The following is a 55,927-nucleotide window of genomic DNA, read 5'->3' on the forward strand; positions in this document are numbered from 1 at the left end:
CCAGCGCCGCGGCGGCACCTTCACCGCCGGCGAGAGCTTCGCGCTGAACGATCCCTATCACGGCGGCACCCACCTGCCGGACATCACCGTCGTCTCCCCGGTGTTTGACGAGCCGGGCAAGGAGTTGCTGTTCTTCGTCGCCTCCCGCGGTCACCATGCCGATGTCGGCGGCATCACCCCCGGCTCGATGCCGCCCGACAGCAGGACCATCGCCGACGAGGGCGTGCTGCTGGACTGCGTGCCGCTGGTGGAGAACGGCCAGTTCCGCGAGCAGGAAATGGTGGAGCTTCTGCGCTCCGGCTCGCATCCGGCTCGCAACCCGGCGCAGAACATCGGCGACCTCAAGGCGCAGGTCGCCGCCAACGAGCAGGGCACCCGCGAACTGCACCGCGTCGTCCGCCTGCACGGCCTGTCGACCGTCATCGCCTATATGCGCCACGTCCAGGACAATGCCGAGGAGCAGGTCCGCCGCGCCATCGGCGTGCTGAGCGACGGCGACTTCGCGGTGACGCTGGACAACGGCGCGGTCATCAAGCTGCGGGTGTCGATCGACCATGCCGCGCGCTCGGCCATCGTCGATTTCTCCGGCACCAGCAGCCAGCTCACCAACAACTTCAACGCCCCCTCGGCCGTCTGCCGGGCCGCGGTGCTCTATGTCTTTCGCTGTCTGGTGGACGACGAGATCCCGATGAACGAGGGCTGCCTGCGCCCCATCGAGATCGTCATTCCGCCGGGCTCCATGCTGTCGCCCAATCCGCCCGCCGCGGTGGTCGCCGGCAATGTGGAGACCAGCCAGTGCATCGTCGATGCCCTGTTCGGCGCGCTGGGGGTGATGGCGTCGGCCCAGGGCACGATGAACAACACCACCTTCGGCAACGAGTGGCACCAGTATTACGAGACGGTCTGCGGCGGGTCGGGCGCCGGCAACGGCTTCAGCGGCACCGACGCCGTGCAGACCCACATGACCAACTCGCGCCTGACCGATCCGGAGGTGCTGGAATGGCGCTTCCCGGTGCTTGTGGAGAGCTTCCGCATCCGCCGCGGCTCCGGTGGGGCAGGGCGCTGGCGCGGCGGCGACGGCGTGATCCGCCGCCTGCGCTTCCTGGAGCCGATGACCGCCGCCATCCTCGCCAACCACCGCAAGATCGCTCCCTTCGGTCTGAAGGGCGGTGCCGACGGAGCAGTCGGCCGGACCTGGGTCCAGCGCACCGACGGCAGCGTGCAGGAACTGGCCTCTCAGGACAGCGCCGTCATGCGTCCGGGTGATGCCCTGGTGGTCGAGACGCCGGGCGGCGGCGGGTTCGGAGCCGCAGGGTAAACGGGGAGTCCGGGGGGCGCGGAAACCTGCCGCGCTCCCTCACTCCGCCCGGTGCGGCGCCACGATGCCGAAGCGGTGCATCTGCCGATGGACGGTCGAGCGGTCGACCCCCATCGCGCGCGCCGTCGCTGAAATATTCCAATGGTGCCGCCGCAGCGTCTCGCGCAGCCGGGCGGCCGGGTCCTCCTCCGTCGCAACCGTTTGCGCAACCTCCTCCGGCCAGGCCCGGAACAGGCCGCTGTGCTGCACCGGCTCTGGGATATCGTCGAGGTCGATCAACCCGCCGTCGCTGACCGCGCAGGCATAGTCCAGCGCATTCACCAGTTCCCGCACATTGCCCGGCCAGCCATGGCCGCGCAGGGCAGCCAGCGCCGCCGGCGTGAGGCGGTAGCCGATGCCGTCACGTTCCGCCCGCTCGGCCAGCAGCCGTTCGATCAGCCAGTCCAGGTCGCCGCGCTGGCGCAGGGGCGGCACGGTGAACACCGCGCCGTTGAGACGAAAGTACAAGTCGTCGCGGAACTGTCCTGCCTTGACCAGTTCCACCAGATCGCGGTGGGTGGCGCCGATGACGCGGACATCCACCGACACCGCCTTGGTCCGGCCGATCGGCGTCACCTCGCGCTCGGCCAGCACGCGCAGCAGCCGGGTCTGCGACGACAGCGGCATGTCGCCGATCTCGTCCAGGAACAGGGTGCCGCCGTCGGCCTCCAGGATCAGCCCCTTCTTGCCGCGCGCCGTCGCCCCGGTGAAGGAGCCGGGCTCGTAGCCGAACAGTTCGCTCTCGATCAGGTTCTCCGGCAGGGCGGCGCAATTGACGGCGACGAAGGGCTTGTTGCGGCGGATGCTGGCCTTGTGCAGGGCCTTGGCGAGGTGCTCCTTGCCGGTGCCGGTCTCGCCGTGGATCAGCAGGCTCATGCGGGTGTTGACCAGCTTGGCCGCCCGCGTCAGCACGGCCTTCAGTGCCGGGTCGCCGCCGGACACCACGCGCAGCGGCTCTGGCAGCGAATCCCCGCCATGATCCGGCGTGTGGCTGCGCGGCAGCGACACGGCGGGCGGTGGCATCGCCTGGGCGAACAGCGGCAGGCCGGTGCGGCGCAGGCGCAGCGTGCGCTGCTCGGTCGGCAGCGAGCGGACGAAATGGACCAGATCGTCCACCTCACAATCGAACAGTTCGGCGAAGGACCGGCCGAGCGGTGATGCCCCGTCCTCCGCCAGCAGATCATGGGCCTTGTGGTTGAAGCCGACCACCCGTCCGCCGGCGTCCAGCGCCAGTACGAAGTCGGGGTCGACCTCCGCAAACTCCTGCGACGCCGACAGCTTCAGCACCCAGTCGCGGCGGAAGTTGTTGTAGAGGTTGGCGGTTTCGATCTTGTGGACATAGGCGCGCACCATCTGCAGCGCCAGATACTGGCTGATCTTCGGCTCCGGCGAATGCAGGGCGGAGATGTCCAGCACGGCGGCCAGTTCGCCCCCGCTGTCGAAGACGGGAGCCGCGGTGCAGGTCAGCGGAATGTGGGTGGAGTCGAAATGGTCGGTCTGGTGCACGGTCAGCGCCTGGGCGGTGGCGATGCAGGTGCCGACTGCGCAGGTCCCGGCATGCCCCTCATTCCAGTCGGACCCGAGATACAGGCCGGCCCGGCGCAGATGGTTGTCGAAGGTCGGGTCGCCGATGAAGTCCACCGTGACGCCGTTGCTGTCGGTCAGCAGCAGGACATAGCCCATGCCGGCGACCTGCCGGTACAGCGCCTCCAGCCCGAAGCGGGCCATGCGCAGGAACTCGTCCATCGCGTCGCGATGCTCGCGCAGCCGTTCCTGCGGCAGGATGTGCGCCTCGCGCCCGACGGTGGGGTCCAGCTTGTGGTCGGCGACGCAGCGGCGCCACGAGTTCTCGATGATCGGATCGCGGGCGGACGACACCCCTGCGGAGACACGGCCGGTGGAGACACGGACGAGTTCATCGATGTGGGCCGCGCGCGCGCTGTCCATGGTCGTGCCTCCCGCAATCATCGTTCGCTTGTTCCACGAACATATTGGGATGGACAGTATCAACCGGCCGGCCCGATAGGCAACATATGCAAAAGCATCAGATCGGTCCTCCGGCGGGGGGCATCCATCACCCTGGAATACCGGCGTATGACATCCGCTTTTGGTTATCCTGCCATGGCATGACGTTAAGGACATTTGCACAAGTAAGGTCGCATGCTCCATAAACGGGCAGGGATCGCCGGGAGCTTTCGATTTGCGGATTCTGATCGTCGACGATTCACCGCGCCACCTGACCATGATGGTGTACGAGCTGAACAAGCTCGGCTATGCCACCAGCGTGGTCAACAATGGCGCCGCCGCCATCGAGGCGGTGGCGAACGAGCGGTTCGACGTGGTGATGGCCGACATCCGTCTGGCCGACATGACGGGGCTGGAGCTGTGCTGGCACTTGCGCACGGCCCAGGGGCTTCGCCACCTCTACCTGATCCTGATGATTCCAGGCAGCATGACCGACCAGTTCCACGAACTGGTGGAGGCCGGCGCCGACGAGTTCCTGCGAAAACCTTTGGATTGGAAATGGACGGCGGCGCGCCTGCTGGCGGCCTCGCGCGTCGTGGCGATGCAGCGCGACCTGGAGCGGCTGGCGACCACCGATGCTCTGACCGGTGCCATGAACCGCCGCCGCTTCCTGGAGAGGGGGGCTGAAGAGTTTACCCGCTCGCGACGATACGAACGCCCGCTGTCGGTGGTGATGCTGGACATCGACCATTTCAAGCGGGTCAACGACAGCTATGGCCACGCCACCGGCGACGAGGCGATCCGCAGCACGGTGCGCGCCTGCAAGGACAGCTTGCGCGCCTGCGACCTGATCGGCCGGCTGGGCGGCGAGGAGTTCGCCGTGGTGATGCCGGAAACTCCGCCCGTGAATGCTTTTGCCGCCGCCCAGCGCCTGCGCCAGGCAATCGCCGCCCAGCCGGTGAAGCGGGAGGACGGCGGAGAGCTGTTCCTGACCGTCAGCCTGGGGCTGAGCTGGCTGACCGGCAGCGACACCGGCATCGAGCCTCTGCTGGCCCGCGCCGACGCTGCCCTGTACCGCGCCAAGAACGCCGGCCGCAACCGGGTGGAGGTCGAGCCGCAGATCGCACTGCCGAAGTCGCTGGCGGGGTAAGGGGAGCCACCGGTTCCCCACAGTCACCGATCCACAGTCCACACGGCGTCAAGCTGAGAGCGCACAAAGAAAAACCCCCTGGCTTCCTTCCGGAAATCAGGGGGTTTTCTATGATGGTAGCAGCGGAGGGATTTGAACCCCCGACCAAGGGATTATGATTCCCCTGCTCTACCACTGAGCTACGCTGCCATCGTGATCGCCGTTGCTGGCGTTTCCGCCGCCGTGGCTACCATCGTGTCCCGTCGTTGCCGCCGGGAGCCGCTATATAGGATAGGGCGACTTGGCCTGTCAACGCGGAATTTTCGGGGGGTGCGATTTTTTTTGGCCGGCCGGCGAAAAGTCGCATAACCCTCTGATTCAGGCTGCCGTTTCCCCCGCCTCCATACCCTCGCCCACTCCGCCGGCGGTGGCGGAAATCCAGCCGCCGCCCAGCACGCGGTCGCCCTGATAGACGACGCAGGCCTGGCCCGGGGCGATGCCGTGCTGAGGCTCCAGCAGCTCGACCTGCGCGGTGCCGTCCGGGCCGGCGCGCCACAGGGCAGGGGCGGCCGGCTGGGCGGAGCGGAGCTTTACCGAAACCTCGATGCCGGCACCATTGGCCAGATCGGGGCCCAGCCAGTTCACGTCGCGCACCGTCACCAGCGAGCGGGCGAGGTCGCGGCGCGGGCCGACGACGACGCGGCGGCGCGCAGGCTCCAGGCGGACGACGTAGAGCGCCTCTTCTTCCTGGCCGCGGATGCCGCCGATGCCCAGCCCCTTGCGCTGGCCGACCGTGTAGTGGACGACGCCCTTGTGGCGGCCGAGAACGCGGCCATCGACATGGACGATGTCGCCGGGCTCGACCGAGCCGGGGCGCAGTTTCGCCACCACCTCGGCATAGTTGCCGTTGGGGACGAAGCAGATGTCCTGGCTGTCGGGCTTGGCTGCCACCTCCAGCCCGTGGCGCTCGGCCAGGGCGCGGGTTTCCGGCTTGGTCAGGCCGCCGAGGGGAAAGCGCAGGAACTCCAGCTGTTCGCGCGTGGTGGCGAACAGGAAATAGCTCTGGTCCTTGGCAGGATCGACGGCGCGATGCAGCTCGGCGCCATGCGGGCCGGCGACGCGGCGGACATAATGGCCGGTGGCCAGCGCTTCGGCACCCAGGTCGCGGGCGGTGTTCAGCAGGTCGCGGAATTTGACCCGCTGGTTGCAGCGCACGCAGGGGATCGGCGTCTCGCCGCGCAGATAGCTGTCGGCGAAATCGTCCATCACGTCCTGGCTGAAGCGGCCTTCGTAATCCAGGACGTAATGCGGGATGCCGATGCGGTCGGCGACCTGACGGGCGTCGTAGATGTCCTGGCCGGCGCAGCAGGCGCCCGGCTTCTGCAAGGCGAGGCCGTGGTCGTAGAGCTGCAGCGTGATGCCGACGACGTCATAGCCCTCCTCCCGCAGCACGGCCGCGGTGACGGAGGAATCCACCCCGCCGGACATCGCGACGACGACGCGGGTGTCCTGGGGGCGCTTGGAAAGACCGAGGGAGTTCATGGCGCCCTATATAAGGCGGGCAGGCGCCCGGAAAAGGCAGGAATGCGCAGCAGGGGACAACACAAGCGGCCGCCGGGTGCCGCAGCGCGCGGCGCCGTCCCGGCGGCCGGAACAGGGTTCCCCCGAACGCTTACTTCATCGCGTTGTTGCTGCCGCCCGGCAGGCGGACGACGAGGCCGTCCAACTCTTCGGTCATGATGATCTGGCAGCCCAGGCGCGAGGTCTTGGTCAGGCCGAAGGCGAGGTCCAGCATGTCCTCCTCATCCTCCTGCGCATCCGGCAGGACGTCGAACCACTCCGGCTCGATCACGACATGGCAGGTGGAGCAGGCCAGAGAGCCCTCGCAGGCGCCTTCCAGGTCCAGGCTGTTCTTGTGCGCGATCTCCAGCACGGACAGGCCGAGCGGGGCGTCCACCTCGCGGCGGGTGCCGTCGGTCTCGATGAAGGTCATCTTGGGCATGGGGTCCTCGTTCTTTTACGGTTGCCTAGCGAATTAAAGGGCGATTGTAAGGAAAATGTGAATCACGGCCGCGGGGTCGTCCGCGCGGCACGGCGGTCGCGCACCTCGGTGGCCAGCGCTTCCAGCCGCTGCAGCCGGGCCAGGATGCGGGCGGCACCGTCGGCGGCCGGCGGGCTGTCGGGTGTCGAGGCCGCCTGTGCCTTGCGGAAGGCCGGGGCGAGATATTTGATGCAGGCCTCGACCCGCTGGTTGAGGTCCAGCCCGATGCGGTCCAACTCCAGCACGTCGTCGGCACGGGCCAGCCGGGCTACGAGGTCGGCGATCTCCTCGTCGCCGTCCTCGTCGCCATCGGCCGGCGCACCGCCGATCAGTTCCAGCAGCGCATGGGCGCGGCGGATGGGATCGCGCAGCACGTCATAGGCGTCGCGCAGCGCCTCGACCTGGGCCTTGGCGTTGGCCTGCTGGCGCTGGCCGCGGGCGGCGAAACGCTCCGGGTCCATGGCGCGGGTGAAGCCGGCATGCTGTTTCGTCAGCTGTTCCAGATCGATGTCGAAGCGGCGCTCCAGCCCCAGCCGGGTGAAGGGGTCGAGCGGCCGCGGCGGCTGTGCCGCGCCGCAGGCATGGCAGAACAGGGCGCGTGGCGCCACCGAGCGGCCACAGGTGCCGCAGGGCTCCAGATCGCCGGCGATGGCGCCGGAAATGCCGCCGCTGCTGTTGCCGGGCGGGCCGGATTTGGGCGGGCCGGATTTGGAGCTGGTCATGCGCGCAGTCCGTCAAAACGCCGAAAGGCTCGGCCGATGGGATGATTTACCCGACATGAGGCCCCTGTTGTCACGAAGGCCATTGTCACGAAGGCCGCCTTCCGCGGGGTCATACCGATAAGCCGCATCCGGCGCAATGCGCGAATGCGGGCTTTCCTGACCGAGGACAGATGGTCGCGCAGCCATGGCGGGTAACAGCTGGGATCAGCCATCCGCGGGCGCGCTTCGCCGCGCCATCGCGGTCCAGGCCGTCAGGAAGCGGTCGACCGCCTCGTCATCGCTGGTCCAGCCCAGACTGACCCGGATGGCGCTTGCGGCGGAGCGGTCGTCCTCGCCCATCGCCGCCAGCACATGGGAGGGCTTCACCTTGCCGCTGGAGCAGGCCGATCCGGCGCTGACCGCCACGCCGGCGAGGTCCAGCGTCATCACCTGGGTTTCTCCGGCGAGGCCGGCCAGCATCAGGCAGCTGGTGTTGGCGACCCGCGCCGCACCGGCCCCCATCACCCGGGCGTGCGGGATGGCGGCCAGCGCCTCCCGCTCCAGCCGGTCGCGCAGGGAGGCACGGTCGGCGGCCTCCGCCAGCCCGTCCAACGCCAGCCGGGCCGCGGCGCCGAAGCCGACGATGCCCAGCAGGTTCTCGGTACCGGCCCGCTTGCGCCGCTCCTGCCCGCCGCCGCGGATCAGCGCATCGGGTTCGAGCCCCTCCGCCAGGATCAGGGCGCCGACGCCGGTCGGACCGCCCAGCTTGTGGGCAGACAGCGTCATCAGATCGACGCCGAGATCGGGCAGGGACAGCGGCATCCGGCCGGCCGCCTGCACCGCGTCGCAATGGAGCAGCGCGCCATGGGCGTGGGCGATCCGGGCCGCGTCGGCCACCGGCTGGATCACCCCGGTCTCGTTGTTGACCAGCATCAGCGAGACCAGGGCCGGGGTGTCCGCAGCGGCCAGCCGGCGCTCCAGATCGTCCAGGTCGGCGACGCCATCGCGGTCCACGCCGAAGCGCTCCGCCCCGGGCTGGGCGGCCAGCACCGACTCATGTTCGATGGCGGAGGTCAGCGCACGGCGGCCGGGGAAACCGCGGAGAGCGAAGTTGTTCGCCTCCGTCCCGCTGCCGGTGAACAGGACCTGTGCCGGCTTCACGCCCACCAGCGTCGCCACGGCGGCACGCGCCTCTTCCACCGCCCGGCGGGCGCTGCGGCCGAAGGCATGGACGGAGGACGGGTTGCCGACCAGATCCATCGCCTGACCCATCGCCGCCTTTACCTCCGGCTTCAGCGGAGCGGTGGCGTTGTGGTCGAGATAGACACCGGTTCGTCTGAACGAGGCAACGGGTGTGGCAACGGGCTGGGAAGTCACTTTTCAGAAGCGCTCAACGTGAAAGGCCACTCTCTTTGGTCTGCATCACTCGGCGGCAGCGGCGGCGCTGTCGGTGGCCGGGGCCGGGCGCAACAGGTTCAGGCCGCTGGTGCCGATGATCCGCCGCTCCACCACATCGGCGACGGTGACCGAGCTGAGATACATATGGATCTGGTTGCCCAGCTCTTCCCACAAATCGTGGGTCAGGCAGCGCGAGCGGTTGGTGCGGCAGCCCTGCGGCGTGCCGTTGGCGCAGCGGGTGGTGCGGATCGGCTCGTCCACCGCCAGGATGATGTCGGACACCCGGGTCGCATCTGCCGGGTGGGCAAGCAGATAGCCGCCGCCGGGGCCGCGCACGCTCTTGACCAGACCGCCCTTGCGCAGCTTGGCGAACAGCTGCTCCAGATAGGACAGGGAAATCTCCTGCCGCTCCGCGATGTCGGCCAGCGCGACCGGGCTGCCCTGGCTGGTGGCGGCCAGATCGACCATCGCCATCACGGCATAGCGTCCCTTGGTGCTGAGTCTCATCGCGATTCTCCTTGCGCTTCGTGCATCCCGTTTGCGTGGGACGCCACCGTCTCTAGCGGTGTGGGTGTTGAACGGGGGAGGGCAGCGGGCGGACGATCCGCTTCCAGCTCGCCGACACGGGCCTGCAGCGCCGTCATCTGGTCGAGCAGGCCGGTCAGCGCGCGGGCAACCGGGTCGGGGATGTCGCCGCAGGGGGTGCCGTAGGGCATGAATTTGCGGGTTTCGGCGCGGTCGCGCGCCACCACCGGCTTGGCGGGAATGCCGACCACCGCAGTGTCTGCCGGCACGTCGGCCACCACCACCGCATTGGCACCGATGCGCGCGCCGCGTCCGATGGTGATGGCGCCCAGGATCTTGGCGCCGGCCCCGACGATGACGCCGTCGCCCAGCGTCGGGTGGCGCTTGCCGGGATTGAGCGAGGTGCCGCCCAGCGTCACCCCATGATAGAGCATGACGTCGTCGCCGATCTCCGCCGTCTCGCCGATCACGACACCCATGCCGTGGTCGATGAAGAAGCGGCGTCCGATGGTGGCGCCGGGATGGATTTCAATGCCGGTCAGCGACCGGGCGATCTGCGAGATCAGGCGGGCGGTGGTGTGCAATCCGGCGTCGCGGGCGCGCCGGGCAATGCGGTGGAGAACGATGGCGTGCAAGCCGGGGTAGCAGAGCGCGACCTCGAGCCGGGACCGCGCGGCGGGGTCGCGCGCCATGATCCCATCGATCTCTTCGCGAAGATGCTTGAACACGCCATCACCCGCCGTGGTATAGTCCGCCGCTCTCATCGGCCGCCCGTGCCCGGTTTCGGCCTGTCGGACCCTTGCGGTTCAGGACCTTCCGGTCCGAAACCTCGACGGTTCAGACCGGTAGGGACCCGGACTTATCGATGGGTCCGGCTAGCGCTGGAGCCGATCGGGCGGGTCAGGCGGGTTGTCCCGGAGGACGTTACGACGCATATATGATGACCAAGCAAAACGGTCAAGAATTGTGTGCGGAAAACCCCACTCCGAGACGGGAAAATCCGTGACGGGCCGGACGGCCCGTGCGCCGGGGCGGTTTGCCGGATGAAAGTCCGGCCGGTCGCCGCGGCGGTTCCAACAACCCTTTGTCCGCGTCAGGAACGTCGTTCCCATGCCTGAAGTGCTCTTCAACGGTCCCGCCGGTCGCCTGGAAGGCCGTTACACCCACGGCAAGCAGCCGAACGCCCCGGTCGCGCTGCTGTTGCACCCGCACCCGCAGCACAATGGGACGATGAACAACAAGGTGGTCTTCACCCTGTTCCAGTCGTTCACCAAGCGCGGCTATTCGGCGCTCCGCTTCAATTTCCGCGGCGTCGGGCGCAGCCAGGGCACCTACGACAAGGGGGAGGGCGAACTTGCCGATGCGGCGGCGGCGCTGGATTGGTTGCAGACCTACAACCCCAACGCTCCGCTCTGCTGGATCGGCGGCGTGTCGTTCGGCGCCTGGATCGGCATGCAACTGCTGATGCGCCGGCCGGAGATCGACGGCTTCGTGTCGGTCTCGCCGCCGGCCAACCTGTTCGACTTCTCGTTCCTGGCGCCGTGCCCGTCCTCGGGCCTGATCATCCATGGCGACAAGGACGAGGTGGTGCCCCAGGCCGCGGTGACCAAGCTGGTAACCAAGCTGTCGCACCAGAAGGACATCCGGATCGACCACCGCGTCGTTCCCGGCGCCAGCCACTTCTTCGTCAACCGCACCGACGATCTGGCGACCCAGGTGGACGATTATCTGGACAAGGCGCTGGGCAATCCCATCGCGGCGGTGGCCGAGTAAGCAGGATCAAGCGACGGAGAGCGGGGGAGGGGGCAATCGCCCCGGACCTCCCCACCTCCTCATTGTTCGCAGCCCAGAACCCACACGTCGTAGATCGGGTTCTCCATCGCCGACAGGGCGGGGCTGGAGGAGAACATCCAGCCGCTGAAAACCTGTTCGGCCTGCTCGCCGGGCTTGATCTCCGTCACTTCCAAGAAGGCGGCGGATTCCGGCGTCTCGATCGGCGGATTTTCGCGGCAGGCGCGCAGGGTGATGCGCAGGCTGCTCATCGCCTTGGTCTCCCCGACCTTCATGGTGAAGGTGGAGGTGCGGGCGGTCACCTTGTCCAGCCACTGCAGCTTGGCCGCCGGCCGCTCGATCATCTGGCTCGGCACCGGAGCGGCCTGAACGGCCACGGATGCCAGCAGGGCCGCGGCACCCAGCAGGCCGGCGGCAGGCCGGAGAAGATCGGGCCGGAGATAACTAGAAAGTCTCGTCACGTCGGATCGCTTCCGTAATTGCGGACGGCACCCCATGGCAAGACCCAGCCTGTCAGCGGGAACTGTACCGGGGTGCTCCGCCTTCTATCCCGGAAGCGGGGTCAGCGTCTAGTGGCGGGGGCGCCGGGGTGCGTTGTGCGGAAATTGCGGCTCAGCGCGTGACGGTGCTGCGTGACGCCGGCGCACTGTAGGTGGCGCCCGACCCGCTTTGTGCGGCGCTGCGGTCTTCGATCTTCTGGGTCGCTGCACCGGCGCCGGCACCCGCAGCCGTTCCGACTACGGCGCCCACCGGTCCGCCGACCACGGCCCCTGCTGCGGCACCGCCAAGTCCGCCGGTGGCCGATTTCTCTTCCATGTCGGCGCCGCAGGCGGCAGTCGCCAGGGCCACGCCGAGCGCGGCCAGATGGAACAGACGCATCGCGTTCCTCCTGCTTCGTGATCCGGCGGCGATGGCCATCCGGACTGGAGAGGGAACGCATAGGCGCGGCCGTCGGTTCCGGCCACGCCCAGGGTTGGAAATCACTGCTGGTTGGAAATCACAGCTTCGGCGGCTGGGCCGGGGCCTGTCCCGGGGTCTGGCCCTGCTGGCCGTTGGCCTGATCGCCCGACTTGCTCATGCTCTGCAGCGAGAAGATGACCTGTCCCAGCAGCTGTTCCAGGCCCGGCGTGCTCTGGGTAAACTCGATCTTGCCGTTCGGCTTGATGGCGTCGGGATCGCCGCCCGGCTCCAGCGACAGGAACTTGCCGCCCAGCAGGCTTTCCGAGGCGATGACCGCCGCGGTGTCCCTCGGCAGCTTCACCGAATTGTCGACCGACAGGTGAACCACCGCCTGATAGGTGGTGGGATCGAGCGTCAGCCCGGTGACCGTGCCGACCTTCACGCCGCTGATGCGCACGTCGGCGCCGCTTTGCAGGCCGGTGATGCTGTTGAAGTTGGCGGTGACGTCATACCCCTGCACCTTGCGCAGGTCCGCACTTTTGTAGGCGAAGGCAAGGAACACGGCGGCCACGGCGAGCACGACGCCGCCAAGCACGGTCTCAATCACATTCCGGCGCATAGAGCTATCCTGCTGCGAATTCCCGAATCGAAACCCGGCCCGCATGGGGCCGGGCTTTCCGTTCCGCTTTCCGTTCCGACCCGGTGGTCGGTGCCGGCGTGGATCAGCTCGGAGTCCAGGGCTCGTAATCGCCGGTGGCCGGCACGCGCTGCCCGCCGGCCAGCACATGGCCGGGCGGACGGTAGGCCTGGACCGAGCCCGACATGTTGGGCAGATGTTCCTTCTGCCACGGCTTGTGGTAGGCGCTCGACCCCTCGGGCAGCGGCTCCTTGGTGGTGTGGTGCAGCCACCCGTGCCATTCCGGCGGGATCTTGGAGGCGTCGGGCTCACCGGCATACAGGACCCAGCGGCGCTCGCGCGTGCCGGGCTTGGTGTCCTTGTTGCGGTAATAGACGTTGCCGAAGCGGTCGCTGCCGACCTTGGCGCCCCGACGCCACGTGACGTAACGGATGTGAATGTTCGCCAGTTTGGTGAACAGGGAGATCGGCTCGCTCATCGTCGCTCACGAATTCCGGAGTCTGGCCCCGCGGAAACGGGGCTGGTCGAATGCGGGCCGCACTATGACACCGCAAGGCACGCGCGTCCACCGTTGGTGAGGCCAAAGCTGCCCACAGGGTGGAATGAGCGGAGCTATTGCAGGCGGGTCGCGGCGATCTTGGCCGTATCGACCGGGGTGGCGGTGCAGCCGCCCAGCGTCGGGCCGACCGGAAGCTCGCCGAAGGCCGCCAGCGCGCCCTCCGCCTTCAACCGGCCGACGAATCCGGGTTCCACGCCGCGGGCGACCCAGGCGAATCCAAGCCAGGTGGATCGCACCGGCTCGCCCCCGGCCCGCACCATCGCCGCCATCGCCTCGGCATCGCTGGTGCCGGGGGAGAAGACCGCCAGCATCAGGCCGTCGGTCGTGTCGGGCAGCGCAGCGCGTTGCAGCGACAGCCCCATCAGCCCGGCCCAGACCAGCAGGACACCGCCCAGCAACGCCGCGGCGAGGCCGTGGCCGATGGGAAATGCAGCAGGGGAAGGGGCGGGGCTGTCGCTCATGGTCGTATATCTTACGCCTTTGCCTCGGCCGCCGCCAGCGACGGGGCGGGCTTCTCGGCGATCGGCCAGTGGACGATGGTCGCGAACATCGCCAGCGCCACGCCCAGCCACCAGACCACATCGTAGGACCCCGTCCGCTCATACAGTACGCCGCCGAGCCAGACACCCAGGAAGCCGCCGACCTGATGGCTGAAGAAGGCGAAGCCGTAGAGCGTGCCCATGTAGCGGGTGCCGAACATCAGCGCGACGAGGCTAGAGGTCGGCGGCACGGTGGACAGCCACAGCAGGCCCATCACCGCGGCATAGGCGATCACCGTCACAGACGAGATCGGCAGCAGGATGAAGATTGCCGTCGCGATGCCGCGAGAGAAATAGTTGGCGCACAGCAGGTAGCGCTTGCTGACCTTGCCCGCCAGGATACCGGAGGCATAGGAGCCGATGACGTTGAACAGGCCGATCAGCGCCAGCGCCCAGGCGGCGAGCGTCGGGCTGATGCCTGCGGCGGTGAGGTAAGGCGGCAGGTGGGTGGTGATGAAGGCCAGCTGGAAGCCGCAGACGAAGAAGCCGGCGACCAGCAGCACATAGCTGCGGTGCTGGAAGGCCTGCCGCACCGCGGCGATGTAGCCGATGTTGGCACCGGTCACCGCCGGTGTGCCGCTCGCCGTCATGCCCTTCGGACCGGGGAAGACGCCGGCCAGCAGCGGCACCGCGATCATCGAAGCGGCCAGCAGCAACAGGGCGGTCTGCCAGCCGAAGCCGGCGATGAAGGCCTGCCCCATGGGCGCGAACAGGAACTGGCCCATCGACCCGGCGGCGGTGGCGATGCCGACCGACCAGCTGCGCTGTTCCGGCGGCAGCAGCCGGGTGAAGCCGGCGATGATGATGCCGAAGGAAGCGCCGGACAGGCCCAGCCCGATCAGCACGCCGGCGGTCAGGTACAGCTCGACGCTGGTGGTGGCATAGGGCATCAGCGCCAGCCCGGCCGCATAAAGAATCCCGCCCCCGGCCAGCACCGGGGCCGGACCGTAGCGGTCGGTCAGCGCCCCGGCGAAGGGGCCGCCGGCGCCCCACAGGATGTTCTGGATCGCCATCGCCAGCGCGAAGACGTCGCGGCCCCAGCCGCGGGTTTCCGAAAGCGGGCCGATGAACAGGCCCATGCTGGAGCGCGGTCCGAAGGCCAGCATCGAGATCAGGCAGCCGCAGACGACGACGAGTGCAGGCGTCCTCCAGGAGGGCGCCGGTGCAGGGGTAACGGTGGTCAAGGCATCCTCCCGGATCCGGGCGCCTCTGCGGGGTATCGCCGCGCGCCGGTGTTGTGAAACTGCTCTGCCTGCGACGATAGGCGGGCCTCAACAGTTCGGCAAATTCATAATCGGCAACCAGGTCATTCCGCAGCGGAATGCAGGAGGGGATGCTCATCCATCGCGTGCTTGGGCACCGCGCAACTCGGCAGGCGCCCGATTGCCAGTTCCCGCCGAAGCGCCTCTTCCAGCCGGTCGAAGACAGAGACGATGCGTCCGGCCGTCCGCGACTGGATCAGCCAGATCGTCACCGACATCCGGAAGTTGGGAAGGTCGAGCGGGCGCACCGCCGTCGCATCGGGGATCGGCGCGATCAGCCCCATCGGTGCCAGGCCGAAGCCGACGCCGCGGGTCACCAGCGACACCAGCAGGCTCTGGTCGTAGGCCTCCACCGTTACGTTCGGCTGCAAGCCGAGCGGCGCCAGCGCCTGCTGCAACGCCTCGCGGTAACGGCAACCGTTCGGCTGCAGCACCCAGCCGCGCTGGTTCATGGTGGCGAGATCGCTGGAGGCGTCATCGGGAGAGGCGATGATGTTGACAGGCTCGGTACCGATCCGGCGGACCGGCAGATCGTCGGGCGGCGCCTGCCCCTCGCACAGCAGGATCACCGCGCCGTCCAGCGTGCCGGCGCGGACCTGCTCGATCAACGGGTTGCTCCAATCCGAATGCAGCCGCAGGGTCAGGCCGGGGAAGCCGGCGCGCAGCTCGTCCAGCGGCCGTCCGGTGGCCAGCGCGGTCAGCACATGGGCCATGCCGAGCCGCAGCAGCCCGCGCGGTTCGGCCGATCCGGCGAACGCGTCGGCGAAGTCGCTGGCAGCCGCGAGGATTCGCCTTGCATGGGCCAGCGCCAGTTCGCCATCGCGGGTCAGGGCCAGCGGCTTGGTCTGCCGGTCGAACAGCACGACGCCAAGCTCCGCCTCCAGCCGCTGGATCAGCCGCGACACGGCGGACTGCGTCAGCCCCAGCCGGTTGCCGGCCTCCTGCACCGACTGCGCATCGGCAACGGCGATGAAGGTGCGGATCTCGTTGAGCTTCATGGGGCGGCCATTTGGTCGGGTAGGGTGTGCGCCGGCAGGACGCGGCACTGCATCTTCGCGTCTGGTGTACCAGTGTCGGACCGCGCTACCCTCGGGTCAAGACATCGATAGGGAGCCGTTCATGCCCGCCACTCCGCCCGACCGTTCCAGCCGCGAATATCCCGACCGCCCCTGGGTTGGCGTCGGGGCCGTCGTCTGGCGCGGCGACAAGGTGCTGCTGATCCGGCGGGGCAAGGCGCCGCGGATGGGGCAATGGAGCCTGCCGGGCGGGGCGCAGTCGGTCGGCGAGACGGTGTTCGAGACCGCAGTGCGCGAGGTGCGGGAGGAGACCGGGCTGGAGGTGGTGCCGACCGGGATCGTCACCGTGGTGGACGCCATCACCCCCAATGCCGAGGGGCGAGTCCACTACCATTACACGCTGGTCGAGGTGGCGGCGGAGAGTGCGGAGGGCGAGCCGCTCTGCGCCGACGATGCGCTGGAGGCCTGTTGGGCGACCGCCGATGAGGCCGGGGAACTGACGGAGTGGGACGAAACCCGGCGGGTCATCCTGATGTCTGCGGCCCAGCGCCAGAGCCCCCCGACCCGATAGACGGCAGGATCGCGCTGCGCTCGGCAAGGAAAGCGTCCACCCCGTCGGCGGACAGCGGGCGCGACAGCCAATAGCCCTGCAAAACATCGCAGCGGTAGGCTTGCAGGTAGAGCCGCTGTTCCGGCGTCTCCACCCCCTCCGCCACCACGCCCAACTCCAGCGCGTGGGCCAGCGCCACCACCGCTTGGACGATGGCGGCGGCGTCTCGGTCCTCCACCATCGCCTGGACGAACTGCTTATCGATCTTCAGCGCCTCCACCGGCACCCGGCGCAGGGTCGCCAGCGAGGACCAGCCGGTGCCGAAATCGTCCAGCACCAGCCTGATCCCGGCGCCCCGCAACCGCAGCAGCGCCTCGCGTGCCTCGGCGGTCTGGCTGAACATGCTGGTTTCGGTCAGCTCCAGCTTCAGGTTGGCGGCGGGCAGGCCGGTTTCCGCCAGGATACCCAGCACCTTCAGCACCAGCCCCGGATCGTCGAGCTGCCGCGCCGACAGGTTGACCGACACCGGAATGTCAGGATAGCCGGCGCGCAGCCAGCCGGTCGCCGCGACACAGGCCGTCCGCAGGGTCCATTCGCCGAGCAGGTGGATCGCCTCTCCCTGCTCGGCCATCGGCACGAAGACATCGGGGGGCAGCATGGTGCCGTCGGACAGGCGCCAGCGCGACAAAGCTTCGAACCCGGTCAGGCGGTTGGTGATCACGTCGGCCTGGGGCTGGAAGACCAGGGACAGTTCCTGCCGGTCGATGGCGTCGCGCACCCGCGCGGCGAAGCCGGCGTCGGATATCCCCTGTGTACCGGGTCCGTTCGCGGGTCCGTTCGACGTCGCGTGCGTGTTCGCCACCGTCCGCTCCCTCTCGACAACCATTCCTCGGCCCGACATTTCCCCTGGGGCTTGCTGCCATAACAACCACAGGAAGGATTTGTTAACCATGTCGCGAAAGAGCTTGACGAATTTTATATGGTTACGAAAGTGTTAACGTTGCTGCGCTGGTGACAAGAAAAGGTCGAAGCCGAAGCGGGGCGGTTCCCCAATAGGACGTGAACGGTCACGCCCGCGCTGCTCCTCGTTTGAGACGACTGGGCAGCAGCTCACCCGATTGATCGAGTACCGGATAGGCGGCGGCAACCAAGTGGGCGTTGATCCGGCGCAGGTCGCGCAGGATGTCGAGGTGGAGCGCGCTGGTCTCCACGCTTTCCTTGCGGCCGGCGCGCAGGCGGGCGAAATGCGCCTCGGTGGCGCTGGTCTCCAGATCGCGGATCACCTCCTTTTCATGGATCAGCGCGCGGGCGGAGCGGACATCGCGCGACACGAAGACGGCGGCGGCCAGCCGCTGGGTTTCGCTCAGCCGCTCCAGCATGCCGGCGATCTCGCCGGCCCCCTCGGTGGAGAAGCGCAGCTTGCGCCGGATCTTCTTCGAGGCCGTCTCCATAAGGTTGCAATCGACGATGTCGCCGACATGTTCGAGGTTGATGGTGAAGGTCAGCACGTCCGACATCCGGCCGGCGTCACGCTCGTCCAGATCCTCGACATTGATCTGGGTGAGATAGCCCTTGATCGCCTCGTGCAGCCGGTCCAGCACATCGTCCATCCGACGGATTTCCTGCACCCGCTTGCGGTCGTCGGTCTGGATCACGTCCAGCGCACCGCGCAGCATGGCGTCCACCGTATCGGCCATGCGCAACGCCTCGCGCGATGCGTTGGCGATGGCGAGGTGGGGGATGCGCAGCGCGCTGCGGTCGAGATAGAGCGGCATCGCCGGGTCGGCGACCGCCACCCGCTCCGGGAACATCCGTGTCAGTGCTCGTGCGAACCAGGGCAGCGGGCCGATGAACAGCCCGGCCATCGCCAGATTGAAGGCGAGGTGGAAGTTGGCGGCCAGCCGCGTCGCATCCGGCGACACCGCTTGCAGGCCGGCGGTGATCGGCTCCAGCAGCGGCACGACGATGAGGCAGCCGACGAGGCGGTTGATCAAATTGCCGACCGGCAGCCGCCGGGCCGCCGGGTTGCGGCCGTCGCCCCCCGGTCCCTCGATCACCGGATTGACGGCGCTGCCCAGATTGGCGCCGGCCACCATGGCGATCGCGGCCTCCGGTCCGATCACCCCGCCGCCGGCCAGCGAGGCGATCAGCAGGATGGCGGCGACGCTGGAATGGGCGGCCCAGGACAGCAGCGCCGCCAGCACCACCGCCACCACCGGATCGGCGGTCAGCATCGCCAGCATCCGCCGCAGCATCGGCGCATTTTCCGCCGGGGCGATGGTCGCCAGCAGCAAATGCAGCGACAGCAGCATCAGGCCGAGCCCGATGGCAACCCGCCCCAGGTCGCGGCTGCGCGTCCGCGCCCCGCGGCGGAAGGCGATGAAGCCGCCGAGCAGCAGGACCGGCGCCACATGGGCGACGTCGAAGGCGAGGATCTGGACGATCAGGGTGGAGCCGACATTGGCCCCCAGCATCACCGCCAGCGCCGGCATCAGCGACACCAGCCCGGTGGCGGTGAAGCCGGTGGCCATCAAGCCGGTGGCGGTGCTGCTCTGCAGCAGCATGGTGATGCCCATGCCGGACAGGAAGGCGGTCCAGCGGTTGCGCAGCCCGGCCCCCAGGATGCGGCGCAGGTCGCCGCCCAGCGCACGGGTCAGGCCGCTCTGCACCATGTGCAGCCCCCACAGGAGCAGCACGACATTTCCGGCGAGTTCCAGCAGCACCCGTGTCGCCTGCATCGCACCCCCTTTGTCGGATCGGGGATGCGGTCAGGCGGCACCCCTAACTGAAGGGTAGGGCGCGCGGATTGTTACGACAATATGACAGTTGGATGACAGCGTAGGGGGAAGGGGCCATTAGGCTCCCGTTCCCCTGGTCACCCGTGGTGTCTCAGACGTTGAAGCGGAAGTGGAAGATGTCGCCGTCCTGGACGACATATTCCTTGCCTTCCTGGCGCATCTTGCCGGCGTCCTTCGCCCCCTGCTCGCCGCCGAGCGTGACGTAACTGGTGTAGTCGATGGTCTCGGCGCGGATGAAGCCGCGCTCGAAATCGGTGTGGATGACGCCGGCGGCCTCCGGGGCCTTGGCGTGGCGGCGCACGGTCCAGGCCCGCGTCTCCTTCGGGCCGACGGTGAAGAAGGTGATCAGGTCCAGCAGCTTGAAGCCGGCGCGGATCAGCTTGTTCAGGCCGGTTTCCTCCAGCCCCATCGACTCCAGGAACTCGGCCTTCTCGGCAGGGTCGGACAACTGGGCAACCTCGGACTCGATGGCGGCGGAGATGACGACGACCTCGGCGTTCTCTGCCTTCGCCTTCTCGGCGACCTTGGCCGAGAAGCTGTTGCCGGTGGCGGCCGACGCCTCTTCGACGTTGCAGACATAGAGCACCGGCTTGGAGGTCAGCAGCATGAACTGCTTGAACACCGGCTTCTCTTCGTCGGAGACCTCGACCACGCGGGCGGGCTTGCCGTCCTGCAGCACCTTCAGGGCGCGCTCCATCAGGTCGGCCTTGATCTTGCTGTCCTTGTCGCCGCCCTTGGCCTTCTTCTGCAGGCTGGTCAGCTGGCGCTCAAGGCTTTCCATGTCGGCGAGCATCAGCTCGGTCTCGACCACCTCGGCGTCGCGCAGCGGATCGACATTGCCCTCGACATGGGTGATGTCGTCGTCCTCGAAGCAGCGCAGCACATGGACGATGGCGTCCACTTCGCGGATGTTGGCGAGGAACTGGTTGCCCAGCCCTTCACCCTTCGACGCGCCGCGGATCAGGCCGGCGATGTCCACGAACTCCAGCTGGGTCGGGATGACCTTCTGCGACTTGGCGATCTCGGCCAGCTTGTCCTGCCGCGGGTCGGGGACGCTGACGCGGCCGACGTTCGGCTCCTTGGTGCAGAAGGGGAAATTCGCCGCCTCGGCCGCCTGGGTGGCGGTCAGCGCGTTGAAAAGGGTCGACTTGCCGACGTTCGGCAGGCCGACGATGCCGCAATTGAAGCCCATGGTTGGGTGCTCGCCGTCGGAAATGCTGGAATTGACGCGCTTTATCCTACGATGGGGACCAAAGCGCAAACGCGAAGTGGGAGAGGGGCCTGAACCGGCAAGGCCGGCGGGGCCTATCTGCCCTGCGTCGCCACCGTCACCTTGTTCATGAACAGCTCCGGCCGGCCGTCCACGATCAGCGGCAGGTTGTCGGAGACGGCGTCCAGCAGCGGGTCGATCCAGCCCTGGTCGGCCTTGGCGAAGTCGTGCAGCACATAGCCGCTGACCAGATCCTTGTTGCCGGGGTGGCCGATGCCGAGCCGGACGCGCCAGTAGTCCTTGCCGATGTGCGCGTCGATGGAGCGCAGGCCGTTGTGGCCGCCATGGCCGCCGCCCTTCTTCACCCGGATCTTGCCGGGGGGCAGGTCCAGCTCGTCATGGATGACGACGACGTTCTCGGGCTTCAGCTTGTAGAACTGGAGGGCGGCCACCACCGACTGGCCGGACAGGTTCATGAAGGTGGCGGGCTCCAGCGCCAGCACCTTGTCGCCGGCGACGGTGCCCTCGGCGGTCTGGCCCTGGAACCGCTTTTTCCATGGGGTGAAGCGGTGGCGCTGGGCGATGGTCTCCACCGCCATGAAGCCGATGTTGTGGCGGTTGCGGGCATACTCGTTGCCGGGGTTGCCCAATCCGACCAGAAGCAGCATGTCCCTCACCCTCTATCCGGAACCCAGGCTCCACAAACGAAGCGGGGGGCCGAAGCCCCCCACCGTACCCAATCTTCTAAGGTCGAACGCTCCCGATCAGGCAGCGGCGCCCTCTTCCGACTTCAGGCCCGACGGCGCAACGATGGTCGCGATGGTGAAATCGCGGTCGGTGATCGTCGAGGTCACACCCTCCGGCAGCTTGACCGCGGAGATGTGGATCGAGTCGCCGACATCGAAGCCTTCGCACGAGATGGTGATGTGCTCGGGGATGCTGTCGGCCGGGCAGCTCAGCTCCAGCTCGTGACGGACGATGTTCAGCACACCGCCGCGCTTCAGGCCGGCCGACTTGTCCTGGTCGGCGAACTCGACCGGAACCTGCACGTTGATGCGGGTGTCGGACGAAACGCGCAGGAAATCGACATGCAGCGGGACGTCGGTCACCGGGTGGAACTGCACGTCGCGCGGCAGGACGCGGTGGGCAGAGCCGTCGACGGTGACGTCGAACAGATGCGTGAAGAAGCCCGGCTGATGCAGGACGCGGGTGAACTCGAACTTCTCGAGCGAAATGGTGACAGGAGCCTGCTTACCACCGTAGATGACGGCCGGAATACGGCCGTCACGGCGGGTCTGGCGGGCGGTCCCCTTGCCGGCCCGTTCGCGCGTCTCAGCGCCGAGCGGAATGATCTTGGTCATGACGATGCTCCAAAACGAAAAGGGCGCCGGCCTCCAGGGGTGCCGACGCGTGCGCGGCGTGCATACGGCAAATGGCGAAGCACGTCAAGGTCCGCGCGGAATGGAACGTTTGAAACATCGCGCCGCCGGCTGTTCACTGTTCCATCCCCACACCCTTCCCAACCGTCGCCGCCAGTCTGCCACGGCTGGGCGGAACGGGTGAAATTATCGTCAAGAAGACTGGAGCGGGCGCGAGAGGGCGATCGACCGCACGGCCGGATCGGCCTCCAGCCCGGCGAGGTCGGCCGCGGCGATCTCGGCGGTGACGATGCCCGGGGCTATCGGCCTGCCGCTGGACAGGCAGTCGGGGGCGGCGGCGTTCGCATGCAGGCGGACGATCACCGCGACACGCTGGGCGTCGTCCAGCGGCTGGGCCAGCATCGACGGAGACGGGCTTTCCAGCTTCCTGAGCGAGGCGAGGTCAATCGGCATGCCGGCCATCCATGGGGAAGGGGCGAGGGAAACGGAGAATGGTCGGTCCTCCGCGTCCGGGCGATGATGGGCTTCTCCCCCCATCGAGGCAAGCACGCGGCGATGCAGGCTCGCTGCCTCAAACCACCGCTTCAGACCTTGGCTTGGCCCCGCCCTGGGCGGCATGCCACTCGTCGAAGTCCGGGTTGCGGGCGGAGTCGTGGTCCAGTTCCTCCAGGATGGCCGCGGCGGATGCCCGTCCGTGACCGTGCTGCGGATCCCAGTCCGCTCCGTCGGGCGGATCGCGGCGGACCATGCGGATCAGGCGCTCGCGCAGCGTCGCATTGTCCATCGGCAGGCCCTTGCGGATCGACCGGGCATAGATCAGCGCGATCAGTCCGGTCACCGCCGGGGCGGCCATGCTGGTTCCGTATTTCTCGACCACGCCGGTCACCGTCCGCGACCACGCCGCCTTGACGCGGTGTCCGGGGGCGGAGAGGTCCGGCTTCTGCCGCCCGTCGCGGGTCGGGCCGGCGCTGGAGAAGAAGGAGATCGGCGTGCCGGTGGAGTGGGCATCGTGCGACCCGACGATGATCGTCGAATGGCCGGTGGAGATCGAGCCCAGCATGTGAGAGGCGACCGGCTGGAGGAACTGCGCCTGACCGGCGTCGAACCGCTCGATCCAGGCGTGATAGTCGATGGGGCCGTCGTCCAGCGCTTGGAGCCGGATGCTCCATTCCCCCGTCGGCGCCCCCATGGCGATCCAGATGCCGATCACATTGTCGTGGTTGTTGGGGTCGTCCAGCCGATTGACGATGAAGACCGCCGGCGGTTTGCCGGGGAGGCCGTAGGGCAGCGAGCCGTTCGGATCGACCGGCCCGATCTCGGTGCCGTCGGGGGCGACCAGCGTCACCGACAGTCGCCGCCGGCCGGGATACCACAGCTCCACCTCGCCGCCGGCGGACGTGGTCTCGTAGCCGGCGATGCCGAGCGTGGGAATGCCCAAGCCGATGGAACATGCGCCGCCTGCCGGGACGGTGCCGCTGGTGTGGGTTCCGCTCTGCTGGGAATTGCCGGCGGCGATCACCACGGCCCGGTAGGGAGCCGCGTTGACCATCGCGTCCAGCCCCTGTTCGACCAGCGAGGTGCCGTCATGCGGGCCGCCGTTGGTGCCCAGGCTGAGATTGACCACGCAAGGGCGGTTGCCGGCGGCGTTGAAGATGTAGTTGACCGCCTCCAGCAGTTGAACGGTGCTGCCCAGCGTGTGGTTCAGCTGGTCGGGCGAGTTGACCGGGGTGGGGAGCTTGGCATCGACGAAGATCAGCGACGCCTTGGCCGCCACGCCCGGCTGCTTCGATCCCAGCCCGTTGCCCGCGGCGATGTCCATGACATGGGTGCCGTGGGTGCCGTTCTCCTGGGGCTTGCCGGGATCGTCCTTGGGCGGAGCGTAGCCGAGGGCGTCGTAAGGATCGTCGGTGGCGAGTGCTGCGTCGATCTGCTCGGGTGTGTAGAGCGCGCCGTAGGGGAAGGGCGAGTTGGGCGTGCCGGACTGGTCCCACACCGCCAGCAGTCGGGTGCGCCCGTCGGCCTGCCGGAAGTTCCGGTGCATGTAGTCGCAGCCGAAATCGACCACGCCGATGATGACGCCTTCGCCATCCCGGTGCGCATGCTGGACCCAGGGCGGCAGCAGCCCAGGCACCGCGGGTTCGGGCAATCCCGGGACCGCGAGGGTGCCCAGCCCCATCTCGGAAATGGTGGCGTCCAGCGCGGAATGGGTCGGCTGCGCCGCCTTCAGGCTGAGCACCACGGCATGGGCGTGAACCGCCTCGACCTGATCGGCATGCAGGCGGCCGGTGACGATCCAGGAGCCGTCGGCCGCCTTGCCGATGGTGCTGGCGGATTTCACGCCCGGCAGGGCGGCCCAGCCGTCCGGCGAGGCGACACGGGCGATGACCGGCACCTCTTCGTCTGCGGCCGGCGCTGCGGCCACTTGGTCCTGCGCAGGGGCCTGTGCGGAGCGGGCATGGCGGCGGGCATGGGAATCGCGGTTGAGGATGCGGAGTTGGAGCCGATGGTCCATCGGGGTGCCGGGGCCACCCGGAAGGTTCCGCGCGGCGGAAAGATCGGGGGATTCGACCGGGGCCAGGCACATATGGTGGGCATGCAGCGGTAACCGTGGCGCCATTGGCGGGGGCCTCCGTAAGCTGGAACCGAACCACAGACCGCACTCCGGTCAGCCGGACGGGCAGAACCCTTGCGGGAAGGTGCGGGCCCCGCCGCGATGCATGCGAAAGACTGTTGTCCGCGGACTGTATATACTTTTACGAAAGATATTTTTCGGATTGCAACCGTTCAGGACGGTTTGGACCTCACAGCCCCGTCGGGGCCGGGCGGGTGTCGGCGGTGCGGGTGGTGCCCTGGTCGATCAGCGGCTGGAGCGCCGGGGCGAGGCTCTTCAACAGCTGGGCGGGCAGGGCGCTGGTGAAGCGGTAGTTGTCGGCCTCCGGCCCATGGACGAAGGCGGTCATCGTGCCGAAGAAGCGGTCGCCGATGTAGAAGACGAAGGTGGCGGTGCGGTTGACCGCCTTCGATTCGATCAGCACGCCGCCCGGACCCCAGCGGTCGAGCCGGTGGTCGCCGGTGCCGGTCTTGCCGCCCATCGGGACCGGCGCGCCGGTGGGATCCTTGAAGGACCCCCAGACGCGCTTGGCGGTGCCGTTCTGCGCCACGTCCATCAGGGCGCGGCGCAAGGTGGCGCAGACCTCCGGCCGCAGCACGCGCTCGCCCTGCAAGGGCCCCAGCCCGAGCTTCGCCTCATAGGGCGTGCCGGCGGCGAAATGCAGCGAGCGGATCTTCACCGTCGGCTGGCGCACCCCGTCGTTCAGGATCAGCCCCATCAGCTCCGCCAGCGCCGCCGGGCGGTCGGCCGAGCTGCCGATGGCGGTCGCCAGCGACGGCACCAGCGTTTCGAACGGATAGCCGACGCTGCGCCATTGGGCGGTGATGCGCTGGAACGCCTCCTCCTCCAGCCCGATGCGGATTCGGGTGTTCTGGGCGGCCATGCCCTTCTTGAACAGCCAGCGGTAGCTCTCCTGGCGCTCGTCGGCGCTGGCGGCCAGAACCTCGGCCCGCTTGGCGTCGGGATGCTGCTGGAGATAAGCGACCAGCCACAGCTCCAGCGGATGGACGCGGGCGAGATAGCCCAGATCGTTCAGCGGGAAGCGGTCCGGCCCATATTTGGAGTAGAGCGCCGACAGCTCGGTGTCGGACAGCGCCTTTCCCGGCAGCCGGCCACGCAGGAAGCCGGAGAACTCCGCCAGCCCGGCCTTGGGCCGCACGGTGCGGAAGATCACCGCCAGCCGGTGCGGCACCGGGCGCGAGCGGGTCGCCAGCCGGGCCAGTGCCTCGTCCAGGGTGCGCTTGCGGTAGTCGTTGTAGAAGCGGTTGAGGAAGTCGGTACCCTCGCGGTCGGCGAAGCGGGCGAGATAGGCCTGCCGGGCGGGATGGTCGGGGGTGCGCAGGATGTCGGCGCCATCGTCCGCCCCCTCGTCCATGTAGAACTGGACGACATCGCGCATCAGCCGGATGAAGGGCAGGTTGACGCTGTTCCGCAGCGCCTCCTGCACGGTCAGGATGCGGCCGTTGTCGTCCTTGTTGAAGTTGACGAAGCTGTGCTGACCGCCGCCGGTGAAGAAGACCTCGCCAGGGCTGGCGGAATAGCGCCGCTCCATCGCCGCATCCAGCATGGCGGGCAGCCGGCGGTCGGAGGCAGCGGCAAGCCAGGAGGTCGCCCAGCGGGTCAGATTGTCCGACGCCTCGTCCTCGACATCGCCCAGCAGTTCCTTAGGCAGATGGGCGTAACGGCTGTGCAGTTCGGCGACGATCTGCAGATATGTCGCCAGCGTGCGCAGCTTGGCGGTGGAGCCGAGGTCCAACTTCGCCCCGTCGTTGATGTCCAGCGGCTGGTCGAGGTTGTCGGCCTGGACGCGCAGGTAATTGGCCTCTGGGCCGCGCTCGTAGAGGGTGATCGAATAGACCAGCTTCGACAGGTCGTTGTTGCGGGCGTCGAGCAGCCGCTCGCCGGTCAGCCCGAGCGAGCGGGCATAGTCGGGGTCGTTCAGCCTGCCCAGCACCTCCACCACGCGGGCCTGGGTTTCGGCGTCCAGGGTGGATTGCGCGGTCAGGTCGAGCCGGTCGAGCGCGTAGAAGTTGGAGACGCCGAGCATGCCGAGCAGCCGGGCGCGGATGGCGTTGGTCGCCTTCTGCTCGACATAGGAGGTGGCGGGGCTGGTCGGCGCCTCCTCGCGGAAGACCAGCGGGGTGGCCAGCGCCGCGTCGCGCAGGGCGGGATCGATCACGCCGGACTGGGCCAGGGCGCGCAGATGGGCGTCGGCCAGCCGGTCGAGGGCGGCGCGGTCCTGGATCAGGTAATGGGAGGGACGGCGCTGGGCCAGCAACAGGGCCAGCACCTGCTTGTAGGCCAGCGCCTTCAGCTTCAGGGCGCGCGCATCGTCTGCGGAGTCGCTGAGGACGCGCTTGGCGATGGTGAGGTCGGTGCCGAACCAGGCCCACAGTCCGTCGCCCAGCCCGTTCACCTCGCCGAAGCCCGAGCGCGCGGTCAGCGGGGTGGAGTTCAGGTAATCGACCAGGATGCGGCGGCGGGCCAGCGTTGTGTCCTCGCCGTCGCTGTAGGCGCGGACGCTGGCCGAGGTCATCTGGCGCAGCTTCTCGACACTGCCGACGGTCTGGCCGTCGGGCGAATGGCGGTATTTCTCGATCTGGGTGGCGAGCGTCGAGCCGCCGGGCGAGCGCTGGCCCGGCCGGATCATCTGGATCGGCAGCATGGCGACGGCGGCGCCGAAGCGGTCCCATTCCACCGCCGGGTTGCGGCGGGGTTGGTCCTCGTCCAGAAGTTCGCGATTCTCGATGAACAGCAGCGTGTCGGCGACCAGCTTCGGCACATCGTCGAAACCGTCGAACACCCGTTCGGGATAGCGCGCCGAATACATGACCGCGCCGTTGCGGTCGAGCAGGGTCAGCCCGGCCTGCGTCTTCTCGCGGTAGATCGGAAAGCCGCCGCCGGCCATGAAGCGGTCGAGCGCCGGTGACAGTACCGCCTGCCGCTCGATTGCGTAGACGTCACGGGTCAGCGCGTCGAGCTGGCCGGGCAGGGCGGTGTAGCCGAGCCGCTCGTTGTACGGCCCATGCTTGGGAAAGCGCGCCTGCGGATTGGGGCCTTCCTGCACGCTGACGGACATCGACTGGGCGACGCCGGAGAGCAGCCGGGCCTGGAGGCGGGAGGTCTCCATCTCCCGCCATCCGGCATAGCCGGCGGCGGCGAGCGTGATGGACAGCGTCGCCGCAATCGCGACCCGCCCGGTCCAGCGCCCGACCTGCATCCACCCCTTTGCCATCTCGGATGCGCACCCCCTGTCGTCCGACCCACCCGGCCGGTGTAGGTCGGAACGATAGGCGAATTATGGTTAACGGGGGTTTAAAGGGGTGCCTCTCACCCTTCCAGCAGCGTCTTTGCGCGGGCAGCCAGCTCCGTCAGCGGGACCTCGACCTGCTCGCCCTTGACCAGATGCTTCAGGGTCGCGGTGCCGCGGGCCTTCTCGTCGGAGCCCATCAGCAGGACGACCGGGATGCCGGCGCGGTCGGCATACTTCATCTGCTTGGCGATCTTGCCGCCGTCCAACTGGATTTCCGTGTTGATGCCGGCGGCGCGCAGCTCGCTCGCCATGCGGAAATAATCGGCGGACAGGGCCGGGTCCATCTGCGTCACCAGCACCTGGGCGGTGGGGGTGGCGTCCTTGATGATGCCGGCCTCCATCAGCTGGTAGAACAGGCGGGTCGCGCCGATGGAGATGCCCACACCAGGCAGCTTCGACTTGGTGTAGTGGCTGGCGAGATTCTCGTAACGGCCGCCGGAGCAGACCGAGCCGATGCCGGGATGGTCGTTCAGGAAGGTCTCGTAGACGGTGCCGGTGTAGTAATCGAGACCGCGCGCGATGGCGAGGTTGATGCGCACCGTGCCCTCCGGCACCTGGAAGGCCTTCAACCCCTCGATGACGGTGGTCAGTTCGCCCACACCTTCGCGGAAGAGGTCGGTCTCGATATCGAGCGCGCCCAGCGCCGTCAGCGTCTCGGCGTTGGTGCCTTCCATGGCGATCAGCGACAGAATGGTGTCGGCGGCATGCTCGGTCACGCCGAGGCCCAGCAGGCTGGCGCGCACCTTGTCCTGGCCGATCTTGTCCAGCTTGTCGATCTCGCGCAGCACCAGCACGCGGGTGTCGGCGTCGGCGACGCCCAGACCGTCGAGCAGGCCGAGCAGGATCTTGCGGTTGTTCACATTGATGGTGAAGCCGCCGAAATTAAGCTCGGTGAAGACATGGTGGATGACCGCCGGGATCTCGGCGTCGTAATGGGTGGACAGGCTGTCCTTGCCGATCACGTCGATGTCGCACTGGTAGAATTCGCGGAAGCGCCCGCGCTGCGCCCGCTCGCCGCGGTAGACCCGCTGGATCTGGTAGCGGCGGAACGGGAAGGCGAGGTCGCGCTCATGCTCCGCCACATAGCGGGCGAGCGGCACGGTCAGGTCGAAGCGCAGGGCCAGTTCCGGCTTGTTGCCCTGCTGGATGGCGCCGGTCGACTGGACGAAATAGACCTGCTTCTCCGTCTCGCCGCCCGACTTGGTCAGCAGCGTGTCGACCGTCTCGAACACCGGGGTTTCGACAGGGACGAAGCCGAACCGCTCGTAGCCGCGGCGGATGGTGTCCAGCATGCGCTGGAAGGCCACCTGCTGGCGCGGCAGCAGCTCCATCGTTCCGGGCGGGGTGCGGGGCGTGATCAGGCTCATCGGAGAAGGTCCGCGCTTGGATAGGAAAAGCGTGGGTTTTCTAGCCCCTTTCGCCGGCCCCGTCACCTGCGGCCAAAAAAGGCGGCGGAAAAATTTTCAGGCTCCTCGAAAATTTTTTGGAAGGGCGTGGAATGAACGGCAGCGGGGCCGCGTTCATCTAAGCACGATCCCGCAACGAGGATCGCTCACCGAAATGGAGAAACCAAATGTCCGGCACCGTCTTTGGGTCGCGTATCCGCTCGTCCGTTTCGACCTTTGCGTTTGTCGCCCTGATGGCGACGGCCCCCGTGCTGAGCGCGGGTGCGGCAACGGTCGCGCCGGCCGCTCCGGCCACGCCGGCCCCCGCCGCGACGACCGACTCCACCACGACGGCCCCGAAGCTCGACCAGAAGGCCGATCAGAAGGCTGTCACCAAGAGCGAGGCCACCAAGACCGAAGCCACCAAGATCGAGGCTCCGAAGGCCGACGCCACCAAGGCGGATGCCGGCAAGACCGAGGCGGGCAAGACCAAGCATGAGCAGGTCGCGGCCACCCCGAAGGCCGAAGTGACCAAGACCCAGGCCGACGCCGTCGCCAAGGAACTGGGCGCCAAGCCGACCGACCAGCTGCCCGTCCAGCTCGGCAAGTATCACGAGCAGATGCTGGCCGCCCATGCGCTGAAGGACAGCGCCGCCCGCGACAAGGCGGTTGCCGACGCCCGGCAGCAGCTGGCCGGCATCGGCGGCAAGCCGGTGACCGCGGAGCAGGCCGCGAAGATCGACGGCATCCTCGGCCTGAAGACCTCGACCACCATCCAGTAAGGTTTCGGCCAGTAAGGTCCGGGCCAGGACGGCCAGCCCCCCGCCAACGCCGGCCGGCGGGGGGCTGCCGGCTTCTCCTCCCGTTTCCAGCCTGTGTTTCCAGTTTGGGGACCGCCTCTGTTGAGATGCCGCGGCGATGGCGATAGAACGTCGTCCAAGCTCACCGCCCCTCGACACCAGCGCCGGGACCCGACCCATGCCCAACGACCGTCTTGTCATCCGCCGTCCCGACGACTGGCATGTCCACCTGCGCGACGGCGCCATGTTGAAGGCGGTTCTGCCTTTCACCGCCCGCCAGTTCGGCCGCGCCATCGTCATGCCGAACCTGAAGCCGCCGGTGGCGACGGCCGCCGACGCCGTGGCCTATCGCGAGCGCATCCTGGCTGCCCTGCCGGACGGCGTCGCCTTCACCCCGCTGATGACCGCCTACCTGACCGACGGCACCGACGCCGCCGATCTGGCCCAGGGCTTCAAGGACGGGGTTTTCGCCGCCGCCAAGCTCTATCCCGCCAACGCCACCACCAACAGCGCCCACGGCGTCACCGACATCGCCCGCATCGCCCCGGTGCTGGAGCGCATGGCGGACATCGGCATGCCGTTGCTGATCCATGGCGAGGTCACCGACCAGTCGGTCGACATCTTCGACCGCGAGGCGGTGTTCATCGACAGCATCCTGGCCCCGCTGCTGGAGCGCCACCCCAGCCTGCGCATCGTGCTGGAGCATGTGACGACGGCCGACGCCGTGCAGTTCGTGCGCGCCCATGCCGCCAGCGGCCGGATCGCCGCCACCATCACCGCACACCATCTGCTGATCAACCGCAGCCACATCTTCCAGGGCGGCATCCGCCCGCATCTCTACTGCCTGCCGATCGCCAAGCGCGAAACCCACCGGGTGGCTCTGGTCGAGGCGGCGACGAGCGGCGAGGGGCCGTTCTTCCTGGGCACCGACACCGCGCCGCATACGGTGACCGCCAAGGAGGCCGCCTGCGGCTGCGCCGGCTGCTTCACCGCGGCCAACGCGCTGGAACTCTATGCCGAGGCGTTCGACGAGGCCGGGGCGCTCGACAGGCTGGAGGCCTTCGCCAGCCTGAACGGCCCGCGCTTCTACAACCTGCCGGTCAGCGAGGAGCGGGTGGCGCTGGAACGCCGTCCGTCGGTCGCCCCCGACCTGATCCTGGTCAGCGAGGGCGACGCCGTGCTGCCCTTCCGCAGCGGCGAGACCCTGCGCTGGAGCTTCGCCGGCGCGGTGTGACGGTCTGCGGACCGGTTTCGCGGAAAAGGGCGGGGATAGGGGAAGGACGGTACGGTCATGGCGACGATCCAGGAAGCTCTGCTCATCGCCTTCGACCTTCACCAGGACCGGCGCTTCGATGAGGCGGACGCCATCTATCGCCAAATTCTGGACGCGGTTCCCGGCCATGTCATGGCGCTCCATCTGCGCGGCATCCTTCTGGGGCAGAGCGGCAGGCTGGAGGAGGGCTGCGACCTGATCCGGCAGGCGATCGCCGGGGATGGAACGCAGCCGGATTTCCATAACAATCTCGCCGGCCTGCTGGAGGCGCTGGGCCGGTCCGGCGAGGCATTGGAATCGATGGTGCGCGCCGCCGTCCTCGATCCCGACCGGGCCGTCCAGCTCAACGATTTTGCGATGCGGTCCCTGAATGCGGGCCGGACCGGCGAGGCCGCGCAGGCGCTCCGTGTTGCGGCCGGGCTGCATCCGCTTTCCATCGAGCTGCGCTGCAACCTTGCGGTGGCGCTGGCCGCCGACGGGCAGTTTGCGGCGGCGGCAACAGAGCGCCGCATCGCCCTGCTGCTCGCCCCCGATGCCGCCGAGATGCTGCGGCTGTTGGGGGAGTATCTCCTGCAAGCGGACGGGCAGGCTCCCGACGGCGAGGCGGCATCGACGCTCCGGCGTGCCCTGATCCTCGATCCGCTGCATCACGGCATCTGGAACGGGGTCGGCAGGCTGCACATGGAGGCCGGACGATTGACGGAGGCATGCCGGGCCTACGAGTCCGGCCTTGCGGTCGATCCGTCGGCGGCGGAGCTGTGGAACAACCGTTCGAATGTCCTGAAGGGGCGGGACGATCTCGAAACCGCACTGGCCGGCCAACGCCGGGCGGCGGCGCTGCAGCCGGACGAGGCGGGCATCCACAACAATCTGGGCGACGCATTGCTGCTTGCGGGCCAACCGGAGGATGCCTTGGCCCATGCGCAGGCGGCGCTGGCGCTCGCTCCCCAACTTGGGGATGCCCGGCTGCTTCGTGCCGCGGCGCTGCTGACGCTCGGCCGTTTCGAACAAGGGTGGGCGGCCTGGGAGGATCGCTGGACCGTGCCGCCCTGGCTGCTCGCCGCCGGCCGATTCCCGCAACCGGCCTGGACGGGCCAGCCGCTGGGCGGGAACCGTCTGCTGATCTGGGGCGAACAGGGGATCGGCGACGAAATCCAGTTCGCCAGCCTGCTGCCGCTGCTGGTCCAGGCGGGTGTCAGCTGTGTGTTGGAATGCGAACCGCGGCTGGTTCCGCTGTTCGCGCGCTCGCTGCCGGAGGTGGAGGTGGTCGCGCGTGGCTGGCCCCCCGATCCAAGCCTGACGCGGACCGGGGCTGCCGACCCGGACCGCGCCCCGATTGCCGCGCAAATCCCGGTGGGCAGCCTGCCGCGCCTGCTGGCGGACGCCGGGGGTGTCCCGCGCTCCGCCGCTCCCTATCTGCTGGCCGATCCGGCCAGGGTTTCGGGGCTTCGGGCGGCGATTCCGGCGGGCACGCTGGCGGTCGGCATCGCCTGGCACACCACCAATCCCAAGCACGGGCGTAGTCGCAACATTCCGTTGCGCGTGTTGGCGCATGCGCTCCACCGGCCCGGCGTCCGCCTCGTGGTGCTGCAATATGGCGACTGGACGCAGGAGATCGCCGCCTTGACGGCGGAGGGCATCGACATCGGCGGGCTGCCCGGTCTCGATCCCTGGAGCGATCTGGACGGGTTGGCCGCGGCGGTCGCCGCCGTCGACCTTGTGGTCTCCATCGACAACATCACCGTGCATCTGGCCGGGGCGCTGGGGCGCCCGACCTGTGCCTTGCTGCCCCATGCCGCCGAATGGCGCTGGCTGCGCGACCGGACGGACACCCCCTGGTATCCGACCGTCACCCTCTGCCGCCAGCAGGCGCCGAAGGATTGGAGCGTGCCGTTGTGGCTCGCACGGCAACGGCTCGACGAGCTGGCCGGCGGATAGCTTGCTCCGCTGCTGTCCGACCCAGGCCGACCGGTCTCAGAACAGGCTGCCCTGTACGGGCACCGGCCGAGGCTTGCGCGGTGCCGCCTTCTTTTCCGGCTTGGGTTCCGCCTGCGCCTCAGGCTTCACCTCCGGCTTGGGAGTGCCGCCATCGACGGTTGCTGCAACCTTGGCATCGTCGGCGAAGACGATGTTGACGGCCAGACCCGGCGTCGCCTGATCGGCACGGGTGACCGGGCGGCCGTCGCGGTCCTCGACCAGGGCAAAGCCGCGGGCCAGCACGCCCTTGTAGCTGTAACTCTCCAGCAATTGGCCGAGCGACGCCAGAGATGCCGCCTTGTCGGCAACTCCCTTGGCATAGCTGCGGTCGAGGCGCGGCGTCAGGTCGGCGATGCGGCGTTCGCCGTCGGCCAGCTTCACCCGCGCCGGGGTCAGCGACAACCGGCCGGCAACCCGGTCGAACCGACCGCCGGCGGTGGTCACCGCATGGCGCAGGCCTGAATCGAGGGCGCGGCTTTCCGACGCCAGCTTCTGCTCCGCCTGGGCCAGCTTTTCGCGCGGGTGGCGCAGCTTCGCCGCCAGCTCGCCGACGCGGGTGCGGCGGCGCTCCAGCAGGGCGGACGCTGCGAGATTCAGCCGTTCCGCCCGGTCGTCCAGCCGCTGGGCATGACCCTCCAGCAGGGCGCGGGGATCGCCGAGGCCGCGGGCCAGCCCCTCCACCCGGTTGCGGCGGTCCTCCACCGCGCGCGACGCGCAGGCCAGCAGCCGGCGCTCGTCGTCGAGGATCTGGGCCAGCAACTCGCCGCGCACCGGCACCGCCATCTCGGCGGCGGCGGTCGGGGTGGGCGCCCGCAGGTCCGACGCGAAGTCGATCAGCGTGGTGTCGGTCTCGTGCCCGACGGCGGAGATCAGCGGGATGGTGCTGGACGCGGCCGCGCGGACGACATTTTCCTCGTTGAAGGCCATCAGGTCCTCCAGCGAGCCGCCGCCGCGCGCGACGATGATCAGGTCGGGGCGTGGAACCCGGCTCCCTTGGGGTCCACCCGGCTGGATGCGGTTGAAGCCCTCGATGGCCGCCGTCACCTCGGCCGCCGCACGCTCGCCCTGCACCGCGACCGGCCACAGCAGGACATGGCGGGGGAAGCGGTCGTTCAGCCGGTGCAGGATGTCGCGGATGACCGCCCCGGTGGGGGAGGTGACGACGCCGATCACGTCGGGCAGGAAGGGGATGCGCTTCTTGCGGGCGGGATCGAACAGCCCCTCCGCCGCCAGCCGGCGCTTGCGCTCCTCCAGCATCTTCAGCAGCGCGCCTTCGCCGGCCAGCTCCATCGACTCGACGATCAGCTGATATTGCGAGCGGCCGGGGTAGGTCGTCATCCGCCCGGTGACGATGACCTCCAGCCCTTCCTCCGGCCGGACGGCCAGCTTCGCCATGGTGCCGCGCCAGCACACCGCCTCGATCACCGCGGTGTCGTCCTTCAGGCGCATGTAGCAGTGGCCGGAGCTGTGCTTCTTCGGCTGGCTGATCTCGCCGCGGACGCGGACGAAGCCGAACTCCTCCTCGATGCTGCGCTTCAGCCGGCGGGCGAGGTCGCCGACGGTGAATTCCGGAAGGTTGGAGCCGGGGCGCGGTTCCGGGGCAATCAGCGGCGTGGAGGTTTGGGGTGCGTTTTCGGACGTCATGGCGCTCTTGAGTTGGGGCGCCGCCATGATACAAGGCGCGCAGATCGCAACAAGGCGGAAGGAGCGCCCCCCCATGAAAGTCCTCGTCGTCGGATCGGGCGGTCGTGAGCACGCGCTCTGCTGGGCCATTTCCAACTCGCCGCTGTGCGATGCGCTCTATTGCGCGCCGGGCAACGCCGGCATCGCCGACGTCGCCACGCTGGTCGCCATCGGGTCGGAGGATGTCGACGCGCTGGTGCGCTTCGTCCAGGAAAACGCCATCGACTTCGTCGTCGTCGGTCCGGAAGGGCCGCTGGTGCTGGGTCTGGTGGACAGGCTGACCGCGCTGGGCGTCAAGGCCTTCGGGCCGAGTGCGGCGGCGGCGGAGCTTGAGGGCTCCAAGGGCTTCATGAAGGACATCCTGGCGAAATACGGGGTGCCCACCGCCTTCTACGAACGCTTCAAGGATCCCGAAGCCGCCAAGGCCTATGTGCGCAAGCATGGCGCCCCCATCGTGGTGAAGGCCGACGGTCTGGCCGCCGGCAAGGGCGTTACCGTCGCCCGCACCGAGCAGGAGGCGTTCGAGGCCATCGACGACGCGCTGGTCGGCGGCCGTTTCGGCGCTGCCGGTGCCGAGGTGGTGGTCGAGGAGTTCCTGGACGGCGAGGAGGTCAGCTTCTTCGCGCTGTGCGACGGCGAGAACGCGCTGCCGCTGGCCTCGGCCCAGGACCACAAGGCGGTCGGCGACGGCGACACCGGCCCCAACACCGGCGGCATGGGCGCCTATTCCCCGGCCCCGGTGCTGACCGCCGACCTGCAGGAGCGCGTGATGCGCGAGATCATCCTGCCGACGGTCAAGGGAATGGCGGCGGAAGGCAAGCCGTTCAAGGGCGTGCTGTTCGCCGGCCTGATGATCATGCAGACGGCGGACGGCCCGGTGCCGAAAACGCTGGAGTTCAACGTCCGCTTCGGCGACCCGGAATGCCAGACGCTGATGATGCGGCTGAAGTCCGACGCGCTGGCGGCGCTGGTGGCGGCGGCCGACGGGGTGCTGGACAGCATCGACCTGCGCTGGCACGACCGCACCGCGCTGTGCGTGGTGATGGCGGCCAACGGCTATCCCGGCGATTACACCAAGAACACCGAGATCCGCGGGCTGGACAAGGCGGGTGCCGTGGATGGTGTGACCGTGTTCCATGCCGGCACCAAGCGGGCCGAGGACGGCCGGGTGCTGTCGGTCGGCGGCCGGGTGCTGGGCGTCACCGCGCTGGCGCCGACGGTGGCGGAAGCCCAGACGGCTGCCTACAAGGCGGTGGACGCGCTGGACTGGCCGGGCGGCTTCTGCCGCCGCGACATCGGCTGGCGGGCGGTGGGGCGGTAAGCTCTGCCGTCGGACAGGGGATCAGGGGGCGCAGTGATGCGCCCCCTTTTGCGTTCCGGCTTCAGGCACGCAGCCGTTCCGACGTGGAGGCGATGTTCTGCGACACCACTTCGATGTCGCGGACCACGCGGGTGACGCTGTGGGCGATCTCCTTGGTCGCCGATTCCTGCTGCGACACGGCGGCGGCGATGGTGGTGGAGATCTGCTGGACGTCGGTGACGATCGTGCCGATGCGGCGGATGGCGTCGACCGCGTGCAGCGCCTCCTGCTGGACCGACGCGATCTGTGCCGCGATGTCGTCGGCAGCGCTGCCGCTCTGCTGGGCCAGCGACTTCACCTCGTTCGCCACCACGGCGAAGCCGCGGCCCGCCTCGCCGGCACGGGCGGCTTCGATGGTGGCGTTCAGCGCCAGCAGGTTGGTCTGCGAGGCGATGCTGTTGATCAGCTTGGTGATGGCGCCGATTCGCTCGGCCGAGGTGACCAGGGCTTCCACCGCGGCGTTGGTGCGGGTCGCCTCCTCCGATGCCTTCAGCGAGGCGCCCGACGCCTCGTTGGCGCGGTTGCTGATGTCGGAGATCGAGGCCGACAGCTCCTCCGTCGCGGCGGCGACCGTCTGGGCGTTGGCGGTGGCGCGGTCGGCGGCGGTGCCGACCTCCCGGTCCAGGGACTCGGCAAGGTTGGCGATGCTGCTGCGGCGTTCGCCGTCCAGTTCCGCCTGCCGCAGCTCGGCCATCTTCTGGCCGTGGATGTCGATCAGCGACCCGCAGGCGCGCAGGGCCAGGCCGTTGCCGTCGCGGGCGACGCCGCCGATGGCGCGGAACCAGCGATAGGTGCCGTCCTTCAGCTTCAGCCGGTAATCGACGTCGTAGCCGGTGCGGCCGCTGCGGTCGTTCAGGCAGGCCATGAAGCCGTCGAAGGTCGGTTTGGCGTCGTCCGGGTGCAACCGGTCGGCCCAGGAATTGACGCCATCGGGGAAGCCAACCTTGTCGTCACGGTCGAAACCGGCGAGGCGGCGGAACTCCGGCGACCAGTGCCAGCGGCTCTGCGCATGCATCGGGTCGGCGTTGTGGAACACCGCATCCCAGAGCCCGACGCCGGCATGGCGGTCGAGCAGCTTGGCCCGCTCCAGTTCGTTGCGCTCGGCATCGATGTCGATCAGCGATCCGCAGGCGCGGAGCGCAAGGCCACTGCTGTCGCGGGCGACGCCGCCGATGGCGCGGAACCAGCGATAGCTGCCGTCCTTCACCTTCAGCCGGTAATTCACGTCATAGCCGGTGCGGCCGCTGCGGTCGTTCAGGCAGGCCATGAAGCTGTCGAAGGTCGGCTTGGCATCGTCCGGGTGCAGCCGGTCCGCCCACGACCCGACCTTGTCGGGGAAGCCGGCCGTGTCGTCATGGCCGAAGCCGACGAGGCGGCGGAATTCCGGCGACCAGTGCCAGCGGCTCTGCGCATGCATCGGATCGCCATTGTGAATCACGGCGTCCCACAACCCGACGCCCGCATGGCGTCCCAGCAGAGCCAACTCTTCGGCTGCCTGATTGTCCTGGGGCTTGCGGAACGACAACATTTTTGAACTCCCGATGGCTGGCGGCTGTCGACGCATCATGGGCAGATATTCATTAAACAAACACTTAACAGACCATAACTTATCTACACGTACTCTATAACCTTTCTGCTATGCCTTGGAGGCTTTCATCCAGATTTGCCGTGGGGTTGTTTTGCAATGGTGTGTTTAATGCTGAGAAATTCTATTCCGTTGCGTTGATAACAATAGTGCGCGCAACGCGAACCAAGCCTTTGGAGATGGCTCATCGGCGCTTTCTGAAGAAGTCCCGCAGCAGCGACCCGGCCCGGGTCTCGCCGATCCCGCTGTAGACTTCCGGCGCGTGGTGGCAGGTCGGCTGGGTGAAGAAGCGCGGCCCATGGTCTACGGCGCCGCCCTTGGGGTCGTAGGCGCCGTAATAGACCCGCCGGATGCGGGCGAAGCTGATCGCCGCGGCGCAGAGCGCGCAGGGCTCCAGCGTCACATACAGGTCGCAGCCGGGCAGGCGGGGCTGGCCGCGCCCGGCACAGGCGGCGCGGATCGCCAGCAACTCGGCATGGGCGGACGGGTCGCACAGCTCCTCCGTCCGGTTGCCGGCGGCGGCGAGCACCGCACCCGTTGCGGGATCGACGACGACGGCGCCGACCGGCACCTCGCCGCGCGCGGCGGCGGCCTCGGCGGCGGCGAAGGCGAGGTCCATATAGCTGGGAGAAGGCATGGCCGGGCAGGGTGCCAACCGCCCGCCGAGCCCGTCAACCGGATTCCGGTGGCTGGGCGCTGGACCAGTGTTGCGGGCGGCGCGTCCAGGCCCTATGGTCCGGCCATGGACCGCTCCGATACTGCCAAGAAATCCGATTCCGCCACCGCCTCCGGTGCTGGCGGCGGTGAACGAATCGCCAAACGACTGGCGCGCGCCGGCCTATGCTCGCGCCGCGACGCCGAACGCTGGATCGCCGAGGGCCGCGTCGCGGTCAACAGCCGCGTGCTGGACAGCCCCGCCTGCGTGGTGCGCCCCGGCGACATCGTGCAGGTCGACGGCAAGGTCATTCCGGAACCGGAGCCGGCCCGCCTTTGGCGCTATCACAAGCCGTCGGGGCTGGTCACCACTGCCCGTGACGAGAAGGGGCGCGAGACCGTCTTCGACCGCCTGCCGCCCGACCTTCCGCGCGTGGTCTCCATCGGCCGTCTCGATCTGACGACCGAGGGGCTGCTGCTGCTGACCAACGACGGCGAGCTGGCCCGCTTCCTCGAACTGCCGGCCACCGGCTGGACCCGCCGCTACCGCGTGCGCGTCTTCGGCGAGGTCGACGAGAGGCAACTGGCGGCGCTGGAGAAGGGGCCGACCATCGAAGGCGTGAAGTACGGCCCGATCGAGGCCGCGCTCGACCGCATCCAGGGCCGCAACGCCTGGCTGACCGTCAGCCTGAAGGAAGGCAAAAACCGCGAGATCCGCAAGGTGATGGAGTCGCTGGGGCTCCAGGTCAACCGGCTGATCCGCGTCGCCTACGGTCCGTTCCAGCTCGGCAAGTTGGAAGAGGGCGCCGTCGAGGAGGTGCCGAAGCGCGTCGTCCGCGAGCAGATCGCTCCCTTCTTCGGCACGCCCGAAGGGGCGGAGTCGACCGAGTCCGGCACCAAGCAGCGCGCCAAGGCCCGTGCCGAAGCGGCGGGGAAGCCCGGTCCGAAGGCCGCATCCTCGAAAGGCGGGGCGGCGAACGCCGACGCCAAGGCGGCGCCGAAGCGCGCGCCGCGGTCCGCCACCAAGCGGCACGAGGCCGAAGCCGCCCGCACCGAAGAGACCAAGCCGGCGCGGCGCGGCGGGGCCACCCGCGGCACCCTGTCGCTTGGCGGCGGTTCGGCCAAGCCGGGCCGTTCCGGCAAGCCGGAGGGTGCCCGCTCCGATGCCCCGCGGTCCGAGGGCGCACGTTCTCGCGATGACAGGGCTCGCGACGACAGGCCCCGCGATGACAGGCCGCGTGACGGCAAGGCTCCCGGCTTCAAGCCGGGCGGGTCCAAGCCAACTGCTCCGAAGGGCGCCGGTCCGGCGCCGCGGGGCGGTCCGAAGGCCGGCGGCGGCGAGAGGTCCGGCGGCGGGGCTGGCGGACGGACGGAGCGCCCGCGTGCGGATCGTCGGCGGTAAGCACCGCGGCCGCAGTCTGGTGGCACCGGGCGGGCGCGATACCCGCCCCACCACCGACCGCACCCGGCAAGCCATTTTCAACATCCTGGCCCACGCCGACTGGGCGCCCGAGTTCGAGGGCGCCGCGGTCGTCGATGCCTTTTGCGGCACCGGTGCGCTGGGGCTGGAAGCCCTGTCGCGCGGTGCGTCCTGGTGCGGCTTCCTCGATATGGGCCGGCCGGCCCTCGACGCCGTGCGCGCCAATGTCGAGGCTCTGCGCGAGACGGCGAACGCCCAGATTCTGCGTGCCGATGCGGCCAAGCCGCCGCCGGCCCCTCGTGCCTGCATGCTGGCCTTTCTTGACCCGCCCTATGGCCAGGGGCTGGCGCCGCGCGCGCTGGAGGGTCTGCTGCGCGCCGGCTGGCTGGCTGAGGGCGCGCTCGCCGTGGTTGAGGTTGCCGACCGCGACCCGCTGCCTCTTCCCGACGGTTTTTCGGCGCTCGACGAGCGCCGCTATGGCGACACCCGCGTCGCCTTCCTGACGGTCCGCCACCCGGCCTGACCGCTTGGGCGGTTCCCGCCCGACCCGCCCTTGGCGTTTCGCGTCAGTCCTTTACATCCCCTGAGTTCCATTTTTTACCGGCCCCGCCCACCCGCCGATGGGGGCGCATCCCTGGCGTTCCAAGGCTGCCGCTCGTGTTTTTCCATCATGCGGAAAGACGAAACGGATTGTTGAGTTCCAAAACAATCCGAGCAAAACATTATGTGTCGCCGATGCGGTTCCTCTATGGAAACGGCGGCATCTATCTATCTCCTAAGACTGCACACCCTCGTTTGAGGGGGCCGTGCAGGTACCGGCACGGCTTCTTTTTACAGAACACGCGACCGATCGGATGAACCGATAATAGAACCGGTGTGGACCGCTCGCCGGATGTGGTGTGTAAGGTAAGTTTTACTTGATCAGTCTGTATGCCTACGGCGTCGATCCGTCCGTCGGTGTCTTTTTGTCCCCGGTTTTGGCATACCAGATTACATATCTGGCATTCCTAAATCGGGACAATCGAACTCCGAGCGATTGTCGGCATCCGCGCCGAGTTCCGGAAAGGAACCGTCAGCAAGAGCGGTCCGTCCGGGTCATTCCGCAATCGTGATTGGCGTGCCGGTCCCCGGGAGAGGGGCCGTGCCGCCGGCTCAGGCAAGTTTAAGGGAGGCACGATGGCTCATATGAATTCACAACCGGCGGCGGAATCCGCGGCGCCGGTTTCCGATGCGGTCCGCTGGACGCAGATCGTCGTCGGCATCGTCTGCATGGTGGCGGCGGCCAACATCCAGTATGCCTGGACGCTGTTCGTCCCGGAAATCCAGGCGACCCATGGCTGGACGCGCGCATCGATCCAGACCGCCTTCACCATCTTCGTCGTCGTGCAGACCTGGCTGACGCCGATCGAGGGCTATTTCATCGACAAGTACGGCCCCAAGGTGATCGTTGCCGCCGGCGGCTTCTTCACCGGCCTGTCCTGGATCATCGACAGCTATGCCGGCACGCTCACCATGCTGTATGTCGGCTCGGCCATCGGCGGCATCGGCGTCGGCTGCGTCTACGCCACCTGCGTCAACAACGCGCTGAAGTGGTTCCCGGAAAAGCGCGGTCTGGCGGTCGGCCTGACGGCGGGCGGCTATGGCGCCGGTTCGGCCCTGACCATCCTGCCGATCTCGGCGATGATCCACAGCAGCGGCTACCAGTCGGCCTTCTTCTGGTTCGGCCTGGTGCAGGGCGCCATCATCATCTGCGCCGCGCTGTTCCTGCGCATGCCGCAGAAGGAGCAGGTCAAGGCCTCGACCAAGGTCGCCCAGACCCGCCGCGACTACACGCTCAGCGAAGCCATCCGCACCCCGGTGTTCTGGGTGATGTGGGCGATGTTCATCGGCACCGTCACCGGCGGCCTGATGGCTGTGGCCCAGCTGGGCGTCATCGCCCACGATCTGGGTGTGAAGGAAGCCCCGGTCAGCGTCTTCGGCCTGACCATGGCGGCTCTGCCCTTCGCCCTGATGCTCGACCGCGTGATGAACGGCATCTCGCGTCCGCTGTTCGGCTTCATCTCGGATCACATCGGCCGTGAGGCGACCATGTTCGTCGCCTTCACCCTGGAAGGCGTCGGCATCATCATGCTGAGCCGTTTCGGCCACGACCCGATGATGTTCCTGATCCTCAGCGGCATGGTCTTCCTGGCCTGGGGCGAAGTGTACAGCCTGTTCAGCGCCACCTCGGCCGACACCTTCGGCACCAAGCATGCCGGCAAGATCTACGGCGTCCTCTACTGCGCCAAGGGTGTCGCCGCCCTGCTGGTCCCGCTGGGCAACCTGCTGATGGAAGCCACCGGCACCTGGGCGACCGTGCTGTACGTCACCGCCACCATGGATCTGACCGCCGCGGCCTGTGCGCTGTTGGTCCTGAAGCCGATGCTGGCCCGGCACCATGCCCGGAACGAGGAGTTGGCACGCCGCGCCGAACATGGCGATGCAGCCCGCGCCGTTCCTGTCGGGGCCGCCGCCGGCACCGCCAACGGGTAAGGCGCAGTCGGGGGGCTTCGCTCGGAAGACTGACTGACGGATGCGGGCCGGGATGTGCGAGAGCACCCCGGTCCGCATCGTTCATTCGATCCAGAAGGGCCGGTCCTTGGCCTTGCCGGGTTTGCCTTCGGAATTGTTTTCGGTCTGGGCCGCCTGCTGGAAGCGGTCGGAGGAGAACAGGATGCCCGGCTCCTCTTCGGTCTCGTCCTTCTCCGGCTCGATGACGGTGAAGCCGCCGCGGCCGCTGGCCATATAGACGGCGTGGCCGATCATGCCGGTCAGCGCGAGGAACAGAAGGGCCTGGGTCTCGATCATGGCGGAAACGTCCTTATCGGGAGGGGAGGGGCGTCGACAGGAACAAAGGCGATAGGAACAACAGGGCACGAGGCCAAACGACATCCCTCGCGGACAGTGGGTGCCCACGGTGACGGTTCAGTCATGCTGTACTGCAACATAAGCAGGCCGGTATGCTACCGCAAAAAGTTTTGCATACCAGATGCCGGATGCCTGACCTGCAACTTTGCCGCAGGCGCACCCACCACCGAAGGGCGGTTTGCCCCGCAACCAAAGTGGCCTTGCCGCTGTTCCCCGCCTGTCCTCCCCGCATCGGGCCGGGGACAGGGCATCGCGATGGAGCGGCCATGATCCGGGACCTCTGGTACAAGAATGCGGTGATCTACAATCTGTCGCTGTCGACCTTCATGGACGCCAACGGCGACGGCGTCGGCGATTTCCAGGGGCTGCTGCGCCGGCTGGACTATCTGCACGGACTGGGGGTGACCTGCCTGTGGCTGGGGCCGTTCCAGACCTCGCCGATGAAGGACGACGGCTACGACGTCGCGGATTACTACACCGTCGATCCGCGTTACGGCACGCTGGGCGACTTCGTCGAGTTCACCCATGCCTGCGAACAGCGCGGCATCCGGGTGATCATCGATCTGGTGATCAACCACACCTCCGACCAGCATCCCTGGTTCAAGGCCGCCCGCAGCGATCCCGACAGCAAATATCGCGACTGGTATGTCTGGTCGGACAAGAAGCCGGAGAATGCCGACCAGGGCATGGTCTTTCCCGGCGTGCAGAAATCGACCTGGACCTATGACCGCGAAGCCAAGGCCTGGTACTTCCACCGCTTCTACAAATTCCAGCCCGACCTGAACACCGCCAATCCGGAGGTGCATGCCGAGCTGCTGAAGATCATGGGCTTCTGGATCCAGCTGGGCGTCGCCGGATTCCGCATGGACGCCGTGCCCTTCATCATCGCGGAGAAGGGTGCAGACGTCACCACGCCGAAGGAGCAGTTCGGCATGCTGCGCAGCTTCCGCGAGTTCGTGCAGTGGCGGCGCGGCGACGCCATGCTGCTGGCCGAGGCCAACATCCTGCCGGAGGACGACCTGCACTATTTCGGCAGCGATGGTGACCGCTGCCACATGATGTTCAATTTCCAGGTCAACCAGCATCTGTTCTATGCGCTGGCGACCGCCGACACCGGGCCGCTCGCGAAGGCGCTGGAGGTGACGAAGCCGCGGCCGGCAACCGCCCAATGGGGCACCTTCCTGCGCAACCACGACGAACTCGACCTGGGCCGGCTGACCGAGGAGCAACGGCAGGCGGTGTTCGCCGCCTTCGGGCCGGACAAGTCGATGCAGCTCTATGACCGTGGCATCCGCCGGCGGCTGGCGCCGATGTTGAACGCCGACCGGCGGCGGATCGAGCTGGCCTACAGCCTGATGTTCACTCTGCCGGGGACGCCGGTCATCCGCTATGGCGACGAGATCGGCATGGGCGACGACCTGTCGCTGCCCGAACGGAACTGCGCCCGCACGCCGATGCAATGGTCGGACGAGCCGCATGGCGGCTTCACCAAGTCCGACGATCCGGAAACTCCGGTGATCGGCGGCGGTGTCTTCGGCTATGAGCGGATCAACGCCGCCTTCCAGCGCCGCGACCCACAGTCGCTGCTGAACTGGACCGAGCGCATCATCCGCATGCGCAAGGAGTGTCCGGAAATCGGCTGGGGCGATTTCCAAATCCTGAAGACCGGCCGGCCGGAGGTGCTGGCCCTGCGCTACGACTGGCGGAACAACGGGGTGGTCGTCCTGCACAACCTGTCGGACAAGCCCTGCGAGATCGTGCTGGACGTGGACGGCCATGGCGAGGGCTGCCGGCTGGTCAACCTGCTGTCGGAAGACCACAGCGAGCCCGACGCGAAGGGCCGTCACCATCTGGTGATGGAGGCCTATGGCTATCGCTGGTTCCGGGTCGGCGGGCTGGATTATCTGCTGCGGCGGACGGAGGGGGACGGCAAGCCCGGCGAGGAGGTTTAGGCGACGTCCAGCCGCACCGGAGCGTCGTCCTCGCCGCGGTCATAGGCGGCGCGGGCTTCCAGCATCTGCGCGATGTGGGTCTCGGCCCACATCCGCAGCGGCACCAGCGTTTCAGCCAGGGTGGCGCCCAGTGGCGTGATGGAATATTCGACGGTGACCGGCACGGTGGCAAAGGCCCTGCGGCTGACCAGCCCGTCGCGCTCCAGGCTTTTCAGGGTCTGCGACAGCATCTTCTGCGAGATACCCTCGATCTCGCGGCGCAGCTGGTTGAAGCGCATCGGTCCGCTTTCCAGCAATCCCAGGATCAGCACCGTCCATTTGTCGGCGATCCGGTCCAGCGCTTGGCGCGTCGGACAGGCGGAGGCATAGGCGTCGGGCAACTGGTCCATTTCCGACGGCCGCTTGCCGCCCAGCCCCAGCAGGGTCCTGTCCATCCGCATCCACTCCCAGGCCGGCGGTTACATGCAAGTGACCATGTCACAAAAAGGTGCCTTCTTTACACCAGATTTCCAACACGGCATCAAGTCACTATTGGAAACCTAGTCAGAGGACACCCGCCATGAACGTCGCCATCATCGGTGCTGCCGGCCGCGCCGGCAGCCGCATCCAGGCCGAACTGCTCCGCCGCGGCCACAGCGTCACCGCCATCGTCCGCGATCCGGCCAAGGTTGCCGCCGCCTCCGGCCTGACGGTGAAGGCCGGCGATGCCAACGACGCGGAAACGCTCGCCCCGCTGCTGGCCGGCCATGACGCGGTGGTCAGCGCCGTGATGTTCCTGATGGGCGATGCCGACAGCCTGATCGGCGCGGTGAAGACCTCCGGCGTGCCGCGCTATCTGGTGGTTGGCGGCGCCGGCAGCCTGAAGGTGGCGCCGGGTGTGCGGGTTCTCGACCTGCCGGAATTCCCCGAGATCTACAAGGCCGAGGCCGCCAAGGGCGCCGAGTTCCTCGATCGCCTGAAGGGCGAGCCGACCCTGAACTGGACTTTCCTGTCGCCGTCGGCCGAGTTCGTGCTGGGCGAGCGGACGGGCAAGTTCCGGGTGGGGGCCGACGGGCTGCTGGCGGACGAAACCGGCCGCAGCTGGATTTCCTACGAGGACTTCGCGGTGGCTCTGGTCGACGAGATCGAGACGCCGAAGCACGAGCGCAAGCGCTTTACGGTGGGGTACTGATCACGTCCGGGGTATCTCTCCAGTAGGTTGTCCGGAGCAGGGGGCTGCAATCTTCCATTATCCTCCCATGTCTTCGGCAAGGGCAGATCAAGCCCGGCTAGACAAGACATGGGAAGGAACGGAATGGCTCTGATCCCCTGCGCCGCCTGCGGCCACACGATCTCCACCGAAGCTCCATCCTGCCCGTCCTGCGGACACCCTGGGGCGACCATGTCGAAGGGAGGCCGCGAGGGGATGGCACGGATCGCCGGGACTGTCGCCGGCTCCTACATCTCGGCCCAGATGCTGGCCAGCATCATCGTCGGCTCGGTCGCCATCGTCAGCTTTGCCGCCATCATGATCGCGGTGATCCTGAAGGGGTGAGTTCCGGCAACCGGGGGCCGGCAGCGGAACTGCCGGTCTACCTCCTCCCGAACAGCCTTTCGATGTCCGCCAGCTTCAACTCCACATAGGTCGGCCGCCCGTGGTTGCACTGCCCGCTGTGCGGGGTTGCCTCCATCTGGCGCAGCAGGGCGTTCATCTCGTCGACACTCAGCGTGCGGCCGGCGCGGACGGAGCCATGGCAGGCCATCGTCGCGCAGACCTCTTCCAGCCGCTCTTTCAGCGACAGGGCGTCGCCAAGTTCGGACAGTTCTTCGGCAAGGTCGCGGATCAGGTTCTTCACGTCGGACTGGCCGAGCAGGGCCGGGACCTCGCGCACCATGACGCAGCCGTGGCCAAAGCCCTCGATCACCAGACCGAGTTCGGCCAGTTCGGCGCTGCGGGCGAGCAGGCGGTTGGCGGACGGCTCGTCCAGCTCGATCAGTTCCGGGATCAGCAGGGCTTGGCGCTTCACCCCGCCTTCCAGCAAGGCGGTCTTCATCCGCTCATAGACCAGCCGTTCATGGGCGGCGTGCTGGTCGACGATGACGATGCCCTCGCGGGTCTGCGCCACGATGTAGGTGGTGTGGACCTGCGCCCGCGCCGCACCCAACGGGTGGCTGTCGGGTGGCAGCTCGGGCTTGTGGGCGGCCGGGTCGGGGGCGCGGTATTCCGGCGGGCGGGCCGCAGGGGCGAAGCCGTTGCCGAAGCCGCTGAGGCGGCCTTGCAGCGGCGGCAGTCCCGACTGGGTCGGCGCCTGGAAGGCGGCGGAGCGCTCCGCCAGACCGCGCGGCACGGATGTGGGCGTATAGGAGCCGCCCCAACCGCCCCCGCTCGACCCGCCGCCGGATCGGCCGTAGGGAAGGGGCGAGGGGGTGAAGCCGCTGTCGGTGTCGCCGGCAGGTTCCGGCCGCAGGGCGCCCAGCGTGGCGAGACCGACGGTGGTGGAGGCGCGGTGTCCGGCCTCGGCCAGCGCGTGTTTCAGCGAGCCGACGATCAGGCCGCGCACCAGACCCTGGTCGCGGAAACGCACCTCGGCCTTGGCCGGGTGCACGTTCACGTCGACCTCCTGCGGGTCGATCTCGAGGAACAGGGCCAGCATCGGGTGGCGGTCGCGCGGCAGGAAATCGGCGTAGGCGGCGCGCACCGCGCCAACCATCAGCTTGTCGCGCACCGGCCGGCCGTTGACGAACAAATGCTGGTGCTTGGCGGTCGGACGGTGCAGGGTCGGCAGGCCGATCCAGCCGGCCAGCGACACCGCCTCGCGCACCGCCGTCACCGGGACGGCGTTCTCCTGGAAATCGCGGCCCATCAGGGCACCCAGCCGGGTCAGCCGGGCGTCCAGCAGATCGCCCTGCGCCGCACTCAGCCGCAGGCCGCCGCGTCCGCCGTCGGAGAGGGTGAAGGCAACGCCGGGATGGGCCATCGCCAGCCGCTCCAGGCAGTCGGCGATGTGGTCGTATTCGGTGCGCGATGCCTTGAGGAATTTCAGCCGGGCCGGCACGGCGGCGAACAGGTCGCGCACCTCGATCCGCGTGCCCTGGGCCAGTGCCGCCGGTTGCGGCGATCCCTTGGCGCCGGCATCGACCGTCAGGCTCCAGGCGCTGTCGGCGTCGCGGGCGCGGCTGGTGATGGTCAGGCAGCTGACGGCGCCGATGGAGGGCAGCGCCTCCCCGCGGAAGCCGAGAGAGCGGATGTCGAGCAGGTCGTCGCTTGGCAGCTTGGAGGTGGCGTGGCGTTCGACCGCCAGCGCCAACTCGTCCGGCGTCATGCCGCAGCCGTCGTCGGTGACGGCGATCAGCGACTTGCCACCGTCGCGCGCCACCACGTCGATGCGGGTGGCGCCGGCATCGATGGCGTTCTCCACCAGCTCCTTCACGGCGGCGGCGGGACGCTCGACCACCTCGCCGGCGGCGATGCGGTTGACGAGCGTTTCAGGAAGAAGACGGATCGGCATGCGCATAGATATAGGGGCTGCCGACCGCCGACACCACCATCTTCGGGCGGCGCCGTATGCGTTACAGACCCTTCAGGGCCTTCATGTAGTCGACCAGCTTGCGCTCGTAGAAGGGCTGCGGCGGCTGGTAGCGGGCGACGAGGCCGGCCTCCTCGGTCAGCTTCACCACGAGGCCCATGCAGGACACGTCCACCGGATCGCCGCCGATGTCGAACTGCAGGCGGAAATCGAACTTCTGCTTGGCGATCAGGTCGCCGTCATAGGGACGGATGCGGAAGGAGCCGATGACGAACTCCTCCGGCACATATTCATGGTGATCGATGACGATCTTCGGCGGGGTGGAGGGGCGCTCCCTGCGCGGTTCGGCTGCGGACTTCGCGCCGCCCGGCTCTTTGTTGCCTCCAGAGAATTTCGACAGCCAAGACATGAAGAGCGACGTCCTCTTGTTCCGAAACCCTGAAACCATACCGACATATTCAGACAGTTTTGGGGGCACATCGTTTAACAACGGTTAATGACGTAAGCATTCGTTACGGCCCGGTAATTTTCCTGCCTGCACTGCGCATTGGCGATGCCCGCTTCCCCGATGGGGCCGTGACTTTCGGGGTTCCCCCTTGCTGCCGCTTCGTCCGCGGTCATGCTATGCTTCGACCTCGTCAAGTTGCCGCCTGTTGGGGGGAACCGCCATGCAATTGTTGCCGGTGATTCGCGATTTCGCCGCGGAGGCGTCGGATCCTGGGCGTTACGCCGCGCTCGACGGGGGGTGGTCGCTGGCGGTTGCCGACGTCACCGGCAGCACGCAGCTTGCCGAGCAGGGACGCCATCGCGACGTGAATTTCGTCGCCGCCGGGGTGGTCGCGGTGCTGTCCGACGCGGTGCGCATCGGGCAGGAGCCGGCCGCCTGCCAGTTCGGTGGCGACGGCGCCATCGCCGCGGTGCCGCCGGGGCGGGAGGATGGGGCGCGGGCGGCGCTGTCGGCACTCGCCCACTGGTCGGCGGAGGTGATGGACGTGCCGCTGCGCGTCGGGCTGGTGCCGGTGCAGGCGCTGCTCGACCAGGGGCTGGAGGTGATGGCGGCGCTGCACGATGTCGGCAACGGCAACAGTTTCGGCCTGTTCCTCGGTGCCGGGGTGGTGGCGGCCGATGCCTGGGTGAAGGAGGATGCGCGCTGGCGCCTGCCGCCGCAGCAGGGTCCGTTGCCCGGGCTGGAGTCGGTCTCCTGCCGCTGGAACCCGGTGCCGCCGCGGCGCGGAACCGTGCTGTGCGTGATCGTCGATGCGGTCGATCCGGGAGCCGCGGGGCTGCTGGAGCTTGCCCGCGTCCAGAGCGCCATCGAGGCCATCGTGCCCACCGTCGGGGCTGCACCGCTGGGGGTTGGGGAACGGCTGGAGGCGCGCTGGCCGCCGGACTGGCGCTCCCTGCTGATGGAGGCGCGCGGCGGCCGGTCCGGCGCCGGTCTTGGGCCAAGTCTGGGCACGCGCGTCCGGCGGGTGGGCACGGCGTTGGCCGGGTCGGGACTGCTGGTCCTGCTGCTTAGGCTGGGCCTGTCGCTGGGCAATTTCGATCCGCAGCGCTACCGCCGCCACATGGCGGAGCGCACCGATTTCCGCAAATCGGCCGGCGGGCCGCGGCTGGTGCTGGACGTGACGGAGGGGGAGGCCGACGCCATCGAGACGCTGCTGGCCCAGGCGGCGCAGGCCGGCTCGATCCGTTACGGCACCGCGCGGGCCGATGCGACCACCGTCACCTGTCTGGTCGGCGACGTGACGGCCGACCGTCATGTGCATTTCGTCGATGGGGCCGGGCTGGGCTTCTGGCGCGCCTCGGTCATGCTGAAGGCGATGAAGGCGCGGGAAAAGGCGGGGCAGGCGACGGAACCGGAGCCCGCCGCCGCCCTGTCGTGACCGAGCCGGTCAGGCGGTGATGTCGACGCCCTGCGAACCGCGCGGCGTCAGGCTGGCGAACAGGCTCTGCGCGCCGGAGATATCGCCGGAACCGAGCGAACTGCTCAGGCTGGCGAGATTCTTCTTGAGCGTGCCCAGGAAGTCGGTGGAGCCGCTGTCGTCGTCTCCGCTGTCGCTGTCGGAGGCGCTCTTCAGCATATCCGACAGAGCCGACAGCGAGTCCTGGGCGCCCGACACGTCGCCGGACTGCAAGGACTGGGCGAGGCTGCCGACGGTGCTGCGCAGCTCGTCAGATCCGCCCTCGCCGCCCGGCGGCGGACCGTTCGGCGGCGGGCCGCCCGCTCCGCCGGGACCTCCGCCTGGACCGCCGGCACCATCCGGACCGCCGCTGGGCGGGCCGTTCTTGGACATCGCCTGCTGGACCTGGCCGATGTCGCCGCTCTTCAGCGCCTCTCCCACGCTGGACAGCAGCTTCGACAGCGGGTCCTTTCCGGTGCTGGCACTGGTGGTTGATGACCCGCTGCTCGACCCGCTGCTGCCGCCCTGCTTGTCGGACTGCAGCTTCGACAGGGAGTCGTAGGCGGACTGGACGGCGGTCATGTCGCCGGACTCCACCGCCTTCTTCAAGCTGTCGATGCCCTCGCGGATCTCTTTACCCGGCCCTTGGGGCCGCTGATAGGTCTGGCCGACGGCCGACGCACTCACCATGGATACCGACATGGCACTCTCCAACGGATAGCCTCACAAGAGGCAGTACGGGAGAGGCGTGGGACTCCTGCGCACCGGAATGCGGGGGCCGTGCGGTTTCGATAAAATTGTCGGAAATGCCTCAGTCGGGGATCAGATGCGGCCGGTCACCCGCCGTTCGACGCCATCCGACGGCACAATCTCGGTTCCGACCGGCCACAGCGCCAACAGCGCAAGCTTCAGATGCGCCCAGGCGAAGGGCAGGCCGATGATGGTGATGGCAAGCCCCACCGCCGCGACCAGATGGCCGAGCGCCAGCCACCAGCCGGCCAGCACGAACCACACGATGTTGCCGATGAAGCCGAGCGCGCCGGTGCCCATGTCTTCGCGCCCGCGGAACTCATCCCGGCGCACGGCGGTTTGTCCAAAGGGAAGCAGGGTGTAATGGGCGATGGTCAGGGCGGACCGGGCCCAGGGCAGGCCGATGATGGACAAGGCCATCAAAACCGCGGCCAGCACCCAGCCGAGCGCCATCCAGATGCCGCCCGTGACCAGCCAGAGCAGATTGAGGAGAAGACTGAGCAGAGGCATGACAGGAACCCTCCCTTTCGCCGCAGATGTGGGGATGCTCATACGGTGCGCCTAGAGGTGGGCCGGACAGATATCGGCAGATGCGAAGATGGGGCACCCCGTCCGGCGGCGCGAAAGAGGGGGAGCCTCATGCCATCCATGCCTTGAACCGGATCCGTACGGTCCACAGATCCGAATCAGGCATCATGACGACGCATCCGGACGGGCCCATTGCCGGCAGCACCGCCGGCGGGCCGCCTTCCGGATCACACGGATCGGAGGCCGCATGAACGAGGCTTTGAACACCGACACCGGCGCCGACGCGCCGAACATGCCGGCCGAGGGCGAATCGCTCTCGCCGGTGGTCGCCGCCATCCTCGGCACCGCCGTCGCGGCTGCGGCCAAGCGCGGCGGCAATGGCGACGTGGTCCGCGGACTGATCGCGGGTCTGCGCATCCTGCGCGCTACCGTCGAGGAAGAGGCCGGCTACACCATGGCCGCCGCCGTCGACAACGCCATCCGCACCCGCCTGCTGGCCGACAACCTGTCGCGCCTGCGCGTCAGCGGAGAAAAGCCGAAGGCTGTCCCGCTGCCGGATCCCGGACCGGGCGCCAGCGCCGCCGCCGCCATTTTCGAGAGCGCGGCGGAATCCTGCCTGACCGTCAACGCCCATGCGGAGGACAACGGGCCGCTGGAGACCGCAGTCTTCGCCTTCACCGCACAGTTGCTGCAACAGCTGGGTGGAGCGCCGGAATGGCGCAGCCTGGTCGGCGAACTGCGCCGCCCCCTGGCGGTCGCCCCCGACCCCGAAGGCGAGGAGGTGACGCTGCACTGACCGGACGCCGTACCGGTTGACTCGGCCAGTGGTTGGGCCAGTGGTCGGACCGGTGATGGGCCGGTGATCGGCAGGCCGACCGCCTGTGATCGAAAGCGGACGGCAGCCGGTCGGCAAGTCATGGAATTTGCTTTGCTTTTGTCGTGTTTCGATGGTGGCTGAAACCTTTTGCGGGCAGGGTGGGGTTTTGGCCCCTTTTCAGGGTTTTGCCCGATTTATCGAACGGGACGACTTCGGTTCGGCATCGTTACGGTTGGGTTCGGCGGTGGGACGGTCCCATCGCGGAACGCCACCATCGGGGATCCGACCGTGTTCTTTCACACCCAGCCTTCCACCGTCCGTGCCGGACGGGCTGACACCGCCCGCTGTCCGGTGAACGGTCTGACCGCGGACGGGGTGGGTGCTGCATGGATCGGCGACCGCACGGCCGACCGTGCCGGCGATCCATCCGGGCGGCGGGTGATCTTCCTTCATCCCGGCAAGGGGGCGTGGTGGCGCCTGCTGGACAATGTTCCGGCGGGGCAGGAATGGCTGACCGTGCCGGCTGCCGCCGGAGCGGCGATGCTCTCGCCGGTGCTGGGCCCGCTGCTGGTGGAGCGTGGCGGGCGCCGGCCGGTTCTGGTCGCCGGTGCGGTGACGGCGCCGCTCGCCATCGCCGCGGCGCTGGATTTCCCGGAACAGGTCGGCGGCGTGATGATCGTCGACGATGTCGGCGCCGAATCGCCGATGCGGCGGCGCTGGAACGCGCTCGCCGCCTGTTTCGGCCGGCCGTTGCCGACGATGCCGACGGGTGATCTCGGGGACCTCGAATCCGAACTGCCGGCGGTGCGGGTGCCGGTGACCCTGATGCAGGGCAGCGACCCGGCCGGGCTGTTCACACGGCTCGAAAGCGGGCTGACGGGGTGCCGCACCCTGACGGTCGTCGCCGTGTCCGACGCCGCCGCCATCCGCCCGCGCACCCATGCGGCCGAACTGCGCGGCGCCCTGCTGGCGCTGGTCTCCGCCGTGGAGCGGGCGCAGCGGTAGGGCGGGGGCCTTACAGGCTCTGCGCGGTCAGCGCGGCCTGGGTGCGGTTGCGGACGCCGAGATGCCGCAGGATGGCGGTGACATGGACCTTCACCGTGCCTTCGGTCAGCCCCAGCTCATGGGCGATCTGCTTGTTCGACTTGCCGTCGCGCAGCCGGGCGAGGACGTCGCGCTGACGCGGCGTCAACTGGTCGCCGTTGGCATTGCCCATCCCGGCATTGTCGTCCATCGCCTCGCCGGAACCGTGCCCGCCATAGCCGCCATGCGTCTGCTCGACACGGTCGGCGCCGCGGATGGCCTGTTCGGGAAGATAGATTCCGCCTGCGAGCACCAGTTGCAAGGCGCCCAGCAGGACCTTGGCGCTGGAGGATTTCGGGATATAGCCGGCAGCGCCGTTTTCCAGGGCCGCCAGCAGGTCGGACCGCTTTTCCGACCCCGACACCACCACCAGAAGCGCCTTCGGCAGGTTGACATGGATGTCGCCGAGGGCCGAGAAGCCGGTCCAGCCGGGCATCCCCAGATCGAGCAGGATCAGGTCGAACGGTCTGGTGCCGTCGCAGAGTGCCCGCACCTCGTCATAGGTGCTCGCCTCGAAAAACGTCATGTCGGCGTCGAATTGCGCCAGGAGTCGGCGCAGACCGTCTCGGAACAGCAGGTGATCGTCGGCGATCAGCACGTTCATCGCGGGCATTTCCAGAAGGTTGCGGCAATCTCACGCCGGGAATGGCGTCATCGGCCCGCAGTTCACATAAGCACGTCCATTCTCACGCTGTAGTTCGCTTTTGGTCTTAGACCGCTTCCTCTATGCCTGCCGTCTTCGCCGGCCATGGGTCTCTGGGCTTTGCCGCGTGTTGCCCGGACGGTCTGCAGAAACGGAAGCGTGCTGCAAAAGGCGACGTCCCGCTCCGCCGGCCGCCTGCCCCGGATGGAAGGGGCGGACGGCCGGGACGGAAGGCGGGCGGGGCCTTTCGGCAGAGCGGTATGCCGATCCGTCGGATCGGGCGGCAATCAGACGGTGGCGGCGACGCCGGCTTCCGCGGCCTGGTCGCCGATGCCGTTGTTCAGCGCCCAGATGGCGGCCTGGGTGCGGTTGGAGGCGTTGATCTTGCGCAGCAGGCTCTTCAGGTGAACCTTCACGGTGGCTTCCGTGATGTTCAGATGATTGGCAATCATCTTGTTGCTGTCGCCGTTGAGCAGGCAGCGCAGGATCTGCACTTCGCGCTGCGACAGGCCCTTGCGCGACACCGGCATCTCGGTGCCGTTGCCGTTGACGCGCCCGGAGATCAGCAGAGCCGCCAGATGGGTCGGGAACACCTTCTCGCCCATCATCACCAGCTTCAGCGACTGGGCCAGTGCGTCGGACGACAGATCCTTCATCAGATAGCCGTCGGCACCGGCTTCCAGCGCGTTCGCCAGACGGCGGGTGCACAGGTCGCTGGTCAGAATGACCAGCCGGGTTTCCGGCAGCAGGGCGCGCAGGCGGCGCATGCCGTCGGCTTCCTCGTCGCCGCCATTCTGCAGGTCAAGAAGGACCAGCTGGGGCCGAATGCCGTTCTCAACCGAACCCAGCGCCTCCCGCAGGTTTCCCGCCTCGGCGACGATCTGGAAGGGCGAATCGTCGAGCAGGCGCTTCAGCCCCTCGCGAAACAGCTTGTTCGAGTCGATAAGAAAAGCGCGCACTGAGTCCATCGTCCGCTCCCGCAATTTTGGTCGATCGTCATGACGTCGTGGCCAGGGTGAAGGCCGTTGTACAGAGGAAGGTCCCGACGCATTGGCGATTCGGCGATTACCCCTCGATAGCTTCGGCAGGCCGTTATTTAGGGGGAGGTTACCCCCGTGTCGTGTCCTACGGTACCACTCTCCGGAGTTAAAAGAAGAACGCATTGGGCATATGCGCAAAGCCTCTCCAAGATTTCCGGATCCAAAGATATCACAGCAGCGAACATTGTTATGCGCAAAGGAATTAACTGTTTTGTTAACCACCACTTATTTGCGTATGAGCGTATCTCCTAAGCAATCAATGCCGCAAAATTCTCACACCGGGTTGCTCCGCTCTCTGCCGAGAGGATGACGCCAACAGATACCCCGGATGGAGCATCCGTACTTTCGGCATAGAAGATGCCGCCGCCATCGTCGTAGCCTTGACCCTGCCCGGTCGCGCATGTGCATTTCCGCCGGCTTCCGCCACCCGGCGGAGAGAGGATGAGGACAGGATGGGCTGGCAGATCATCGCCGCCGCCATGGCGGGCTATCTGGTGCTGCTGGGACGCAGTGCCTGGAAACAGGGCGAGTTCCGCCAGTACCTGCGCAGCCTCGCCATCGTCGCCACCCTGTGCGCCCTGCTCGCCAGCGCCGTCGCCCTGGCGATGCTGCTGGACGGAGCATAGGGCACATCGCCAGCCCCTTCTCCGACGGTCCACAAACGAAAAGGGCGCCGGCGGTTTCCCGCCGGCGCCCTTTTGTTGCCCGCAGCCGATCAGCTAAGCGGGATCGCCACGAAGCGCAGGTCGCCCTTTCGGTCGACCAGCAGCAGCACCGACTTCTTGCTCTGCTCCTTGGCCTTCTGGACCTTGGCGGTCACGTCCTCGGGCTTGCGGACCTCTTCCTGGCCGACCTCGATGATGACGTCGCCGGCGCGCAGACCCTTTTCCGCCGCGGTGGAGTTGCCCGCCACGTCGGTGATGACCACGCCCTTCATGTCGGGCTTGATCTCGTACTGCTGGCGCAGCTCCGGGGTGAT

General features: G+C 68.1%; 52 protein-coding genes, 1 tRNA gene and 1 pseudogene (2 of these 54 running past the window's edge). 18 read left to right on the top strand and 36 right to left on the bottom strand.

The window, feature by feature from the left end; translation table 11 throughout:
• Positions 1-1,318: the 3' portion of a hydantoinase B/oxoprolinase family protein gene (locus tag TSH64_RS09675; RefSeq protein ID WP_109096558.1), read on the top strand. 2,351 nt of this gene lie to the left of the window's left edge; the window shows 1,318 of its 3,669 coding nt (coding positions 2,352-3,669); its start codon lies beyond the left edge, outside the window; the stop codon is at positions 1,316-1,318.
• Between the two features lie 39 nt (positions 1,319-1,357).
• Here TSH64_RS09675 and TSH64_RS09680 read toward each other — a convergent pair whose 3' ends face one another.
• Complete coding sequence (locus TSH64_RS09680) at positions 1,358-3,304, bottom strand: sigma-54-dependent Fis family transcriptional regulator (protein WP_109452454.1); 1,947 nt, start codon at positions 3,302-3,304, stop codon at positions 1,358-1,360.
• Positions 3,305-3,557: 253 nt separating this feature from the next.
• Between TSH64_RS09680 and TSH64_RS09685 the strand changes: the two genes are divergently transcribed.
• Positions 3,558-4,472 (top strand): diguanylate cyclase, encoded by a 915-nt coding sequence (locus TSH64_RS09685; RefSeq protein ID WP_109096559.1) that lies wholly within the window; start codon positions 3,558-3,560, stop codon positions 4,470-4,472.
• Between the two features lie 114 nt (positions 4,473-4,586).
• Here the strand turns inward: TSH64_RS09685 and TSH64_RS09690 are convergent.
• The 7 genes from TSH64_RS09690 to epsC form a co-directional block, all read right to left on the bottom strand.
• Positions 4,587-4,661 (bottom strand) — tRNA-Met (locus TSH64_RS09690).
• 168 nt (positions 4,662-4,829) lie between these two features.
• Entirely contained in the window at positions 4,830-5,993 is a 1,164-nt protein-coding gene (gene mnmA, locus TSH64_RS09695; protein WP_109096560.1) for a tRNA 2-thiouridine(34) synthase MnmA, read from the bottom strand.
• 130 nt (positions 5,994-6,123) lie between these two features.
• Positions 6,124-6,453, bottom strand: coding sequence for a ferredoxin family 2Fe-2S iron-sulfur cluster binding protein (locus TSH64_RS09700; protein ID WP_109086201.1), 330 nt, complete (start codon positions 6,451-6,453; stop codon positions 6,124-6,126).
• A gap of 62 nt (positions 6,454-6,515) precedes the next feature.
• Positions 6,516-7,214: a molecular chaperone DnaJ gene (locus TSH64_RS09705; protein WP_109096561.1), complete on the bottom strand. Its 699-nt coding sequence runs from the start codon at positions 7,212-7,214 to the stop codon at positions 6,516-6,518.
• Between the two features lie 204 nt (positions 7,215-7,418).
• Positions 7,419-8,570 carry a cysteine desulfurase family protein gene (locus TSH64_RS09710; RefSeq protein ID WP_109096562.1) on the bottom strand — a complete coding sequence of 384 codons (1,152 nt, stop codon included), beginning with the start codon at positions 8,568-8,570 and terminating at the stop codon, positions 7,419-7,421.
• 45 nt (positions 8,571-8,615) lie between these two features.
• Positions 8,616-9,098, bottom strand: coding sequence for an Rrf2 family transcriptional regulator (locus tag TSH64_RS09715; protein WP_109096563.1), 483 nt, complete (start codon positions 9,096-9,098; stop codon positions 8,616-8,618).
• Positions 9,095-9,880 carry a serine O-acetyltransferase EpsC gene (gene epsC / locus TSH64_RS09720; RefSeq protein ID WP_109096564.1) on the bottom strand — a complete coding sequence of 262 codons (786 nt, stop codon included), beginning with the start codon at positions 9,878-9,880 and terminating at the stop codon, positions 9,095-9,097. The genes TSH64_RS09715 and epsC overlap by 4 nt, the downstream gene beginning before the upstream one ends.
• A 346-nt stretch (positions 9,881-10,226) precedes the next feature.
• On the opposite strand from epsC, the gene TSH64_RS09725 reads away from it, so the two are divergent.
• Positions 10,227-10,889 (top strand): alpha/beta hydrolase, encoded by a 663-nt coding sequence (locus tag TSH64_RS09725; protein WP_085089866.1) that lies wholly within the window; start codon positions 10,227-10,229, stop codon positions 10,887-10,889.
• 59 nt (positions 10,890-10,948) lie between these two features.
• On the opposite strand, the gene TSH64_RS09730 is transcribed toward TSH64_RS09725, so the two are convergent.
• The 7 genes from TSH64_RS09730 to TSH64_RS09760 all read right to left on the bottom strand — a co-directional run bounded on the left by TSH64_RS09730 (position 10,949) and on the right by TSH64_RS09760 (position 15,802).
• Entirely contained in the window at positions 10,949-11,368 is a 420-nt protein-coding gene (locus TSH64_RS09730; RefSeq protein WP_247872836.1) for a DUF2155 domain-containing protein, read from the bottom strand.
• A gap of 151 nt (positions 11,369-11,519) precedes the next feature.
• On the bottom strand, positions 11,520-11,786 hold the full coding sequence (locus TSH64_RS09735; protein WP_109096565.1) for a hypothetical protein: 267 nt from the start codon (positions 11,784-11,786) through the stop codon (positions 11,520-11,522).
• A 118-nt stretch (positions 11,787-11,904) separates the two neighbouring features.
• Positions 11,905-12,426, bottom strand: a complete 522-nt coding sequence (gene mlaD, locus TSH64_RS09740) for an outer membrane lipid asymmetry maintenance protein MlaD (RefSeq protein WP_109096566.1) — start codon at positions 12,424-12,426, stop codon at positions 11,905-11,907.
• A 103-nt stretch (positions 12,427-12,529) separates the two neighbouring features.
• The gene (locus tag TSH64_RS09745; RefSeq protein WP_098739448.1) at positions 12,530-12,922 is read right to left on the bottom strand and encodes an NADH:ubiquinone oxidoreductase subunit NDUFA12; all 393 of its coding nucleotides are present in this window, start codon (positions 12,920-12,922) and stop codon (positions 12,530-12,532) included.
• Between the two features lie 134 nt (positions 12,923-13,056).
• Positions 13,057-13,464, bottom strand: coding sequence for a hypothetical protein (locus TSH64_RS09750; protein ID WP_109096567.1), 408 nt, complete (start codon positions 13,462-13,464; stop codon positions 13,057-13,059).
• Positions 13,465-13,475: 11 nt separating this feature from the next.
• Positions 13,476-14,726 carry an MFS transporter gene (locus TSH64_RS09755; RefSeq protein ID WP_109096568.1) on the bottom strand — a complete coding sequence of 417 codons (1,251 nt, stop codon included), beginning with the start codon at positions 14,724-14,726 and terminating at the stop codon, positions 13,476-13,478.
• A 122-nt stretch (positions 14,727-14,848) separates the two neighbouring features.
• Entirely contained in the window at positions 14,849-15,802 is a 954-nt protein-coding gene (locus TSH64_RS09760; protein WP_109096569.1) for a LysR family transcriptional regulator, read from the bottom strand.
• Positions 15,803-15,923: 121 nt separating this feature from the next.
• Here TSH64_RS09760 and TSH64_RS09765 point away from each other — a divergent pair, with 121 nt between their 5' ends.
• Positions 15,924-16,391, top strand: a complete 468-nt coding sequence (locus TSH64_RS09765; RefSeq protein WP_109096570.1) for an NUDIX hydrolase — start codon at positions 15,924-15,926, stop codon at positions 16,389-16,391.
• Here the strand turns inward: TSH64_RS09765 and TSH64_RS09770 are convergent.
• The 9 genes from TSH64_RS09770 to hisS all read right to left on the bottom strand — a co-directional run bounded on the left by TSH64_RS09770 (position 16,345) and on the right by hisS (position 29,048).
• Complete coding sequence (locus TSH64_RS09770) at positions 16,345-17,232, bottom strand: EAL domain-containing protein (protein WP_247872837.1); 888 nt, start codon at positions 17,230-17,232, stop codon at positions 16,345-16,347. The genes TSH64_RS09765 and TSH64_RS09770 overlap by 47 nt on opposite strands.
• A gap of 205 nt (positions 17,233-17,437) precedes the next feature.
• Entirely contained in the window at positions 17,438-19,108 is a 1,671-nt protein-coding gene (locus TSH64_RS09775; RefSeq protein ID WP_109096572.1) for a Na/Pi cotransporter family protein, read from the bottom strand.
• A 151-nt stretch (positions 19,109-19,259) separates the two neighbouring features.
• On the bottom strand, positions 19,260-20,360 hold the full coding sequence (ychF, locus tag TSH64_RS09780) for a redox-regulated ATPase YchF (protein WP_109096573.1): 1,101 nt from the start codon (positions 20,358-20,360) through the stop codon (positions 19,260-19,262).
• Positions 20,361-20,473: 113 nt separating this feature from the next.
• Positions 20,474-21,046, bottom strand: coding sequence for an aminoacyl-tRNA hydrolase (gene pth, locus TSH64_RS09785; RefSeq protein WP_109096574.1), 573 nt, complete (start codon positions 21,044-21,046; stop codon positions 20,474-20,476).
• A gap of 96 nt (positions 21,047-21,142) precedes the next feature.
• A complete protein-coding gene (locus tag TSH64_RS09790; RefSeq protein WP_109052151.1) occupies positions 21,143-21,739 on the bottom strand; it encodes a 50S ribosomal protein L25/general stress protein Ctc in 597 nt (198 codons plus the stop codon).
• Positions 21,740-21,949: 210 nt separating this feature from the next.
• Positions 21,950-22,210 carry a hypothetical protein gene (locus tag TSH64_RS09795; RefSeq protein WP_146208015.1) on the bottom strand — a complete coding sequence of 87 codons (261 nt, stop codon included), beginning with the start codon at positions 22,208-22,210 and terminating at the stop codon, positions 21,950-21,952.
• A 118-nt stretch (positions 22,211-22,328) separates the two neighbouring features.
• A complete protein-coding gene (locus tag TSH64_RS09800) occupies positions 22,329-24,269 on the bottom strand; it encodes a S8 family peptidase (protein ID WP_158285364.1) in 1,941 nt (646 codons plus the stop codon).
• Positions 24,270-24,558: 289 nt separating this feature from the next.
• A complete protein-coding gene (locus TSH64_RS09805; protein WP_109096577.1) occupies positions 24,559-27,603 on the bottom strand; it encodes a transglycosylase domain-containing protein in 3,045 nt (1,014 codons plus the stop codon).
• A 95-nt stretch (positions 27,604-27,698) separates the two neighbouring features.
• Positions 27,699-29,048 (bottom strand): histidine--tRNA ligase, encoded by a 1,350-nt coding sequence (gene hisS / locus TSH64_RS09810; protein WP_109096578.1) that lies wholly within the window; start codon positions 29,046-29,048, stop codon positions 27,699-27,701.
• A 206-nt stretch (positions 29,049-29,254) separates the two neighbouring features.
• Here hisS and TSH64_RS09815 point away from each other — a divergent pair, with 206 nt between their 5' ends.
• The 3 genes from TSH64_RS09815 to TSH64_RS09825 all read left to right on the top strand — a co-directional run bounded on the left by TSH64_RS09815 (position 29,255) and on the right by TSH64_RS09825 (position 33,077).
• Positions 29,255-29,848 carry a hypothetical protein gene (locus tag TSH64_RS09815; RefSeq protein ID WP_109096579.1) on the top strand — a complete coding sequence of 198 codons (594 nt, stop codon included), beginning with the start codon at positions 29,255-29,257 and terminating at the stop codon, positions 29,846-29,848.
• Positions 29,849-30,044: 196 nt separating this feature from the next.
• Complete coding sequence (gene pyrC / locus TSH64_RS09820; RefSeq protein WP_109096580.1) at positions 30,045-31,100, top strand: dihydroorotase; 1,056 nt, start codon at positions 30,045-30,047, stop codon at positions 31,098-31,100.
• Between the two features lie 57 nt (positions 31,101-31,157).
• A complete protein-coding gene (locus tag TSH64_RS09825) occupies positions 31,158-33,077 on the top strand; it encodes a tetratricopeptide repeat protein (RefSeq protein WP_109096581.1) in 1,920 nt (639 codons plus the stop codon).
• 36 nt (positions 33,078-33,113) lie between these two features.
• On the opposite strand, the gene xseA is transcribed toward TSH64_RS09825, so the two are convergent.
• Entirely contained in the window at positions 33,114-34,760 is a 1,647-nt protein-coding gene (gene xseA, locus TSH64_RS09830) for an exodeoxyribonuclease VII large subunit (protein ID WP_199237517.1), read from the bottom strand.
• Between the two features lie 73 nt (positions 34,761-34,833).
• Here xseA and purD point away from each other — a divergent pair, with 73 nt between their 5' ends.
• Complete coding sequence (purD, locus tag TSH64_RS09835; protein ID WP_109096582.1) at positions 34,834-36,120, top strand: phosphoribosylamine--glycine ligase; 1,287 nt, start codon at positions 34,834-34,836, stop codon at positions 36,118-36,120.
• A gap of 61 nt (positions 36,121-36,181) precedes the next feature.
• On the opposite strand, the gene TSH64_RS09840 is transcribed toward purD, so the two are convergent.
• Both TSH64_RS09840 and TSH64_RS09845 read right to left on the bottom strand, forming a co-directional pair.
• Positions 36,182-37,687, bottom strand: coding sequence for a PAS domain-containing protein (locus tag TSH64_RS09840; RefSeq protein ID WP_109096583.1), 1,506 nt, complete (start codon positions 37,685-37,687; stop codon positions 36,182-36,184).
• Between the two features lie 241 nt (positions 37,688-37,928).
• Positions 37,929-38,381, bottom strand: a complete 453-nt coding sequence (locus TSH64_RS09845; protein ID WP_109096584.1) for a nucleoside deaminase — start codon at positions 38,379-38,381, stop codon at positions 37,929-37,931.
• Between the two features lie 105 nt (positions 38,382-38,486).
• Here TSH64_RS09845 and TSH64_RS36275 point away from each other — a divergent pair.
• The 3 genes and pseudogenes from TSH64_RS36275 to oxlT all read left to right on the top strand — a co-directional run.
• Positions 38,487-39,245, top strand: a pseudogene (locus TSH64_RS36275) (pseudouridine synthase); the annotation flags it as partial.
• Between the two features lie 535 nt (positions 39,246-39,780).
• Positions 39,781-40,341, top strand: coding sequence for a 16S rRNA (guanine(966)-N(2))-methyltransferase RsmD (gene rsmD / locus TSH64_RS09855; RefSeq protein ID WP_109096586.1), 561 nt, complete (start codon positions 39,781-39,783; stop codon positions 40,339-40,341).
• Positions 40,342-41,003: 662 nt separating this feature from the next.
• Positions 41,004-42,350, top strand: coding sequence for an oxalate/formate MFS antiporter (gene oxlT / locus TSH64_RS09860; protein WP_109096587.1), 1,347 nt, complete (start codon positions 41,004-41,006; stop codon positions 42,348-42,350).
• 81 nt (positions 42,351-42,431) lie between these two features.
• Here oxlT and TSH64_RS09865 read toward each other — a convergent pair whose 3' ends face one another.
• Positions 42,432-42,665 (bottom strand): hypothetical protein, encoded by a 234-nt coding sequence (locus TSH64_RS09865; RefSeq protein WP_109096588.1) that lies wholly within the window; start codon positions 42,663-42,665, stop codon positions 42,432-42,434.
• Between the two features lie 326 nt (positions 42,666-42,991).
• Between TSH64_RS09865 and TSH64_RS09870 the strand changes: the two genes are divergently transcribed.
• A complete protein-coding gene (locus TSH64_RS09870; protein ID WP_109096589.1) occupies positions 42,992-44,677 on the top strand; it encodes an alpha-amylase family protein in 1,686 nt (561 codons plus the stop codon).
• On the opposite strand, the gene TSH64_RS09875 is transcribed toward TSH64_RS09870, so the two are convergent.
• Complete coding sequence (locus TSH64_RS09875) at positions 44,674-45,111, bottom strand: helix-turn-helix domain-containing protein (protein ID WP_109096590.1); 438 nt, start codon at positions 45,109-45,111, stop codon at positions 44,674-44,676. The genes TSH64_RS09870 and TSH64_RS09875 overlap by 4 nt on opposite strands.
• 125 nt (positions 45,112-45,236) lie before the next feature.
• On the opposite strand from TSH64_RS09875, the gene TSH64_RS09880 reads away from it, so the two are divergent.
• Both TSH64_RS09880 and TSH64_RS09885 read left to right on the top strand, forming a co-directional pair.
• Positions 45,237-45,848, top strand: a complete 612-nt coding sequence (locus TSH64_RS09880) for an NAD(P)-dependent oxidoreductase (protein ID WP_109096591.1) — start codon at positions 45,237-45,239, stop codon at positions 45,846-45,848.
• Between the two features lie 123 nt (positions 45,849-45,971).
• Positions 45,972-46,211 (top strand): hypothetical protein, encoded by a 240-nt coding sequence (locus TSH64_RS09885; protein WP_109096592.1) that lies wholly within the window; start codon positions 45,972-45,974, stop codon positions 46,209-46,211.
• Between the two features lie 37 nt (positions 46,212-46,248).
• Here TSH64_RS09885 and mutL read toward each other — a convergent pair whose 3' ends face one another.
• Positions 46,249-48,165, bottom strand: a complete 1,917-nt coding sequence (mutL, locus tag TSH64_RS09890) for a DNA mismatch repair endonuclease MutL (protein WP_109452461.1) — start codon at positions 48,163-48,165, stop codon at positions 46,249-46,251.
• Positions 48,166-48,226: 61 nt separating this feature from the next.
• The gene (locus tag TSH64_RS09895) at positions 48,227-48,592 is read right to left on the bottom strand and encodes a hypothetical protein (RefSeq protein ID WP_109096593.1); all 366 of its coding nucleotides are present in this window, start codon (positions 48,590-48,592) and stop codon (positions 48,227-48,229) included.
• Between the two features lie 259 nt (positions 48,593-48,851).
• Between TSH64_RS09895 and TSH64_RS09900 the strand changes: the two genes are divergently transcribed.
• Positions 48,852-50,069 (top strand): DUF3095 family protein, encoded by a 1,218-nt coding sequence (locus TSH64_RS09900; RefSeq protein ID WP_109096594.1) that lies wholly within the window; start codon positions 48,852-48,854, stop codon positions 50,067-50,069.
• Between the two features lie 9 nt (positions 50,070-50,078).
• Here TSH64_RS09900 and TSH64_RS09905 read toward each other — a convergent pair whose 3' ends face one another.
• Positions 50,079-50,789: a hypothetical protein gene (locus TSH64_RS09905; RefSeq protein ID WP_109096595.1), complete on the bottom strand. Its 711-nt coding sequence runs from the start codon at positions 50,787-50,789 to the stop codon at positions 50,079-50,081.
• A gap of 120 nt (positions 50,790-50,909) precedes the next feature.
• A complete protein-coding gene (locus tag TSH64_RS09910; protein ID WP_109096596.1) occupies positions 50,910-51,347 on the bottom strand; it encodes a YccF domain-containing protein in 438 nt (145 codons plus the stop codon).
• A 265-nt stretch (positions 51,348-51,612) separates the two neighbouring features.
• Between TSH64_RS09910 and TSH64_RS09915 the strand changes: the two genes are divergently transcribed.
• Positions 51,613-52,161, top strand: coding sequence for a hypothetical protein (locus TSH64_RS09915; RefSeq protein ID WP_109096597.1), 549 nt, complete (start codon positions 51,613-51,615; stop codon positions 52,159-52,161).
• Positions 52,162-52,470: 309 nt separating this feature from the next.
• Positions 52,471-53,187 (top strand): alpha/beta hydrolase, encoded by a 717-nt coding sequence (locus TSH64_RS09920; protein WP_109096598.1) that lies wholly within the window; start codon positions 52,471-52,473, stop codon positions 53,185-53,187.
• 10 nt (positions 53,188-53,197) lie between these two features.
• Here TSH64_RS09920 and TSH64_RS09925 read toward each other — a convergent pair whose 3' ends face one another.
• Positions 53,198-53,869, bottom strand: coding sequence for a response regulator transcription factor (locus TSH64_RS09925; RefSeq protein ID WP_109096599.1), 672 nt, complete (start codon positions 53,867-53,869; stop codon positions 53,198-53,200).
• 326 nt (positions 53,870-54,195) lie between these two features.
• Complete coding sequence (locus tag TSH64_RS09930) at positions 54,196-54,876, bottom strand: response regulator transcription factor (RefSeq protein ID WP_109096600.1); 681 nt, start codon at positions 54,874-54,876, stop codon at positions 54,196-54,198.
• Between the two features lie 524 nt (positions 54,877-55,400).
• On the opposite strand from TSH64_RS09930, the gene TSH64_RS35820 reads away from it, so the two are divergent.
• Positions 55,401-55,574: a hypothetical protein gene (locus TSH64_RS35820; RefSeq protein WP_199237518.1), complete on the top strand. Its 174-nt coding sequence runs from the start codon at positions 55,401-55,403 to the stop codon at positions 55,572-55,574.
• An 89-nt stretch (positions 55,575-55,663) separates the two neighbouring features.
• Here the strand turns inward: TSH64_RS35820 and TSH64_RS09935 are convergent, their stop codons facing one another.
• Positions 55,664-55,927, bottom strand: the 3' portion of a protein-coding gene (locus tag TSH64_RS09935) for a DegQ family serine endoprotease (protein ID WP_247872838.1). The gene runs 1,386 nt beyond the window's last position; only the last 264 of its 1,650 coding nucleotides appear in the window; its start codon lies off the right edge, out of view; the stop codon is at positions 55,664-55,666.

The sequence above is a fragment of the Azospirillum sp. TSH64 genome (assembly GCF_003116035.1).
GTDB lineage: Bacteria > Pseudomonadota > Alphaproteobacteria > Azospirillales > Azospirillaceae > Azospirillum.

Bases quoted from the DNA above. Each gene is read 5' to 3' on its own strand.
- hisS (WP_109096578.1), bottom strand. From the start codon at position 29,048: ATGAGCCTGATCACGCCCCGCACCCCGCCCGGAACGATGGAGCTGCTG.
- TSH64_RS09870 (WP_109096589.1), top strand. From the start codon at position 42,992: ATGATCCGGGACCTCTGGTACAAGAATGCGGTGATCTACAATCTGTCG.
- TSH64_RS09705 (WP_109096561.1), bottom strand. From the start codon at position 7,214: ATGACCAGCTCCAAATCCGGCCCGCCCAAATCCGGCCCGCCCGGCAAC.
- TSH64_RS09735 (WP_109096565.1), bottom strand. From the start codon at position 11,786: ATGCGTCTGTTCCATCTGGCCGCGCTCGGCGTGGCCCTGGCGACTGCC.
- TSH64_RS09795 (WP_146208015.1), bottom strand. From the start codon at position 22,210: ATGCCGATTGACCTCGCCTCGCTCAGGAAGCTGGAAAGCCCGTCTCCG.
- TSH64_RS09925 (WP_109096599.1), bottom strand. From the start codon at position 53,869: ATGAACGTGCTGATCGCCGACGATCACCTGCTGTTCCGAGACGGTCTG.
- TSH64_RS09910 (WP_109096596.1), bottom strand. From the start codon at position 51,347: ATGCCTCTGCTCAGTCTTCTCCTCAATCTGCTCTGGCTGGTCACGGGC.
- TSH64_RS09840 (WP_109096583.1), bottom strand. From the start codon at position 37,687: ATGTTGTCGTTCCGCAAGCCCCAGGACAATCAGGCAGCCGAAGAGTTG.
- pth (WP_109096574.1), bottom strand. From the start codon at position 21,046: ATGCTGCTTCTGGTCGGATTGGGCAACCCCGGCAACGAGTATGCCCGC.
- TSH64_RS09765 (WP_109096570.1), top strand. From the start codon at position 15,924: ATGCCCGCCACTCCGCCCGACCGTTCCAGCCGCGAATATCCCGACCGC.
- TSH64_RS09805 (WP_109096577.1), bottom strand. From the start codon at position 27,603: ATGGCAAAGGGGTGGATGCAGGTCGGGCGCTGGACCGGGCGGGTCGCG.
- TSH64_RS35820 (WP_199237518.1), top strand. From the start codon at position 55,401: ATGGGCTGGCAGATCATCGCCGCCGCCATGGCGGGCTATCTGGTGCTG.
- TSH64_RS09845 (WP_109096584.1), bottom strand. From the start codon at position 38,381: ATGCCTTCTCCCAGCTATATGGACCTCGCCTTCGCCGCCGCCGAGGCC.
- TSH64_RS09715 (WP_109096563.1), bottom strand. From the start codon at position 9,098: ATGAGACTCAGCACCAAGGGACGCTATGCCGTGATGGCGATGGTCGAT.
- TSH64_RS09930 (WP_109096600.1), bottom strand. From the start codon at position 54,876: ATGGACTCAGTGCGCGCTTTTCTTATCGACTCGAACAAGCTGTTTCGC.
- pyrC (WP_109096580.1), top strand. From the start codon at position 30,045: ATGCCCAACGACCGTCTTGTCATCCGCCGTCCCGACGACTGGCATGTC.
- TSH64_RS09875 (WP_109096590.1), bottom strand. From the start codon at position 45,111: ATGGACAGGACCCTGCTGGGGCTGGGCGGCAAGCGGCCGTCGGAAATG.
- TSH64_RS09885 (WP_109096592.1), top strand. From the start codon at position 45,972: ATGGCTCTGATCCCCTGCGCCGCCTGCGGCCACACGATCTCCACCGAA.
- TSH64_RS09760 (WP_109096569.1), bottom strand. From the start codon at position 15,802: ATGAAGCTCAACGAGATCCGCACCTTCATCGCCGTTGCCGATGCGCAG.
- TSH64_RS09725 (WP_085089866.1), top strand. From the start codon at position 10,227: ATGCCTGAAGTGCTCTTCAACGGTCCCGCCGGTCGCCTGGAAGGCCGT.
- TSH64_RS09790 (WP_109052151.1), bottom strand. From the start codon at position 21,739: ATGACCAAGATCATTCCGCTCGGCGCTGAGACGCGCGAACGGGCCGGC.
- epsC (WP_109096564.1), bottom strand. From the start codon at position 9,880: ATGAGAGCGGCGGACTATACCACGGCGGGTGATGGCGTGTTCAAGCAT.
- mutL (WP_109452461.1), bottom strand. From the start codon at position 48,165: ATGCCGATCCGTCTTCTTCCTGAAACGCTCGTCAACCGCATCGCCGCC.
- mnmA (WP_109096560.1), bottom strand. From the start codon at position 5,993: ATGAACTCCCTCGGTCTTTCCAAGCGCCCCCAGGACACCCGCGTCGTC.
- TSH64_RS09745 (WP_098739448.1), bottom strand. From the start codon at position 12,922: ATGAGCGAGCCGATCTCCCTGTTCACCAAACTGGCGAACATTCACATC.
- oxlT (WP_109096587.1), top strand. From the start codon at position 41,004: ATGAATTCACAACCGGCGGCGGAATCCGCGGCGCCGGTTTCCGATGCG.
- xseA (WP_199237517.1), bottom strand. From the start codon at position 34,760: ATGACGTCCGAAAACGCACCCCAAACCTCCACGCCGCTGATTGCCCCG.
- mlaD (WP_109096566.1), bottom strand. From the start codon at position 12,426: ATGCGCCGGAATGTGATTGAGACCGTGCTTGGCGGCGTCGTGCTCGCC.
- TSH64_RS09800 (WP_158285364.1), bottom strand. From the start codon at position 24,269: ATGGACCATCGGCTCCAACTCCGCATCCTCAACCGCGATTCCCATGCC.
- TSH64_RS09865 (WP_109096588.1), bottom strand. From the start codon at position 42,665: ATGATCGAGACCCAGGCCCTTCTGTTCCTCGCGCTGACCGGCATGATC.
- TSH64_RS09895 (WP_109096593.1), bottom strand. From the start codon at position 48,592: ATGTCTTGGCTGTCGAAATTCTCTGGAGGCAACAAAGAGCCGGGCGGC.
- TSH64_RS09915 (WP_109096597.1), top strand. From the start codon at position 51,613: ATGAACGAGGCTTTGAACACCGACACCGGCGCCGACGCGCCGAACATG.
- TSH64_RS09750 (WP_109096567.1), bottom strand. From the start codon at position 13,464: ATGAGCGACAGCCCCGCCCCTTCCCCTGCTGCATTTCCCATCGGCCAC.
- ychF (WP_109096573.1), bottom strand. From the start codon at position 20,360: ATGGGCTTCAATTGCGGCATCGTCGGCCTGCCGAACGTCGGCAAGTCG.
- TSH64_RS09700 (WP_109086201.1), bottom strand. From the start codon at position 6,453: ATGCCCAAGATGACCTTCATCGAGACCGACGGCACCCGCCGCGAGGTG.
- TSH64_RS09680 (WP_109452454.1), bottom strand. From the start codon at position 3,304: ATGGACAGCGCGCGCGCGGCCCACATCGATGAACTCGTCCGTGTCTCC.
- purD (WP_109096582.1), top strand. From the start codon at position 34,834: ATGAAAGTCCTCGTCGTCGGATCGGGCGGTCGTGAGCACGCGCTCTGC.
- TSH64_RS09905 (WP_109096595.1), bottom strand. From the start codon at position 50,789: ATGTCGGTATCCATGGTGAGTGCGTCGGCCGTCGGCCAGACCTATCAG.
- TSH64_RS09900 (WP_109096594.1), top strand. From the start codon at position 48,852: ATGCAATTGTTGCCGGTGATTCGCGATTTCGCCGCGGAGGCGTCGGAT.
- TSH64_RS09825 (WP_109096581.1), top strand. From the start codon at position 31,158: ATGGCGACGATCCAGGAAGCTCTGCTCATCGCCTTCGACCTTCACCAG.
- TSH64_RS09815 (WP_109096579.1), top strand. From the start codon at position 29,255: ATGTCCGGCACCGTCTTTGGGTCGCGTATCCGCTCGTCCGTTTCGACC.
- TSH64_RS09880 (WP_109096591.1), top strand. From the start codon at position 45,237: ATGAACGTCGCCATCATCGGTGCTGCCGGCCGCGCCGGCAGCCGCATC.
- TSH64_RS09775 (WP_109096572.1), bottom strand. From the start codon at position 19,108: ATGCAGGCGACACGGGTGCTGCTGGAACTCGCCGGAAATGTCGTGCTG.